Origin of the sequence: Pectinatus haikarae, assembly GCF_015732185.1 — a bacterium.
Classification (GTDB): Bacteria; Bacillota; Negativicutes; order Selenomonadales; family Selenomonadaceae; genus Pectinatus; species Pectinatus haikarae.
This window is the reverse complement of record NZ_WIQM01000008.1, coordinates 346,029-403,699: the sequence shown is the minus strand read 5'-3', so window position 1 is coordinate 403,699 and position 57,671 is coordinate 346,029. Positions and strand designations below refer to the sequence as shown.

Here is a 57,671-nt window from a genome sequence, read left to right as displayed (position 1 = left end):
ACGATCACAGTCTGGCCGCTTATGTTGATTTTAAGCAGAGGCCGACGGGATTCGAACATTATTTATATTTCCGGCCTGTAGCTTTATACCAGGCGGGAATCTTAGCATTTGTTTTGTTTTTTTCTCTTATACTGACATATCTGCAGGTAAATTATATGAAAATACGCAGAGGCAATATCTTTCTTCAGGCTATGATCCTTGCCGCCGGCTGCCGTTTTATTTTCGGTTTTATGTATCTTTCCACCCAAAAAGACTCTGCCCTGCACCAAGGCCAATATGTTGCTTTACTTGGCGTTGTCATTGGCCTTACTGTCTATTGGCTGCGTGAAAGGAATTTTAAAAAAAATCATACATATCATTTTGAATGATTTATATATTGGGGATTTTATCCCATGATAGGAGAGAGATAGTCATATGATGTCATTAAATTTCCAAGCACCCAAGCACGAAAAAATGCTGATGGTCCGTCAAAAAAATTGTACTGTACGTTTAGGCGATGTAAGCAGACAATACCCTGAAAGCTCATTAGTCTGGATAACCACAGGATCTAAATTGCAGCCCAAGAAAAAACTTTTTGTCGCTTTTCTTGACAAGGTTCAGGTAAAAAAAATGGCTGAATTAACTTCTGAAGATCTTGATCATCAAAATCCTGAAATAAATACACGCGAAGATCTGATCGCCGATTTTGAAAATATTTACAAAAAGAGAATCACAATGGAAGACACCGTAACGGTTATCTACTTTTCTGAAGTTTTATAAATGGAGATTTAATTCAGACGGCGTTTTGACGCCGCCTGAATAGTAGTCGAAATTGTCCAGGGAGTATTAAGCGGGTTAATCATCGGATAAACTAAATCCATCCGCAGCAATTAAACAGCAAAAAGCCTTAGTGTTATTGCACTAAGGCTTTTTGCTGTTTATTATAGTTTGGGTAAAACTCGGACCAGTAAAAAAGTATATTTTATCCGTTGACCGGACTTCATCATCCATCTTGCTGCAAAAGACAGACAATAAATAAGTCTGGCATCGGGAAATATCTGCAGTCAGTCTTTACTGCAATTCTTTCTTCATTTTTTGAAACTCTTCAGCAGGCAGCTCTCCTTTGGCATAGCGCTCTCTCAATATTTCCAAAGCCGCATCGTTCTGCCCACGTAAATGACGGCAATTGCCGCCGCGAAAAATATTTTTATAGAAGTATATTGCTGCCATTACTATAAGAACTGTAAATGCCAGATGAGTTATCATACCAAAACCGGCACCCAGCCAATCAAAGCCATAATGACCGCCAAAACCGCCATATCCCATCATAATATATTCCCTCCTTTAAGTTGTTTACAGTATAACTCAATATTGTGAACTTTCTATGGAGAAAATATGATTTTTTTGATACACCGGTGATTTTCAGAAAATCAGCTGCTGACGATTATTGTAAATATTCAAGAGCATTCCCATACCCATTATATTAGTTATCAGCGAACTGACACCATAACTTATAAAGGGCAGCGGGATTCCTGTCACGGGCATAATGCCGATTGTCATTCCAACGTTGACCAATACATGGAAAGCCAGCATTGAAGTCATCCCCACCGCCAACAGCATACCCAGATTATCACTCGCTTCTCTGGCTATTTTTATTCCCCTCCATAAAACAAAAAGAAATATCAGCAATACGATGGTCGCACCAATAAAACCCAGCTCCTCGCCTATTACAGCAAAAATAAAATCTGTATGATTTTCCGGCAGAAAATTCAATTGGCTCTGAGTCCCCTGAAACAGACCTTTTCCGTATAAAAGGCCGGAACCGATGGCTATTTTTGACTGAATGATATGATATCCGGAACCAAGCGGATCTATATTCGGATTGATAAATACCATAATACGCATTTTTTGATACTCTTTTAAAAAATGCCAGAAAATTGGCAGGCAGGAAAGACCTATTCCAAGAATTATCCCTATCAATTTCATATTTACACCGGCAGCGAATATCATCCCAAAAAATATGGCAAGAAAGACCAGCGCTGTTCCCAAATCAGGTTGTGTGACCACAAGACAAAACGGTATGATTAAATAAATGGCAACCGGCAGCAATTCCTTGAAAGTATTGAGTTTACCAACACGATTTTCCAATAAAACTGCCAATGATATTATCATAATCAGTTTTGAGAATTCTGACGGCTGAAAGCTGATTGGCCCTATCTGTATCCAGCGCTGAGCGCCCAGAGCTGAATGACCGGCTATATCAACAGCTAAAAGCATCAGCGCATTGAATATATAAAGCTTATTGCCCAATGGCTGCAGCATACGATAGTCGAACTTCATCATCAAGAAAACAATAACTGCGCCCAGCACGGCAAAAATCCCCTGCCTCTGCACATACCAATATCTTTCACTGCCCGGTGCATTAATATGAGTGGCACTCCCTATGATGACAATACCGACCAGGACCAGCAATGTGATCGCTATTATCAGCGGAAGATCTATGCGGTGTAAAAGTCTGCTGTTGTTGAACATTCTGCCTTAACGGCCTCCCTGTATTTATGTTTGTGATTAATTCTATATTCTAAAGCAAAAGCAGTGGAATGTAAATATCCCACTGCCCTGAATCTGCTCTAAATATTTGAGGTCAACCCGCAGGCTCCCGCTTTTATTATCTTTTCAGCGCCAGCAAAACTTCATCCGTATCTATATCAACTATCTCAATCTTTTTATCCGTTAAAACAGCTGCGGTCTGTCGTCCGTCTGTCCTTTTGCTGAGTGCAGGAGACCCGGGATTCAAGAATATGGTATTACCGCGTTTTTCCAGCACATTGATATGCACGTGCCCGCTTATAAACAAATCGGCTTTCAGATGGGCAGCCATATCGTCTTTCTCTTTATCGGTCATAACATAGTGCCCATGTGTCGTCACTATTTTAAGTCCGTCAATCACCACATAAGTATAAGGTGCCTGAACAGGCATATTCAAAACCAGCGTATCCACTTCACTGTCACAATTTCCGCGTGTCACTATTACCGGCATAGGCAGACTGTTAAGCTTTTCTGCCAGTTTTGCCGGATCATAATCAGCCAGCATAGGATTTCGGGGACCGTGATAGAGAACATCGCCCGCATGAATGATCATGTCAGCATCTTTAAAAAACTTATCATACGCCAATGCAAATCGTTCGGCGCAGCCATGTGTGTCACTGATAATTCCCACTTTCAAAATACCCAACTCCTTTTTACCGGCTTTACTGCCATCAATACTTTACCACACATCAGATTTTTCTGAGCAGATCTGCCATTTCTATAGCACTCATAGCAGCATCAGTCCCCTTATTGCCGACTTTTGTTCCGGCGCGTTCAATAGCCTGTTCAATGTTTTCGGTGGTCACTACGCCAAAAATAGTCGGCACTCCGGTAGAAAGTCCTACGGTCGCCACCCCTTTAGATACTTCATTGCAGACATAATCATAATGTGTTGTCGAACCGCGAATAACGGCACCGAGACAGATAACTGCATCGTATTTATCACTCTGCGCCATTTTCTTTGCAACCAGAGGAATTTCAAAAGCCCCCGGCACCCACGCTACTGTCACATCATCTTGTGATGCATCGTGCCGATTCAATGTATCGATTGCTCCTGACAGCAGTTTGCTTGTAATAAATTCATTGAATCTGGCTACTACTATTGCGAATCTCAAACCTTTTGCCGATAAATGTCCTTCAATGATCTTTGCCATAATATAATCCTCCACGCATTCTTATAATATATACTCACTGAGCGTTATTCAATAAATGTCCCATTTTTTCTTTTTTTGTTTTAAGATATCCTGCATCAAAGCTATTAGAAGGTATTTCTATAGGTACTCTTTCGACGATTTTCAGACCATAACCTTCAAGGGCTGCTCTTTTTTCCGGATTATTCGTCATCAGACGAATACTGCTGAGTCCCAGGTCGGTCAAAATCTGGGCACCTATTCCGTAATCTCTCATATCCGGCGCAAATCCCAGCAGAACATTTGCTTCCACTGTATCCTTGCCGCCGTCCTGCAGAGCATAAGCCCTTATTTTATTGGCGAGACCAATGCCCCGGCCTTCCTGCCGCATATACAGCACAACGCCTTCGCCTTCTGCTTCGATGCGACGAAGTGCCTGTGCAAGCTGATCCCCGCAGTCACAGCGCATAGATCCCAAAACATCACCGGTAAGACACTCAGAATGAACACGCACCAGCACATTCTTTTTACCGCGCACATCGCCTTTTACTATAGCAATATGGCACTTGTCATCAAGCTGATTTTCATAGGCTATTATTTTAAACATACCATACTTACTGGGGAATTGTGCTTCTTCCACTTTTTTTAAAAAACATTCCGTGCTTTTCCGGTATTTTATCAACGCTGCTACCGTTATAAAAGACAAGCCGTGCTCTTTGGCAAATTTATACAGCTCCGGTGTACGCGCCATATGTCCATCCGCACTCATTATTTCACAGCAAAGACCTGCCGGTTTCAGTCCTGCCAGTCTTGCCAGATCGACTGTAGCTTCTGTATGTCCTGTCCGGCGCAGTACTCCCCCTTCAACGGCACGCAGAGGAAAAATATGCCCGGGACGCCGCAAGTCAGTCGGTTTTATATCTTCTTCCATCATTTTCTTAACTGTCAGCGCCCGTTCAAAAGCAGATATTCCCGTAGTTGTATCAACATGATCGACAGAAACGGTAAAAGCCGTTTCATGGTTATCCGTATTATGAGCCACCATGGGTTCAAGACCCATTTTATCAACAAGCGACGCATCCATCGGCATGCATATTAACCCTTTGGCATGAATTGCCATAAAATTTATTATATCTGGTGTGACCAGATCCGCGGGAGCAAGCAGATCACCTTCATTTTCTCTGTCTTCATCATCTACCACAAGTACCATTTTACCGTTCTTAAAATCTTCTATTGCTTTTTCCACCGAATCAAATTTTATTTCCATAAAAATCCTCTTTTCCCAAAATAGCTGTGCTATAACATATTTTTTTAAAATCCATTTTTACTTAAAAATTCCGCATTTATCTTGGAAAGCTGCGGGCTTTCCGCTTTTTGCATCAAAAGCATTTTTTCCACATATTTCCCCAATATATCTGTTTCTATATTTACAGACGCTCCGGTATTTTTCTGCCCTATAGTCGTTATAGAAGCCGTATGCGGGATAAGTGACACTGAAAACTCAGCATAATCGGCATCTACCACAGTCAGACTGATTCCGTCTATTGTCACAGAACCCTTTTTCACTATATACCGCAATAGTCCCTTATCAGCACTGATCGTAACAATGACGGCATTATCTTCCGGTTTTTTTTCAATTATCGTTCCTGTTCCGTCGATATGACCGCTGACAATATGTCCTCCCAGGCGGGAGCCCACTTTTAAAGCTCTTTCCAGATTAACAAGACTGCCCTGCTTCAATTCTCCGAGTGAAGTTTTTCTTACAGATTCAGGCATGACATCTGCGGAAAAACTTTTATCTGTATATTGTGTGACTGTGAGGCATGTACCATTGACAGCAATACTGTCACCTATACCGACATCCGTCAAAATTTTTTTTGCGGCAATGGTAAGTCGTACGGAGGATGCCCCGTTCTTGATTCCCGATATATGACCGACTTCTTCGATTATTCCCGTAAACATAAAATCACCTCATATATCCTTTTATTAAAACATCCCCGCCATCCAAAACTTCCGCGGATGTGTCAAAAAGCTCCACAGCATCAGACAGCTCACCGATACCTTCGCCGCCAACAGCCATTTTTGCCGTTTCTCCGCCGATCAATTTTGGTGCTATAAAAAAGTATGCCTTATCGGCCAGATTTGCGCTTATTATACTGCCCATAAGCGCTGCTCCGCCTTCCACCAAAATACTGCATATATTTTTTTGAGCCAGCTGCCTGAACAATTTCTGCAGACATATATGACCATTTGTGTCCTCTTCGCACGCCAGTATCTGGACATTCCTATCAGCAAGAGCCCGTAGTCTCTCCTCTGGTGCTTTTTCTGTCACCGCCATAATCACAGGAGCCTTGCCGTCATTGATCAGCACACTGTCAAGCGGAATACGGGCGCAGCTGTCAAGAACTATCCTTATCGGATTCCTGCCGCCGTTTTCAAGTCTGGCGGTCAGAGAAGGATCATCAGCGATGACCGTATTTATACCGACCATGATCGCATCATTTATATCGCGCAGTCTGTGTCCGTACTGCCGTGACTGCTCGCTGGTGATCCATTTTGACTGACCGGTGCAGGTAGCAATTTTTCCATCCAGCGTCATCGCACTTTTTATCGTAACAAAAGGCTGCTCTTTTTCTATCCACTTAAAAAATACTTCATTAAGTTTTCTGGCTTCATCTGCCAATAGCCCTGTAGTCACCTCAATGCCGGCATCGCGTATTTTCTTTATGCCGCGCCCTGACACCTTTGGATTTGTATCAGTCATTGCCACGACGACACGTTTTACTCCCGCCTTTATCAAAGCATCACAGCACGGCGGCGTCCTGCCGAAATGAGAACAAGGCTCAAGACTTACATAAACCGTTGCGCCCTTGGCAAGATCACCTGCAGCCGCCAAGGCATTCACTTCCGCATGAGGAGTTCCCGCCCGTTTGTGCCAGCCGCAGCCGATCACTCGTCCGTCCTTTACTATGACCGCTCCTACCATCGGATTCGGACTGGTTCTTCCCTCTGCATTTTTCGCCAGTTCAAGCGCCATCCGCATATATCGCTCATCGCTCTCCATATAGCAGCCTCCCCTGAATTTATCCGATGACTAACCCGCTCTAATACTCCCGCTTCTGCAAGCGGCGAGTAAAGAGCGGCTAAGTCCCTGGATAATTTCGACTACTATTCAGGCGGCGTCAAAATGCCGTCTGAATTAAGTCTCCATTTATATGATTATCGGCCCAAAATAAATTTTGAACATACAGCTAAAAACAAAAAAGCTGCCAAATACATAAGTATTCAGCAGCTAAGCGGCAAAACAAACTCAATTACACTCAAACGGAATAAATCGGTGTGATAATATCATCAATTCACAATTAAAATCACACAATCTTTTTCCATCCAGACTATACTGTCGGCTTCGGAATTACACCGAATCTGCCAAAAAGGCTCGCGGGCTTTACCGCCGGTAGGGAATCTCACCCTGCCCCAAAGACTGCTAATAAAGTTTTAATATAAGCAGGTAAAATCAAACCCTGTTTATATTGTTATAATACTACATATTGATTTTTAAAGCAATATTATTTTGCATACGTTTCCTGCACATACTGCTGTGCTGTTTTCCTGCAAACAACCGTTATCAGTTTTTCAATATCCAAAAACCTGCTATCAAGAAACCACTGCCATCTTCTGTTAAAACAGTCCGCACTGTAACATTATCATCCTTGGTAAATTTTGCCTTGTAATCAATAATTTTATAAGACTCCTTCGATTCTGAACGCATATATTCCTTAGATATATACTGACCAAACATCTTTTTGGTCTTCTTGGCCTCTGCTGTGAATCGCTTCTTATTTAGAGCATCTTCCATTTTGGCATCGAAAAATTTTGCTGCCGCCGGATATTGTCCGTCATTAATCCCGATCAGCAGTTCTTCCGTCACACCATCCGAAAAGGTTTTTACATCAGTTGCTTCAGCTGAACATAGTGTCAAATTAAAAACAGTGAGCATCAAGACCAATATCAGTACTTTTAACTCAGACATAAAATCAACCTTCCTTTTACAATACAATCACCTGTTTAAGTCTATAATTTTTCTGCCGAATATATGGACTATCAAACCAACCATTACTAAAAAGGCTCCTGTCACCTGCAGGACGGACAATTTTTCGTCCAGGACCAGCGCCGAACTGCTGAGTCCGACGACGGGCACTAAAAGAGCAAACGGAGATACAACCCCTGCCGGATAACGTGCCAAAAGTTTGCCCCAGATGACATATCCGCCGAAAGTAGCAAAATAGGCCAAATAGATTATTGATGCCGCTGAAGAAAGGTTAAAAGCGCTCCATGCTTCTGCCCACGCAGCAGGCCCTTCTATTATCCATGACAAAACAAGCAGCGGCAGTATGGCAACGGCTCCCGCCCAAACGACCAGAGAAAGAATAGAATAAGGCGGCACGCCAAGTGTTGCCCTGCGCATAATCACATTGCCCGCTGCCCAGCTGACCGAAGCGCATACTGTAAGCATAAATCCCAATATCGTCATATTGTCTCCATGCTGAAAACCTATGACGAACATGCCGACCGCAGCCAGAAACAAGCCAACCACATGATTCCAATGCCATTGCTCCGACAAAACTGCTGTAGCCATTATCATCGTGAAAAAAACCTGCGCCTGAAGTACAAGTGACGCCAGCCCCGAAGGCATCCCCATTTTCATCCCGAAAAAAAGGAAAGCAAATTGTCCCGTATTGATCGTCAATCCTAATGCTATCAGCCATCGCCAATCAATCGGCGGCCGCGGCAGAAAAAAAACAGCAGGAAACATTACTACCAAAAAACGCAGAGTTCCCAGCAGAAGAGGAGGTATCGTCGTCAAGCCCACACTGATGGCTATAAAATTAAGCCCCCAGATAACAACTGTGATCAATCCCAAAAAAATATCTTTTCTCTGCACAGTATACCTCCATATTATAAAAACTTATATTACAGGATAACAAATACTATATTTTGTGTCAATGAAGTGTGCCTGATCTTCACCACCTTTTCATAAACAAAATATTTACTATACCGTCCAGACGGTATATAATATATTTTACGGAAAGGCTGGGCATTACTATGGGCAAACAAAACGATCTAAAAACAAAAATTTTAAAAGCCGCTGCCAAAATCATTAATGAGGAAGGCATTTTTTCTTTGACTTTGGAATCTGTCGCAAAGGCTGCGGGAATAAGCAAGGGTGGTTTATTATATCATTTTTCCAATAAAGAGGCATTATTGGAAGGCATGATTAATTATTTGCTTCTGAATTTTAATAAAGATCTGGAAGATAATGTTCAAAAAGATAATTTCGCAAGAGGGCGATGGACAAGAGCCTATATAAACCTGACGTTTGATCAGGAAAAATATGATATAGATATGAATACGGCTTTTTTGGCAGCGGCAGCAGCCAAACCAGACTTGTTGAAGACTATGGCCCAACAGCTGAAGCTAGTTCATTCACATATTGAAAATGACAAGATAGATCCTGTCATAGCAACTATCATCAGGCTGGCAGTTGACGGAATGTACTTTAATCAATTGTACGGATTATATTTAAATAAAAACCTTTATGAAAAAATATTGCAATATTTAATTTCAATGACAAGAGAGGATAAATTATAATGAGCGGCTATATTTTATTAGGAAGCGCCATCATTCTTGAGATTTTTTCCACTTCTATGATGAAAGCATCCGTGGGATTTACAAAACTTATACCGAGTATTATTTTTGTGATAGGCATGGGGATTTCCTTTTATACCTTATCGCAGGCGCTTACCACTATACCCTTAAGTATCGCTTATGCCATCTGGTCGGGTGTAGGGACAGCCATAACCGCGTTGGTAAGTGTTTTGATTTGGAAAGAGCAGTTAAATATATACACAGTAGCAGGAATAGCCTTGATAATTATTGGTGTAGTAATATTAAATTTGAGAAACCAATGATGAAACCTCATGCCGGTAATTGTTTTCCGAAATATTATTTTCTATACCGCTGGGATTGGACAAAATATAAATACCGCCTTGTATGTAAATTTGAAACATTATATAATAATCATTATAAATGCAATTATTTAATTTTTCATAATATAATTGCTTGCTCTGCATAATAAAAATCTGTTTTGTACACTTGCGAATATTGATTCATAAAACTTGTTAGATGAGGAAGGTTGCTTATGAGAAGGTTTACATTGCCAAGGGATATTTACTGGGGAAAAGGTTCTTTAGCGGAACTGGGAAATATTGAAGGAAAAAGGGCGGTGCTGGTTCTGGGCGGCAGCTCAATGCGCCGTTTTGGTTTTGTCGATAAAGTATTGAACTACCTGAAAGCAGCAAATATAGAAACAGAACTTATCGAAAAAGTAGAACCTGATCCTTCCGTAGAAACCGTCATGAACGGTGCAAAAAAGATGCTGGATTTCGGACCTGACTGGATCATTGCGATGGGTGGCGGATCTCCCATTGATGCAGCTAAAGCAATGTGGGTATTTTATGAGCATCCCGATGTTAAATTCGAAGATATCATACAGCCATTTTCCTTCCCCGCTTTACGCAAAAAGGCCAGATTTCTTGCCATTCCTTCAACTTCAGGAACAGCCACGGAGGTCACTGCTTTTTCGGTGATCACCGATAATCAAAAAGGTATAAAATATCCGCTGGCAGACTTTAATATCACTCCTGATATTGCCATAGTCGATCCGGCATTAGCCGAAACAATGCCTCCCAAGCTTACTGCCTATACAGGCATGGACGCACTTACACATGCTATTGAGGCATATGTATCAGCAATGAACGGTCCGTTTACCGATCCGTTAGCTATGCAGGCTATAATTACCGTAGATAAATATCTCGAAGCTTCATATAAAGGAGACAGTCATGCACGCGAACAAGTACATTATGCCCAATGCCTGGCCGGGATGGCTTTCAGCAATGCACTGCTTGGCATAACCCACTCTCTGGCACATAAAACAGGTCCGGCATACAGTACAGGACACATTCCGCACGGCTGCGCAAATGCCATTTATTTACCGTACGTTATCGCCTATAATGCAAAAGATAAAACAGCTGCCGCACGCTATACGGAGATTGCCAGACATCTCGGTATCAGCAAAAGTGATGATCAAGCTGCGGTGGATGCGCTCTGCACAAAATTGTACAAATGCGGTGAAAAATTCAGCATACCGCATACATTAAAAGAATTTGGCGTCAATGAAGAAGAATTTCTGCAAAAATTAGATTATTTGGCCGAGGCCGCTGTAAATGATGCATGCACACTCAGCAATCCGCGCAAGATCACTAAAGAACAGATGCGTGAACTGCTGAAAGCTGTGTATTATGGAACTCCCGTAGACTTTTGATTTATGCCTTTATATGTTATGTCTGCATTGATGCTGCCCATCAAATAAAAATTATTTTATTTTAGTAAGACAATCCTGCCTGTATCATTGCAAAACAGCAAGCTCTATATCAGAGTGAACTTATCCGGTGTAATTTCAGCTTATTTTCAGATAAAAATCATATTGCTGTCACATTTTAAAATGATAATTATGATATAATCCATCTCAGAAATAGTAAATATTTACAAAGAGAGTGTGATAGAAATGATCAAATCTAAAGTAAAAAAATTATCGGTTCTGACAATCGGCGCCGCCATGCTGACCAGTGTTTTCGGTGCTGCCGTCGTAAACGCTTCACCGCAGGAGCAGCATCCGACCCAGATACAGCAGGAATCTTCGCATAATCAGAAACCGACTGTCCAGAAAAAGCATAAAAAAGAAAAGCACAATGAAATAAAGAAGGAAAAAACGGATCGGCAGCAAAATCAACATTTTTAATGATTCTGCTCAATAAAACAGACTCTGCCCGTTTCTGATCGGGCAGAGTCTGTTTTATTATGCAAATAATCCGATACCGACAAAATAAGCCACGATGACGCCGATAGGTCCGCCTACAGCACGCGACACAAGTATAGCCGGCACCCCGATATCTACCGTTTCGGGTTTTGCTTCCATAAGACTGAGTCCTACAGGCATAAAGTCACAGCCTACCTGTGAGTCGATGGCAAATAAGGCCGGAAGGGCAAACTGCGGTGAAATGGCTCCGGCTCCTATCTGTGTGCCGATGAGTACGCCGATGACCTGCGCGATGACCGCACCGGGGCCAAGCATCGGTGAGAGGATCGGCAGTGAACAGATCACTGATATGATAAACAGTCCCGGCAGTGAGCCTGCGTACGGTGACAGATGGGCTGCTATGAAGTCTCCCAGTCCCGATCCCATTATAAGTCCTATTATCATGCTAACAAAGGCCATGAACGGCAGTATCGTTTTTACTACCATGTCTATGGTATCACGTCCCGCCTGGAAGAAGATGGCTATTACTCCGCCGGCTGCTTTGCCGAATCTTGTCAGTATGTTTCCTTTTTCTGTTTTTGCCGGTCCCGCAGGTTTTGCCGCTGCGGGTGCTGCCGCGGGTGCCGGCGCGCTGCTTACTGCTCCGTCTGCCGAAACTGCGCTTATTCCTGCCGGTTTTACATCAGATACATATATTGTTTCATTTATAAATGCTGCCAGCGGGCCTGATTTTCCCACCGGTGTCAGGTTTACTGTGGGAATGCCTTTTTTCGGGTATATGCCGCAGCGCAGGGTCCCGCCGCAGTCTACTATCGCTACCGCTATTTCTTCATCCGGCACGCCGTTTTTAAATCCGTCGATCAGTTCTGCTCCCAGTATTTCTGCTATTTTGTCTGCTATTGCCGGTTTTTCTCCTCCGGTTATATAGACAACTTTGTTTCGGCCGCCTTCCAGTTTTACGGTCAGCGGTCCGCCGAATCCGTTTGGCCCTTTTTCTATTCTTACTGCATTAGCCATTTTTATATCCTCCTTATACCTGCATGCCTTTTTTCTTCATCATATACAATGTGATTTTTTCAGTAATGATGCCGCGTATCAATATTACTATGACACCGGCAACGAAATAGCGCACAGCGAGTTCGCTCGTCGGCAGTCCCAGCTGGGTGATCCCGTTTGCTATCCCAAGCCATACAAAAAGTTCTGCCGGATTGGCATGCGGAAAAAGGCCTGTGATCGGGTGTGCAAAAGTAATGCATGAATCCATAAATGCCGGTTTGTATTTTTCCGGCAGGAAACGGCCTAATGTATACGCCATCGGATTGCCCAGGAAAAACATAGCTATTACGTTAAATACCGTGTACCGCAAAATAATATTTTTGCTCGTCAATTGTGCGAACCTGTTTATTCTGTCCTGTCCCAAAACATTTATGAACGCGTTGATAGCCGTAATGAGCACTATCAATGTTGGCAGCATGCCTGTGACCATCCCGACAAAACTCTCCCCGCCCTTATGAAAAAGGCCGATAAATCCTGCTGCCAGAACCCCCAGATACTGCATAATTCCTGTTACTCCGTCCATCTTTATACCTCCTTGATATTTCTATTTGAAAAATACTAATAATCTTAATTTTTTGTTTATTTTTATAAAAGTTTTTTGTATTTTGGCTGAAATAGAACTCTCAGCCAAAATACAAGCAGTCTATTTATTACTTTTTGCAGGCCAGTTATTCAATAAATATGCTTCTGCTTCTTCACACCAAAGATCATTATTTTTTCCGCATATTTCCGCAAGTTTTGCAAAATGACGATTATTTGTTCCCTTTTGGGCAAAATCCTCTATCGCCGTCAACTCCATTTCTATTTGAGGATAAGATAATTTTTTCCCGCCCGGTATATGCGGCAGCTTCAGAGTCGTATCAATAATTCCATCTATACCGCATATATGTGTAATCATCACTGCGGGATTGATGCGTTTCTGAGCCGATAAGGTCAAAGATTCCACCATATCAGAAGTATATCCGCCCGATGTTCCCAGCATATGGATACTATTGTAATGAATATTATAAAAATTTATCTTCGCACTGAGATTTGCGTCAATCGGTCCTGAAAAAAAGTTTATACACCCATCATAGCTTAAGATTTGATCAGCCTGCTCAATTACTTCACTCACCGGAGCAAGTACAAATACATCGTCAAAACCGTGTCCATTTGTCAAAGACCGTAAATGTTCTGCCGGCTTATCGAAATCCGACATATTCACAAAATGCAATGCGATACCTTTTTTTCCGGCTTCCTCAACAGGAAAGATGCGTTCCGCCCGTTTCAATCTTCCAGGATCTATATCTGTGATAACAAGCACACCCGGACATATATCACCATGCAACGCATAATCAATAGTTCCCATCCCCATCGGCCCTGCCCCCGCCAAAATAGCCATGAACCCATTTTTTTTAATTCCCATTGCATGTTCATATTTTCCCGCTGTATTGTGATAGGATGCATGAAAAGCTCCTATTATGCAGCTCATAGGTTCCGACAGCGATGCTTCATAATAGGCTTTTCCTTCGTACCTGAGCAGGCTGTCCGTATGCATTACTTCAGCCGGAACAACTGCATATGTACAGGCACCGCCGCAGTTTTCATAACTGTAACCTACAGTGTGGCTTATTCCTTGATATACAAGCGCCGGCTGCAAAGAAAATTTATCACCCACATGATATTTATGCTGCCATTTTCTTCCTACCTCCACTATATTTCCCGCTGTTTCATGCCCCACAATAATAGGATGCTTGTCGATCCCTTCCGGAACTCGTTTATGATTTGCCCCCTGCCTGCTTTCTTTGTATGTTGACATGCATATACTGTCAGAAATCACTTTTACAAGGATTTCATCTTCCTTTATCGCCGGTAAAGCAAACTCTTCCAATCTTAAATCATTTTCTCCGTACATCCTCACTGCTTTTGTAATCATTTTCTTTTCTCCCTGCAAATTAATTTACCGAAACGCTTTAATCGACTTCCTTATTTTTTGAGCCGAATAACTCTATTCTGTCGCCGACCACTTGCCCGATCGCTTCTTTTATAGATGAAAATGCCTTATCCGGCAATGGGTCACGCCTTTTATTCACAGCTGCTGATTTTAAGCCTTCCCCCAATGCTATACGTAAATCAGAATAAACATTTATTTTAGTTATCCCATTACTTACAGCCGCTCTCAGCTCCGTTTCCGGTGTTCCCGACCCCCCGTGCAAAACTAAAGGCACTTTGCTGGCCGCTGTTATTTCCTGCAATCTTTCAATATTGAGCTTTGGTTCTGATATATATATTCCATGTGCTGTGCCAATGGAAACAGCCAGTGCGTCTATTCCTGTTTCCTCAATAAATGTTTTCACTTCTTTTGGTTCAGTAAGCTCTATTTCATGGCTGTCATCACATCCTGATAATTCTTTTCCTGCAACATGTCCCAGCTCGGCCTCCACAGTTGCATTATATTTTTGAGCCATTTGTACGACATGTCTTGTATTCGCTATATTTTCCTCAAAAGGCAGCGCTGACCCGTCATACATGACAGAAGTAAAACCATTAGCCAGCGCGCGTTCTATTATCGCGAAATTGGTTGCATGATCTAAATGTAAAGCCACAGAAATATCATAGACAGGTGCGACAGCTTTTATAAGTCCTGATATATAGTCCATTCCCCGTCCAGCAAGATCATATTCCAGCGCCATCAAAATCACCGGTGAATGCATCCGTTCAGCAGTATCCAAAATGGTTCTGACAAAAATATCCTCTACACAATCGAATGCGGCGACCGCGTATTTTTCTTTTTTTGCCCTCTGCAGCATTTCATTCATATTTACCAGCATAATAATATCTCCTTAAAATTAGTGTGCCCAACATAATAAAAAAACGGTATTAAGGCGCGAAACAATCTTCACGTCCTAATACCGAATTCAATACACCATTCAATATAAAAATATTTTGTTATAAAATACAAAGTTTCCCGGGAAACTCTTATTCTTTTTACATTATAAAAATTTATTTATGTTTTGTCAATAATAAATATGAAAATAATGAATAATTTATTTATTTAAAATAAATCATCCAGTTCTTAATTTCAATAAAACCTATCCCACAGCTCCTGCCGGCTTGTCATGATCCCATCCAGACCGCTGTTATAAAGTTTATCAGCAAACGCAGTATCATCTATAAATCCACTGGCAAAAATTTTGCCGGCATAACCTTTTTGTATTTTTGTTATATTATCAAGTGCGCATATCGCAGGCTTTACCTCCAGCGTATCAGGTTTGACATTATTTATCATCCTGAGCGCCGATTCTCTTGCCAATGAATCTATCAAGGGTATCTTCAATATCACTTCGATCCCCGCTGCTTTTGCTCTGCCCGCATAAATTTGATTACTTTCAATGACTGCATCAACTTTATACATTTTTTTCAACATTTCAAACGCCATATTATCATTGCCTAAACCGCCGACCAGCTCATGATTCACTATTACTCTTTTACCTGCTTTATGACAAAGCAGCACCAATTCTCTCAAATTGCCTATATGTGTAATAGTGCTTAAAAGAATTGTATCCCCGGGAATGGCAAGCGCCCTGTTCAAGGCTTTTATGTCACGTACGGATGGAATGACTGAAAAATTTTTCTTCATATTGATATGCCTTTCTTTTATATAATTACTATCCAATACACAGAAAAAAACGGCATCAAAAAACAGATTAATTCTATTTTTCAATACCGATTATACATTCTCTTTTTCAGTAAAAATATTTTATTGTACGCTTTTATTATATATACAGCAGCAATGCCTGTCAATCAAGTGTCCCTATTTTTTAGAATTTTCGAGAGCAATCTTGGCAGATTCGACAAACTGATCATAAGATGCCGTAGCACCGGAAATCACATCTACTTTCGCCAGCTCCTGTACCTGGAGGAGCTGTTCAGCATATTGAGAATTGGCTTTCACAGCTCTTTGCGCTTTTTGATAAAACCCCGGATTTTCTACCTGTCCATTGGTTTTGCCATAATCCGCACCTTTGATATTTCCCTCAGGATCTACCCCCACAAAATTGACCGCCGTTATTTTGTGATCCTTAATAGTGAGTGCTATCCGGCCATGTCCCATAAAGCTGTCAGCCTTGCTTTCGGCTGCATATTCACCATCTTTGGTATCTGATAAATCGCAGCATGGTGCCTTGCCGTTTTCTCCCGAACTTGCAGGAACCGGAACCGCAACGGCATTGGCTGCATTTTCTGTCTGCTGTTCACCGGCACAGCCCGCTAAAATTTGTGTTGACAACACACCGGCAAAAACAAGCGCCCCATATTTCTTTTTCATTCTGCCTTTGCCTCGCTGCCCGCAATGCGCCCATGCTCTATAATAACCGCCCGCTGTGCTTCTCTGCCCACTTCGGGTGCATGGGTTACTGTTAATATCGTATGTCCTTCATCATGAAGTTCATGAAATATATTCATCACCAGCTTTTCATTCGCCTCGTCAAGATTACCTGTTGGTTCGTCCGCCAAAATTAAAACAGGATAGTTGATCAATGCCCTGGCAATACATACTCTCTGCTGTTCTCCGCCTGACAGCTGACTTGGCAGATGCCCCGCACGATCCTTTAATCCTACACGATCCAGTGCCGCAAGAGCTTCCTGTTTATCCGGCAAGCTGTGATAATATTGCGCTACCATTATATTTTCTACGGCAGTCAGATATGGTATAAGGTGGAACTGCTGAAATACCATACCAATTTTATCACGGCGCAGAGTTGTCAGCTGCTGATGGTCTACATCCGTCAAATCAATACCGTCTAAAACGACTGTCCCCGATGTGGCTTTATCCATACAGCCTATTATGTTCATGAGAGTCGTTTTACCTGAGCCTGACGGTCCCATTATTGCCAGCCATTCACCCTTTTCGACCGTCATATTGATGTCCTGCAGAGCAAATACTTTTCCGCCGTAGGCCATAGATACGTCTTTTAACTCCAATAAGCTCATGCTCATCCTCCTCATTCACCGCGCAATACTATTGCCGGTTCAACACTTGTAGCAATACGTACAGGTATAAGGCTGGCTATACCTGTTATAACAATCGACAGCACTATCGAAAATACTGCAATTGACGGAGCAAATTCGACTGCCCGGCCGAATACATTCATGCTCACGACCTGGGCGAATAAGTAGCCAAGGCCAGTGCCCAGGATACCGCCAAAAAATCCCAGTACACATCCTTCACCAAGGAATTCGCAGATGATATTGCTGTTTTCAGCACCGAGTGCCTTCTTCAATCCTATTTCACGGCGCCGTTCAGTAACAACCGCCATCATTGTTGTTGCCACACAAATCAAAGTCAGCAGCAAAACCACTACTGTAACCAAAAGGACCAATGCCTGCAGTTTGCTTAAAACAGTTTCTTCTGAATGAGCTATCTGCTTCACCAGCTGAGGCTGCACCTCTGGATAATTTTGACTGATCATTTTGCTGACACTTTCCAGTGCCGCCCCATCGGCAACGATACTGATCTGAGCCAGACTGAGCTGCCCATTTTTTTGGAGCATTTTTTGTAAAAGAGCCAAATCAACAAAAGCGAATTGTTCTTCCTTACCGCCTGTATGAACTATCCCGGAAACCACAAAAGTCTCTTCGTCGGCATCATTGCCGGCGCTGACAAGAACTGTCTGTCCCGGTTTGATATTCATCCGCTGTGCCTGCTCGGCCCCCAGCAGGATCTCCCTTTTTTCTGCCTGCGGCCAGCTGCCGGTTATCTGCCAATAGGGACTTACCTTCTGAAGCATTGAAAAATCCGTGCCGCTGGTGAGTATAGGCTGTTCATTGATTTTCAGTCTTTCATACAGAAAGGGGGCAATGCCCACTATTTCATAGCCGTTCAGACTGTCATTTATCTTTTTAACATCTTCACCCGACAATGTGGTACGGTCTTTTCCCGGCAATATAAGCAAATTAGCTCCATATGCCCTGAACTCCCGCCCCATCTGCTGCGGTATTTCTCTGTAAACAGTTATCATGCCGGAGATGATAGTTGCTCCTACCGCAACTGCCATCAATGCAATAGCCATTCTTGTGCGCCGCCGCAGCAATGCATTTATGACCATAACAAAGTACATTCTATATTTTTTCATTAAATTTTCTCACCTGCCATGAAGAACAATCGCCGGCCGCAGGGACAAAATCATTCGGATAGCCGGCAGGCTGCCCAGTAATATAACCAATGACATGAGCCCCGCGACTATAGGCATGACTACTATATTAACTGCAATGCTTGAGTTAAATACCGTATTGCCTATGATCTGCGCAAAACCCAGACCTATAAAATAACCGCAGATCCCACCTGCCAATCCCGCCAAAAATATTTCTGTCAATATCAGCAGCACAATTGCCAGATTGCTGGCTCCCAAGGCTTTCAGCAATCCAAGTTCGCGGCTTCTTTCCATAATATTGGCACTTACAAGATTGGATACACCAAGTACAGAACTCAGCAGACTGAGACCGGTTATCAGCAGCATCAGCATTTGCGTTTTATCCAGAATTTTTCCTTCGGATTCGGCGATCTGTCTTACCGGATGAGCCACGGAATCAGGGATTACTTCCTCTATCTGATATGCAATGGAACTGACATATGATGTACAATACCATATTTCATATTCTTTCATTGTCAAGCTTTTAGGATTAGCCGCCGCTTTACGGGCAAGCTCATTTTCCGGTGTAGTCACAGCACTGACTTCAACCTGATCAATTTTATCTGTAAGCCCTGTTATCTTCTGAACAAGCGCCAGCGGTGCCAAAATAGCATTTTCTTCACTGCCTCCGCCGCTCACAATACCGCTGACTCTTAAAGTATCGGCTTGTCCGTCCGGTTTTTTATAGCTTATGGTATCTCCCTTATTTACCTTGAGATCATTAGCTAATTTTTTTCCTACCATGACACCGTTGCTGCCGTCATCTGCGGCCCAATCACCGTCAACCTGCCACCACGATTTAAGATATTTTTCTCCTGTAGAAAAATATTCTCCCGTCGGCAGCAGCATCTGACGGTCAAACCATGTACCATCTAAATTTACAGTTTGTCCATTTTGTAAATTTATAGACGCACTCAGCTGAGGAGCAAATGCTACAATATTATTTGTCCAAAATATCGTTTTGATTTTTCCCAGATCGGACTCATTCAGATATTCCTTATGCGCGCCTGTATCATCCAAACCATAGACATCCTTCAGCACGGACGCATTCTTAGGGGTCACTACAATGTTTGCACCATAAGCTTTAAGCTCCTGATTGACTTTATCGCCGACATCAAACATTACATTAAGCATCGCGGTTGCCAAAGACACTCCCAATGCAACGGTCAATGCCACAAGCAAAAGTCGTCGGCTCTGCCGCACTACAGCACCTTTTACCATCTGCCAAAACAAACTCGGTCACTCCCTTCGCTGCACTATTTAAATTTATCCCTATCCTTTTCAAGACTGGCCTGTGTGACATTTACACGGCCGTTTTCTACTTTATACTCAACGGGAATAGGGTTGCAGCCGCCCTTCATACCGATAGTTGCCTTATTCATTATTACGTCGCATAATCTGCATACAACCTGACCGTCTTTTTCATAATATCCAGTTGGTCCGCATATCTCACAGGCGTCCAGTCCTACCCCATAAGATGATCCGCCCTTTTGGATAATAATGAATCTGACCAATTCTCCACCCGATGCCTTATACACATATCTGTGCAAATGTCCGTCATTTACTTGATCGAGAGAAACGCTGACGTTCCCGTCAACCGCGTTTACAGGTATTGCCGGTACCAAAGCTTCCTTTTTATTGGCATAAACACTTCCCAGACTGGATATTGATACCATTATGCACAAACTTATTACCACAGCCGTTCCCCAGCGCAGCTTATGTTTGGCGTACATCAATATTTTCCTATACTGTGCAGGATCTGTTCCCTGCGGCCGCAGCGGCTTTTTTTGCAGAAAAAGCGTAACAGGCACTAAAACCGTAACAAAAAAAACTACAAAAATAATCCAGGACTGATGATTTATCAAAGGTGCCATGATCTTCATCAGCAGACCGCCTGGCAATAACTGCCGGGCCATCATTATTTGTATCAAGAATATTATCTGCTGCAAAAGTATTGCAGCCATCTGTACAGTAAAAACGAACAGCAGCCGTTGATAATAAAGAGCCGCCGCAGCCTTATGCACAAGATATCCTCCAAGAACAGAAAAACCCAGTCCGGTCGCAAATCCCACCAGCCTTATTAACACTGTAATATTAAAATAATCGCCTGCTGCCGTAAACATGGTGGTTACCGGAATGAGCCATATTTCCATGCCGTGATATAAAAACAAAGCTACGACCATAGCTGCTATCGTTCCAGAAACTTTTTTATCTATCGTCTCTTTTGTACGCATATTTTTTCTGAAAAAGAACAGCAATATTGCAATTTCACAAAAAACAGCAACAGCTATCGCCAAACTTTCGAAAACTTCGCGGCTGACTGCATTTCGCGTACCGACTTTGACTGCTATTATGAACACCGATCCCCAAAATCCCCATGACAAGGCACGAAAAAAAGTTCTTTTGTATGCTTTCGTTTCCATATTCATGAGAATCGCCAGCAAAATCCCCAAGGGAACAGCTAATGTAACCCCTTGCTCCATAGCCGGAATGAATTGTTGCAAAAAAGTTTGTAGCATAACGTGTTCCTTTCAATGAAAAAGACCTGCCCGGCATAAGTAATTTCAGCAAGCTCACGCCGGACAGGAATATTTCAACGTCAGTTATATTTCTTACCAATGTCTGGGAACGTAGTTGAATGTCCATTTCAAAACAACTGGTTTTTCCCAGAAACGACCCTGTACGCCGGTTTCTTTATCTACATGAAGGCCATAGTTCATACGCAGCGGGCTGTCGATTGAAAATTCGCAATCATATGTACCAGCACCGAGCATTTTTATATTAGCACCATAATGAGGACCGTCATCAGCATTCATCGGCATGAATACGCCTTCGATTGTTTCACCGGTTTCTTTCTTTGTGAGTTTATAATGCACAGTGAGATAGGGAAGCCATTCGCCGACGCCAAATCCTGTGTCACTGCCTTCGGTTGCGTGAATATCTGTTTCCATATGAATATCAGATTGATCGGGCTGAAGCATCATTCCTTTGGGTTCCATTTCTATAGGCTGAAAATAAACAAGAGCAACTTTGAAATGTTCGTTAGGCGCTTCCTGTTCATCGCCTATCGGATATTCCTGGAAGCCTTCAGCGGATGCAGCTCCGACAAAAGCAAATAAAGATACCATTGCGGCACAAATAGCGAGTAATGATCTAAATTTTTTCATAAAATACACTCCTTAAAAATAATATCATACTGGTTGAACTGAGCCCCTTTTTCTATAATAAACAATGCCTATAACTGCAGCAATCAGCAAAACGACCTGTATCGCTATTGTTTCATAGGTTGGATATATGCCCAGTATATCTATATTAGGCATAGGAATCCCTTCTATAGGTGTAATGCTGACAATGCCTCCTTCCTGTAATTCTTTTATACCGCTGCCGGCAAAGCTTACGGCCAATAAATACATGAAAATACTTGTCCCTACAAAAAAAGGACGCAATGGTATTCGCAGAGCACCCAAGCGAATCAATGTAAATATAATGATCAGCGCCACACAGGCCGCTGCAAACCCAAGCCAAATCATTTCAACATCACCGGCTGCACTATTGAACAAGGCCTGATAAAAAAGAACTACTTCGGCTCCTTCACGGTATACTGCCAGAAATGCCGCAATCCCCAAAGTTTTAGCGCGTCCTGTGGACATGGATGTTTTAACCATATTCTTGATATATGCTTCCCATACCTTGGCATTGGCTTTGTTTCCCATCCAGAAACTAACAGACAAGAGCACAACGACTGCAATCAAAACAGTTATACCTTCAACTATTTCCTGATTAGCACCGGCGCCGAATTCATTGGTAAGAGAATTAAAAATATATGCTGTTATAAAACTGGCAATAATAGCTGCTATCGAATAATTATAAACATAACTCAAATATTTCTCGTTGCCTGATTTGCAAAGATAAGCAATAATGGCCGCCAAAACCAGAATCGCTTCTATGCCTTCACGCAGAAGGATCAAGAATGCCGGCCAAAAAGACGCCCAGCCGCCCTGTGAAGAATGTGCCCCCTTGAGACTTTGCACATCAGCATTGACCATTTTGACCAATGTATCAGCGGCGTCCTTAACCTGTGCACCATCCGCTCCCTGCAGCATGAGTTTTTTCAACTTACTGAACTGATATTCCGTCAAATTGGCATTTTTTGCCGATACAGTATTGCGAATAGCTGTTTCCAGTCCGTCTTTTTCATAAATTCCGTAATAAATATCATTGACAGCATTTTTGGCACCCTCACTGTCACCCGAGTCGTAAATATCAAGTGCTTCTGCCATAGCCTGTTCAATATGCTGTCCTACCTGCTCCCACTTTGGTGCGGCTTGTGCCGGCAGAGAAGCGGAAAAAACTATCAGCATGGCTAAGAGCATAACAATTTTTTTCATATAAGTATTCCTTTCAATATTGATTATTGTTATCATCAATATGGTAAAAAAATTTATTTTTGTGCCGGCATATTAAACGGTATAGAAATAATTTTTGTACATTCCATAGGTGCCCCATTTTGATCAAGTGCCGGTTTAAATGTCCAGCGGCGTGCGGAATCCATTGCGATCTGATCCACACTCGGGCTGCCGGAAGTCACGGCTATTTTCGTCCTTATTATCCTCCCGGTCACATCGATAGTAGCAAATACACTGACGCGGCCTCTGAATGTTACAATATTAACAGGCGGATAAAATTTGTCGATCAATATCGGCGGTTCTCCCATCTGCACAGACTGGCTGCCGCCACCGCTGCCTTTTTTATCAATGATTATTACCTTATCGCTTTTTGAAGGATCATCAGCTAATTCTTTGACAAGCTCCGCTGTGGCCGGTTCATCTTCATCTGCCACTATGGGTGTCACTTCCTGTTCCTCTGCCTTTTCCTGTTCGGGAACAGCAGCCGGTGCGGGGCTTCGTTCTTCATGCACAGAGGGTTCCGGCTGTTTTTCATCTTCTATGGGACCGGGTTCATCATTCTCCTCATCTACGCTCTCCCATTCGAGAGCTTGTGTATCTTCGGGAGGCAGCGCTTCTGCCTGCAAATGCGGCAATATAAAACTGCCTGCCAGCCAGATACCCAGATGAAGCAAAAATGCCACTAAAAATGCCATGCGCCAATGAGTGGGATACTGCAAGATCATTACCTCCCTTTGGCTTCAGTGGCAATGGATACATGGCGCGCTCCAGATTGTTTTAATGTATCAAGCACCGAAGCGATACTTTCATAAGAGGCTTTTCTGTCACCTCGAAGTACAAACACCGTATCGGCATCATCTGCCAATACACTCTGTACCTTTTGCGCCAAATCTTCCACCGGATTTTGTTCTTTATCGTATATAATATCGCCCTTGTCTGTTACAGTTATCGATACCAGATTTGGTTTTGTCTCTCTTTGCACTGCGGCAGCAGCCGGCAGATTGACTGTCATCGTATTAAGCTGAACCATATAAATAGTGCTTATCATAAAAAAGACCAGCAGAAAAAGCATTATATCAATCATAGGAATAATCACTACTTTCGGCTGTTCTATAACACGAAAATCACGTCGCATCTACTGCTCCCTCATTTCCCTTGCAAACAGAAGACAACACAATCGATGCCGCACGATCCAAATCATTAAGTATCTTATCCAGCTGCTGTGCAAAATACGTATGTATTAAGAGTGCAAAAATAGCGACACACAGTCCGGTCGCCGTGGCGATCAAGGCTTCGCCTATACCACCGGTAATGGCCAGCGGCTGCCCTGCCTGCAGACTGAAAATATTAAAGGACTGGATCATTCCGGCAATCGTACCCAGCAATCCCAAAAGAGGAGACAAAGTAACTATCATAGAAAGATAATTCAGTTTTGCCCGCAGCTGCATAGCAGCAGAAGCATATGCAGTATCAAGAGCAAGCTTTACATCAGTATTATCCTCTGCTGCCTTCAAGCCCGACACAGCGATGAACCCCGCGGCGTTAGTTTCCCTTTCACATACTTCCATAGCATCTTCCAATGGTTTTTTTGTTATTTCCGGTAATGACTGCAAAAAAACCATTATTCCCTTTTGCGCCCGCCGATAAAAAATAAACCTGTCGATCGCTATTGCTGCCACACACAAGGAACAGAGCAGCAATGCATACATTACCGGACCGCCCTTGCTAAAAAATTCTACACTACTCAAATCAACATGCCCTCCTGTTAATAATAAAAGTTTGATGCCTCGCTTGATACGGCAGAATATGGACATACCCTCTCAAGCCTTCCGTCATGAATACCTGCATCGCATCCGTGACCAATATTGCCTCAACACGGGGGAGCATCTTTAAAAAAGATTTTGCCTTGGCGAGACCGCCGGCAATCAAAGCCGTGCCATTTATCGGCAAAAGATCATCCCGCCTTTTGTATATCAAAGATGCACTGATCAATTTTCCGCCTTCATCGTTCACTTCTTCAGAGAAAATATGACTGTACACTTTATCACCATCTTTTATGTATCGCTTATAGTCGCCGGAAGTTTCCACCGTGTCCCAATTTTGCAGAACAACACTTGCCAGCAAAGATTTTTCACGCCGCGGATGCTGAATGCCGATGCGCCACGCTCTGTTGTTTGGCTTGGCACCGACAGTGCATATATCCCCGCCGGCATCTATTATCGCAGCACCCATGCCTGTTTCCTCAGCCTTCGCCGCTGCCGCATGAAGAGCAAATTCCTTAGCAATACCACCAAGATCCAGCTTCATATTCGCCTTTTGTAAAAAGACTTCACTATCGCTGACATCCAGCCATTGATAGTTGACTAAAGACCTTGCATTTATCTGTTCAGTTTCCGCCGGTATCCGGATTTTTCCTGACTCTCTATGCCACAGACCGGTAACCGCTCCCGCGGTAATATCAAAAATCCCGTCAGTAAAAGCAGATATTCGCTGTGCGGCCCGCAAAATTTTCACCAGATTCCTATCTACATGTACACTTTTTTTACCGGCCATCCTGTTGATCAAAGAAAGCTGGCTGTCGCTGCTGAAACGACTGCAAAGATATTCTACGTTTCCAAAAATATCCCATATGGGCGTGAATGAATACGTACCTTCTTTGGCAAAGCTCATAACACGCAAAAAAGTACCCATGCCGTGTTTAGACTCAACATAGCATGTTTCTGCCGTAGTCATTACTCTAACCCCCTTCCTCATGAAGATTAGCAGGTAATCATAATCCCGATTAATTTCCCGATATTATAAATTGATCAGCATCTCTTTTTATATATAATGATAGTAATTATCATTACAACTCATAACAATATAATATATCACTTATTTTTCAGTTGTCAATGAATTGCATTGAATTTTTTTGCTGTTATCTTGAAAATAACAGCAATATTGGAAATAATTATAATATAAATTTTCTGTCACAGATAAAAATATCGCCGGCCCAATATGGGTCGGCGATATTTTTATCTATCAATTTTACGGCAAAACCGCAAATCGATTATTTTTCTTTTTATCCGGCAATATCCTGGCATCACTATTCTGCAGAAGTTTTTCCCGTCAGTCGGCTCATTATAATGACCAATGCAAGAAAGGCGATAATGCCGGCGGTCAAAGCAGTCTGTCCCAGATCACCGAGATTGCCAAGTAAAATTCCCGGAATTAAATAGTCTGTATCTGCAAAAGTAGAACTTGCCAGACTCAGATTTCCCAAAACGGGCAAAATAAATAGCGGCAGCCAGCTGATCAGCAGACTGTTTATAACCGTTCCGATAACGGCTCCACGCCTTCCGCCTTTTGCATTACCATAAATAGCCGCGGCAGCACCGCAGAAGAAATGTCCGACTACGCCGGGAATAATGACAACCGTATGCATTGCTACCATAGCAAGCATTGAAAGTGTACCAACGATAAAACTGATCAAAAAACCAAGCAGAACCGCGTTAGGTGCATACGGAAAAATAATGGGAACATCAAGTGCCGGTTTTGAATTGGGCACAAGTCTCATCGCTATTCCCTGAAACGCAGGGATGATTTCTGCCAAGATCATCCGAACACCCTGTAAAACCACAGCAAAGCCAGCCGCAAAGGTGCCTGCCTGCACCACGGCAAATACCAAATAGTTGGAACCATTGCTCAGTTGGGATTCTACAAATGCTTGTCCCGTCAAAAGTGCCAGAATCAGATAAACGACGGCCATGACAATTGTGATAGATACAGTGGAATCCCGTAAAAAAGAAAAGCTTTTCGGGACATTTATATCCTCCGTACTATGTGCTTTATTGCCAAAATGTTCGCCGAACCAGCCGGAAACCGCATAGCCTATATTTCCGGTATGACCCATAGCCACCGTATCTCCGCCGGTGATAGCACGCATGTATGGCTGACACAGCGCTGGAGTAATCGTCAAAAGAGTCCCTTCAAATATACCGCCCAGCAGGATTGTCCTGATTCCCGTTCCCATACCTGCCGACACAAGAATAACTGCCGTCAGGCAGGAAACATACAGCATAGCCTGACCCGTTAAAAATATATATTTAAAATTTGTAAATCTCGACAAGAGAATATTTACTATCATTCCGACAAACATGATCAATGCCGTCACTGACCCATATTGTACAAGGGCAATGGCGACCACAGCCTCATTGCTTGGAACAACGCCTTGGACATTTAAGGCAAATTGAAACATTTTGGCAAACGGATCCAAAGAATTCGAGAGAATTCCCGCACCTCCTGTCAGGATCAGAAAACCGGCAAAAGTTTTTATACCGCCCTGCACTACCGCCGTCCCATTCTTTTTTTGCAGCAGCAGACCTAATACTGCCAGCAGACCCACAAGTAAGGCAGGCGTCTGAACGATGCTGATAAATAGATTTTGTATACCATCCATATTATTACTCCTTAATGATAAAAAGGGTTATAGAAAATATTTCACTCTCTGTCAATCATGTGAAATTTTTTCTTTATCAAGAATCTTGCATACTGCAGTCTGAATCTCGTTTTTATCGATCAGACTCTTCAGTAGCACTACCCGGTCTTTAGGAAGATTTGATATAGCTTCGCCAAGAGTTTCCTCTATGAAGAAATAATCGGCAAGATCAGGTGTTGTGCTTCCAACATCAGAATGATCTACAATAATTTCATTCTTTACATTCATAGCATTTAAAACGTTCTGAATATTCATTTGGACCATGAAACTGCTTCCTAAGCCGGACTGGCAAATACATAAAAATTTCATAACATATCCCCCTTTTAATTGTAAATGACCATATCATTCTCCAGAAAAAACATTGGCAAGAATTTCGATACTTTCGGCTGCCAGCAAACGTTGAATTTTATCAGAATCGGTCAATACAGCTGCCAATTTCTGCATAATGGCAACATGGCTTGTGGCATCCGGAGTCGCCAGAAAAAACCATAGCCTTGCCGGATGTTTTTCATCCATAAAAAAAATTTCTTCTGCCGTCTGCAGCAAGGCAATACATGCTTCTTTAGTGCTTGGCAGCGGTCTGGCATGAGCCAGAACGATCTGCGAGCCAATATTCATATAAGGCCCTTTCTCCTGACAAACTGCTATGACAGCATCAATATAGTCCCCGGCAATGATCTTTTTATCAAGCAGGGGCTTTGCCGATAAAGTAATGGCATCCTGCCAGGATATGCCTTTTTCCGAAGTCCGCTGAATTTGTTCTTTTGCAAGTAATTCCACAAGGATCATATCCTTTCTTGTTTTTATTACACGATTATGATATCGCTTTACATAAATATGAACAAGTGCAATAATGAAAATGTAAATGTGCAAAAAATGAACCCCCTTTTACCGGAGGCAGTATATATGATTATTTTTTCCCAATATAAGCATGGCAACGAATTATTAGCTGCGCTTCACCATGCAGAAACACCGGTTTCCATAGAAAATTTGATGGATAAACTGCAATTGTCACGACGAAGCATTATGTATATTTTAGAAAATGTCAATAAAGAATTAATAATAAAGCAGATTTCTCCTATAGAAAATATCAAGGGCATCGGTTATTTTCTTCCCCCGAAAGCCAAAACATACTTGCAGCCGCTTGATGCAGATATAAGACAACAGGCCCTTTTAGTTTTGCCAAAGCAGTGGTCATTGAATATAAAAGCACTGACACAGAAAGAAAGTCTGATTCTTTTCAATTACATCATCATCACGCAGGAAACCACATCAATTAATGAACTCATGGGAATTTTTCATTCATCACGAAATACCGTGCTAAAGCGATTGCGTTCTCTGGTTTTTTACAACAGGGAAAACGAACTTCAAATAAAAACCACTCCCAAGGGCCGGATTATTCTGGGTGCAGAATTAATACAAAGAAAATGGGTTTTGGAAAATTTAGAAATGATCCTGCTGCTTTTAAAAAAAAGTTATCAGATTTCCTATGAAAAATATATTTTTCGGGAATTGCGGCAATATGAACAGGAATCCGGGAATCATTTCACCGATGATGCCCGCCGTATTTTAGAATATTTTTTAACTTGGTATGCCAATCGTTTATCCAAAGGGAAAATATTAAAAAAAATGGACGTTGATATTGCTCATCCCGCAAGTCGAAGCCTGTCCTGGGAAAAATTTTTCTTACAGAAGAGAGGATTTTATCATTTAACGGAATATGTATATTTATCTAAGATCCTCAGAATTTATGCATGCTCAAAAGTGAATAATAAAACACTGTTTTATAAAAAAATGCATAAAATCGCAGAAGATATGACTGACCAATTTTTCTTGATTTCCGGACTGCTGCCCGGAATCCATCATCACATGATGGTCGATTCGCTGGCCGTCCATCTGGTTTCCGTTTGTCATCGGATAACCGCGGGACTCAGATACCATAATCCGCTCTTGGAACAGATACGAGTATCCTATCAGAATCTATTCATTATCTCCCGGGCGGCAGCTCAACCTCTGACTGATTATTTGGGAAAGCAGCCCTCTGATGATGAAATTGCTCTGCTCACCACATATTTTGGCAGTGATATTCGCACAGATCAGTTAAAAGAAGATCGTAAACAGATTTTAGTGGTCTGCTCCAGCGGGATCGGTACCTCACAATTCCTTTTAATGCAATTGCGCGAAAAATATCCCCATCTTCTTTTTTCCGGTCCATTCCGCATGTCAGAATATTTACGTCTGTCCCTTCACAGTATTGGCTTGATCATTACAACCACCTTTTTAGAGCAAAACACGTCAAAACCCATTCCTGTTCTGCAGATTTCTGCGTTGCCGACAAAATATGAATGGAGTTTACTGAACAAAAAATTATTATCATTAGGATTTGCTGTTTCAGAATATAAACGGGAAAGTATTCAGCCTCTTATGGATTTGATTGCCAATTACGCAAAAATTGAAGATGCGACTGGATTATGCAATGGTTTGCAGGAATATTTTCAAAAAAACCGGCAGGAACATTGGAAAATCCCCGCCTCATCAAAAGATGAGCCGAGCTCTCTTTTAAAATATATTACATTCATTCCTTTTAACCTTCCTAATTGGAAAGAGGCAGTCCGTACCGCTTTCCGTCCATTATTGCGCCACAATTTTATCCGTGAACATTATGTGGACAGAATCATCGAACTGACCGAAAAAAATGGCAACTACATGCTCTTAGGCAAAGGTGTACTTCTGGCCCACGCCAAACCTGAAGATGGTGTTTTAAGCCTTTCTGTTTCAATCGCTTTATGTAAAAATCCCGTTTCTCTGAGCAGAGGCAAACATATAAAATGCATTATATGCTTGGCGCCGATCGATCAGACGAGGCATTTGGATTTTCTTGCGGTACTTCTTCAATATATAAACGATGATAATTGGTGTGACAGACTGTATCAGATAAAAACACAGGCTGAATTAGAATCCTTCCTGCTGGATTATTTTTAGAGTAATGCTCAGCAGAGTATCCCATAAATGGAGACTACTATTCAGACGGTGTTTTGATTCCACCTGAATAGTAGTCGAAATTATCTAGAGAGTTAGCCGCTCTTTATTCACCGCTTGCAAAAGCGGGAGTATTAGAGCGGGTAGTCATCGGATAAATTAAATAATGCATGCCAAAAATAAAAGGGCAGGGGATTTTACCGATCCCTGCCCTCTCATTTTTGTCCAAGATTCTAAGCAAAACGATCACTATACAGAATACGTACCGCATTCAACACACAGATTATCGCAACTCCTGTATCCGCAAAAACAGCACTCCATAAGGAAGCATATCCCAAAAGACCGCATATCATTATTATCAATTTTACCGCCAAAGCAAAAATAACATTTTGAACTGCAATGGCTCGCGTTGTTTTAGCCAGTTTCAACGCATACGGAATGGCATCCACACGAGATGTCATGAAAACGACATCAGCTGCCTCTATAGCCGCATCGGCCCCCGACCCCATAGCAGCGCCTACGTCTGCGTTGGCAAGAACAGGTGCATCATTTATACCGTCACCGACAAACAGGACTTTTCCTTTTTCAGAACGTATTTTTTGCAGTATGTCCAATTTTTCCTGCGGCAGAAGCCTTGCGTGAATTATATCTATCCCTGCCTCGCGGGCAGCCGATGCCGCTCCCTCCGCGGAATCTCCTGTCAACATGGCAACACTTATTCCCTGCTGTTTCAGTTTTGCGATAGCTCCGACCGCATCTTCCTTTATTTTATCGCCCAGGACAATACAGCCCGCATACTGACCGTCAACGGCTAGATATACTGCGGTTTTTTCTGCCGCATCTCCTATTTGAATATTATGATCCTGCATAAATGCCGCATTGCCGCACACTATTTTTTTATTATCAATATATGCCTTGACCCCTTTGCCGGAAACTTCTTCTATATCCGCCGCCGGTTTTATATCCAGCATCTTTTCTTTTGCCTGCCGCACTATACTTACCGCCAGAGGATGAGATGACGCATTTTCTGCCGACGCACAAAACTGCAGTATTTCATCCTCTGTAAAATTATTGCCGGCTTTTATTTCCTGAACAGCAAAAATTCCTTGTGTTATTGTACCTGTTTTATCTAAAGCGGCGGCCTTGATCTGTGTCAATGCTTCTATTGCCGCACCATCTTTAAATAAAATCCCCTGACGTGACGCTGTGCCTATTCCTGAAAAAAAAGCCAGCGGAACACTAAGCACCAAAGCACACGGGCAGCTTATGACCAGAAAGGTAAGCGCAATATATATATAATCATGCCATTGTCCCGTCATTAAAGAAGGAATAACTGCTATCAATACCGCTATTACCACAACTATAGGCGTATACACTCTTGCAAAACGTGAAATAAAGCGTTGTATGCGCGGCTTGTTGGCTGCGGCGCTCTGTACTGCGGCTAAAATTTTTGATACCATTGACTCCGCCAGTACCTTCTCTACCCTTATTTTCAGCACACCGGTTTTATTTATGCAGCCTGACAGAACAGTGCCGCCTTCGGCAGCCATTACGGGCACGGATTCTCCTGTAAGCGGTGAAGCATCAATCTGGCTCACGCCCTCGATCACGGTGCCGTCAAGAGGTATCCTGTCTCCCGGCCGAACCATAATAATATCGCCAACGGCAGCCTGATCGGCGGCTACAGTTGTTACCTCATTATTTTCATCAACGAGCATGACAGTTTCCGGGCGCATGTCTACCGCATCTATTATTTGTTTACGGCTTTTATTCGCAGCACGTTCTTCAAAAAATTCGCCGACTCTGAAAAAAAGCATTACCCCGACCGCTTCCGGATATTCTTCAATGGCGAAAGCACCGATCGTAGCTATACTCATGAGAAAATTTTCATCAAACACTCGTCCGTTCAAAATATTCCGTCCGGCACTCAAAAGTATATCCTTGCCAAGAATAAGATACGAAATTATCAGCAGAGGTAATTGATATGCAGCACTATAGAACGAAAGCATCTGTGCCGCAATAAAAAAAACCGCACCGATAAAGATCTCATAAAATTCACTGCTCTTATACCATACTCCCGTATCTATCTGTCTGTCCGCATCTTCATGCTGGCAGCATGAACAGCCACATGTTTCCTCAGCCGCGCAGGATACGGCCTCTTCTGCATTTTTATTTCTGTTCGGCATTGCATGTCACCTCGTTTTAATATTATTATATTATTATATGATTATTTGTTCATATGTTATATTATAGCACTGCTCCCTAATTCTTGCAATCAAAAATATTTCAGCAATGGTAAAACTATGGTAGAATGATTTAGAGAACGGCTGCATAATTTAAAACTGCAGCCGCAAATAGTTCGCATTATCTGTTTTTGTTAATACAGGCAAGGTGATATTATGCTTAAAAATTTTCTGAAAATAATCATTTATATATATTTCTTTTCCGCCTTTGCCCTTACCAGCGCCTTTGCTCAGTCAGCAGAGTATGATGCCAAGGCTCAGTACCTTTGCGCATTAATGTCGATGACAGCTTATAACGATAAATACGGTGACCTGGCGCGCAATGTACTTACTTCATACGGGTGGGATTTTAATTTTCTGGAAGCAGCACCGGTAAACGGAGCTTCAAAATTTTTCACCGCAGCCAATACCGATTTTATTCCGGGAGAAAATTCTTATTTACTTTCTGTGCGTGGTACCGATGATTTGAAGGATGTTTCCAGTGATATGAAAATCAACATGGTCCCTTTCTCCGGCAATGACCCCAGTTCGATCGCAAACGGACAACTGCCGATGGTACACAGCGGATTTAATCGTTATGTGCAGGCTGCTTTTTTTACATCCCAAAATGATAAGCCTTCCCTCGGTGAAAAATTTATTTCCATCCTGCGGAATGACCCGCATGCCCACCTGTATATTACAGGGCACAGTTTAGGCGGAGCAGCAGCAATTCTCACCGCGGCAAAACTTATCAGCATGGGGCTTGATCCCAGCCGGATAAGTGTCATCACTTTTGGTGCGCCGGCTGTCGGCAATGAAGCCTTTGCCAAAACTTACGGCGAAAATATCAATCTTTCCAGAATTGTCCTGTCCGGTGATCCCGTACGCAACCTTGTCCAGGTATTGAATCCCAATTACAGACAATTTGGCCGGGAAATAAAGTATGCCGCCCCGCCTTCCTTCGATGATAAAATTCGCCACAAAATACTTTTGTATCTGGATATATGCCTGCGTGAATATTATGATAAGAAAGAGCCGGCTGCGTCCTCCTCAGCCGGAAAAATATTCTTTGCAAAACCGACATTCAATATTGATTTCAATAATGACAACGAAAATATTGATTTTTATATTCGTTCTGTTTTACAGGATAACATTTCTCATTATATCAAAAACACCGTCTGGGAGAACTCATCGGTTTCTCCGCCCGCTTTCAGTGCGATCAAATATCTGGTCAAAACGGATATAACCATAACTCGTCAAAAATACGTTAAAAACAGTTTTTACGTATCAACGGCCTATACCATTTACACCGCTGAAAGCGGGCGTCTTCTAACTTCATTTTCAGCAGCCTCGGATACTGTTGAACTTACTCCCATTGAGGCAGTTTTATACAATAACATATCACTGGAAGCCGAATTGAAAAAATCACTTTCTCAGGAAAATTTATAAATGGAAACTTAATTCAGACGGCGTTTTGACGCCGCCTGAATAGTAGTCATCGGATAAACAAGATTTTATCCCTGCCGGCAAGTTCAATCCTCTATTCCCTTTCTTCCCAAAACACCTTTTTCGTAATAATGTTTTACCATCTTCATTTCAGTAACTAAATCAGCTTTTTCCAGCAGCCATTCCGGTGCATTTCTGCCCGTACATATGACTTCTGTATCCGGTGGCATATTGTCGAGAAGCTCCTGCAGCTGAGCCTTTTTTATCAAACCGAAAAACAATGCTACATTGATTTCATCAAGCACTATGACATCGTATTTTTTTTCCGCGGCAGCCTTTTTCACCTCCTCCACACCCTCCTGGATCATCCTCACATAATCGGCAGGAGGTTTTCCCTTGGGGAACACGACAACATCATCTCCCCAGGCTTCAAGCTTATCCTTAGCTATCATTCCTTCTTCGGCAATAAAATACGGTTTTCCGCTTGTCTTTAATATAAGCTCCGGCGCATAGGTCTGAAGAATTTTTTGTTCACTATAAGCCAGACTTTTCATAAACTGGGCAAAATAGACCTTCAGACCCGCTCCTATGGCACGCATAGACAGCCCTATGGCCGCTGTTGTTTTTCCTTTACCGTTTCCTGTATATACTTGTAACATTCAGATACCCCCATCTTAATTTTTAGTATTAGCAAAAGAATTGATTGTCCGAAAGTAGGATTTATAATTTCTATAAAGAATATATACATTATATTCATATAACAAGGAGGTCTACATGTGAAAAAGCTAAGCATTGACAAGCTGATGCCCGGTATGATACTGGGACGCACAATTATCAATGATAAAATGGTCGTCATCTTATCATCAGGTACCATGCTGACTCAGGCACATATAACCAGACTGGAATTTTTAAATATGCCTTTTGCATACATAAAAGATGATTTTGAACTAAGCGGCAATTATCAAGTCGTAGAGATCATGTTCAATAAAGAAAATGCCTTCGTAAAAAAATACAATGATGTCGTTTCAGAAGCAAATGAACTTTTTGCCAGTGTTGGCAAGGGCGAAAATTCATCCATAGAAAAAACCGGCGAAAAAGTAAAAAATTCACTTCTGCCAACAGTCAAAGAGAGCGGTGTCATTGATTTTTTATATACGTTGAGTAATATCAGCGATAGCGTCTGCCATCATTCAGTGCGTGTTTCCATATTATCCGGAGTTATCGGCAAATGGCTCCGCTTCAGCGAAAGTAAAATAAATGACCTCATTCTTGCGGGATTTTTACATGATATCGGCAAAACCATGATGCCGCAGAGAATTGTCAACAGAAATTCCAAAACACTAAAACCGGAAGATTACGAACTTTATATACAACATACAATAAACGGCCAAAAGATCTTATCCGACCGCCCCGGCATTTCCGACGGAGTGCGTGCGGCGGCACTGCAGCACCATGAAGCCATGGACGGCACAGGCGAGCCTTTCGGCGTTAGCGGTAACGATATAGACGAATATGCACGCATAATTATGATCGCCGATTTTTATGACAACATCACCACCGAGCATGAGGGTGAAGTCAAGCACACACCATTTGATGCCGTTGAAATGATTGGCAAGAGCATGTTTACCTCTCTGGATGTCCAGATCTGCATTCCCTTTATCACTAATATTCAAAACTCTTTTCTGGGTTCTGTGGTTGGGCTCAGTGATGGCAGACGCGGTCAGATCGTTTATTATCCTGCCGGCTACTCAACTCTGCCCATCATAAGAATAAACGATGACACTGTGCTGGATCTCAATGAGGAACGGCTTCATAATAATATCAACATTATAGAATATAATCCCAAATAATCCGCCTTTATCCACAGATGCCTGCCTTTCCGAAACAAATATCATCACTGTGAAGTGCGTTTGCCCTTTTTGGCAAACGCACTTTTTATCTATTATCGATCTTATCCATGCCATTCATATCATGCTGAATAAAACGCTGCTGTGCTATCTCCTCATATTTTGAGGCCGGGCGCCCATAATTGACATAGGGATCGATCGATATACCGCCGCGCGGCAGAAATTTGCCCCAGATCTCAATATACCGCGGCTGCATTAAATTTATCAGATCATCCATTATTATATTGACTACATCTTCATGAAAATCACCGTGATTTCTGAAGCTGACAAGATAAAGCTTCAGCGACTTGCTTTCGACCATTATCCTGTCCGGAATATAAGATATATATATTGTGGCAAAATCCGGCTGCCCGGTTATAGGACACAGGCTCGTGAACTCAGGACAGTTGAATTTAACCCAGTAATCCCTGTTTGGATGTTTATTTTCAAATGTTTCCAAAATCTCTGGACTGTAGCCGTAATTATACTTTACGTCCTTTTGCCCAAGCAGTGTTATACTTTCCGTCTCTTTTTTACTTCTCACTGTATAATCCCCCCTACAATTATTTTATATTATAATATTTTTCCCGGCAAAATGCGACTGTCTTCCTTCTGCAAGGATATTTTTATTTGCCGGATCAAAGCTGCAGATGCAGCTGTTCATTCCCTTGACGATGTGATATATTTAGCGTAAAATTATGTAATGATAATGCGCGAATTCCAACTTTTAGTTTTCTCAGAGCGCAATCTGTAATTATTTTTGGAGGTTTTACAGTGGAAGCAAATCGTGTATATAATTTTAATCCCGGACCGGCCACACTTCCTTTGGAAGTTTTAAAACAGGCACAGGAAGAACTGCTCAATTTCAGCGGCAGCGGCATGTCCATTATGGAAATCAGCCATCGTGCCAAAGAATATGATGCCGTCCACAATCAGGCAAAAGAAGATATTAAAGAACTGATGGGCTTAGGTTCTGATTATGATGTATTATTTATCCAAGGCGGTGCCAGCATGCAGTTCGCCATGGTACCAATGAATTTTGCCGCCGCCGATAAAAAAGGGAATTATGTATTATCTGGCAGCTTTGCAAGCAAAGCCTATAAAGAGGCTGAAATTCAGGGCGTTGGCACTGTTGCAGCTTCCAGCAAGGATAACGATTTCCGCAATATTCCCAAACAGAATGAGCTTAAAATAAGTGCTGATGCCTCATATCTTCACGTCTGCTATAATAATACCATCTACGGCACAGAATATCATTATATTCCCGAAACAAACGGTATACCTCTGGTAGCTGATATGTCTTCCGATATGCTCTCACGTCCTCTTGATTTCAGCAAATTTTCTCTTATTTATGCCGGTGTTCAAAAAAACCTCGGACCTGCCGGAGTAACCATTGTTGTTGCTAAAAAATCTTTTATAGAAAACAGCCCTGAGAACATTCCTACTATGCTGCGCTACAATACATACAGCCAAAAAAATTCACTGTACAACACCCCTCCGGCTTTCTGCATTTATATGGTCGGCAAGGTGGCTTCATGGCTGAAAAGGCAGGGTGGGCTTACTGCCATAGCTGAACGGAACGCAAAAAAAGCCGCATTATTATATGATGCCATCGACAGCAGCAGCGGCTTTTATAAAGGCCATGCCGAAAAAGACAGTCGTTCGTTCATGAACGTCACTTTCCGCCTGCCCACAGAAGAACTTGAAGCAAAATTCATCGCCGAAGCAAAAGATAATAAGCTTTGCGGTATAAAGGGACATCGTTCTGTTGGTGGTCTGCGTGCTTCCATATACAATGCAATGTCTTACGACGGAGTAAAATGCCTGACTGATTTTATGGAACAATTCCAAACTGCCAATAAATAATTTTTCATTGCTAATGTATTTTTTAAGGAGGCTTTCTATATGAAACTAATCGATCCATTAGCTGTTTCCGACCAGATTGTGGAGGTTTTAAAAAAAGGCGCTTTTCTTACGACCAAATCGGCTGATACAGTAAATACGATGACTATCGCCTGGGGTAGTATCGGTTTTATTTGGGGCAAGCCCATTTTTATGACAATGGTAAGAAAATCGCGGTTCACATGGTCCATAATTGAAAAAAGCCATGAATTTGCGGTAAGTGTTCCTACACATGATATGCATGCGGCATTAGGTATCTGCGGTACAAAATCCGGCCGTGACACAGATAAATTTACCGCTGCCTCGCTCACTGCACAAAAAGGTCAGAAAATCGACACACCTGTAATAGCCGGTGCGGGATTACACCTTGAATGCAAAATAATTTACCAGCAAAATATGCTTCCTAAAAACTTATCTGCTGATGCAGCAGACAAATGGTACAGCGACAACGATTGGCATACTCTTTATTTTGGGGAGATCCTCGCTGCCTACGAAGATTAAAATAGTGTTCCGTTCTGAGACCACCCTTTCGAGGGTGGCTTTATTTTTTGCCGATTTCAAGAGAGCTGAACATCATAGTAGACATAGCCTAAGTTATTTATAATACAGCTGCCCGCCGTAAGATCGTTTATGGTATCCAAGATTTGCTTGCTTTCTTCAATACCTATCAATACTGTAAATTTTACTGCATCAGCGTAATCCTTTTGCAATACACATATATCAGTTTTATGCAAACAATTTTCCAGGCTCCCCATAAAAGTATAAGCAAATTCGAGTTCCACTTTTTCAAACGGTGTTCTTTCTACAATTATGGCAGCCGCCAAGACAGATGAAACACCATGTCCATATGCACGTATCAATCCCCCCGCTCCCAGTTTTATACCTCCGAAATATCTGCTGACCACTACAGTCAGATCTGAAATTTTTTTCTTTTCTAAAACATCAAGCATAGGATGTCCGGCTGTTCCCGACGGCTCTCCGTCATCATCTGCTTTTTTTTGATCAGCTTTACTGCCTATTATGTAGGCCGAACAATTATGCGTTGCATCCCAGTACTTCTTTTTTATTGAAATAATAAATGCCGCAGCAGCCTGCTCATTTTCCGTTCTTTTTGCATTCACTATAAAGCGGGATTTGTTTATTATATATTCGACTGTCGCAGTATTTTTTAATGTTTTATATCTTTCCAGTATTTGATTTTCCATACTTTCCGCATTACCCTTTCGCCTCATATCCGCAACGGCTGATGACCTCTAAAAGCTGTATATATTATAGCCAATTTTTTCATTTATGTATAACATATTTATTTTTTTGTTTTTTATAGCTAATTATGTCTTTTTGTAGTATTATCTCAATTGTGCCCGATAATATATTAGGTCACTTTTAATTTAAATAAGAATGGTCGTGTTATTAATAGTGGAAAAACTTCATAGTATGCATCGCAGCTTGAAAAACAGACATTTGCAATTGATATCTCTTGGTGGTATCATCGGCAGCGGTTATTTTCTTGGTACAGGATATATTCTTGAAAAAACCGGTCCTGCTGCTATTTTGGCATATTTACTGGGCGGTCTCATCGTTTTTTGCGTCATGCTCTGCCTGGCGGAGCTGGCTGTTGCCAAGCCGGTATCCGGATCGTTTGTCAACTACACCAACGAATATATCTCGCCTGTATGGGCCTGCGGCGTAGGCTGGGCATACTGGATGAACTGGATTGCCTATGTTCCGTCTGAAATGATTGCTGCCGGAATAATCATGCATAACTTCATGCCGCAAATAGGACAGGTTGGCTGGGCAATAATTTTTGGTTTCATAATAACATTAATAAACGTCCTCAGTGTAGGCAAATTCGGTGAAAGCGAGTTTTGGCTCTCTCTGATAAAAATCGCGGCACTTATCATTTTCAGCGGCACTGCTTTTGCGATCTGCATAGGTCTTATCGGCAGCCACTATATAGGAACTGATATTTTATTGAACAACGGCGGATTCGCGCCCAATGGCTATTGGTCTATTTTCATAACAATGGTCATCATTTTAGTCAATTTTCAGGGCTCTGAAATAATAGGTCTGGCCGCAGGGGAATGCAAAGATCCTGAAAAAAGTATTCCTATTGCAGTCAGAAATGTGAGCTGGCGGATCATTGCCCTTTACATTATCCCCGTCTTTCTGCTCATCTCTATTTTTCCATGGAATCATGCAGGACTTTCAGAAAGCCCCTTTGCAGCCGCGCTTCAGGAATATGGTCTCGATCAATTGGCTTCCGGTTTTGCTTTTGTCGTTTTAACGGCAGCCATCTCCTGTTCAAATTCCGGACTCTACGGCAGCGGCCGGGCTCTCCAAGCTCTTGCCCGGCTTAACATGGCACCAAAATGGCTCGGTCGTCTGAATGCGCAGGGAATGCCGCAAAACTCAATTTTTGTATCGATTATCGGCTGCTGGCTGATTATTTTTCTTTATACTTATGATACGAGTTCTCTCGCTTATACATATCTGCTTGCTGTGTCAGGTTTTACCGGTGCAATGGCCTGGATATCGATCTGTTGGAGTCAATACAATTTTCGCAGAAAATTAATAAAAGCAAATCTCGTTCATACGCTGAAATACAAAACACCTTTTTTCCCTTATATTACGCTTTTTGGCATCTTCATTCAGGTTCTCTGCCTTCTGGTAATGGTTTTTACCGAAGATCTGCGATCAGCTTTATATACCGGCCTGCCGATGATGCTGGTACCTATGCTTTGGTATAAATTATTCCGTACAAAAAAACTTGCGGGATTACCCGCTTCGCCAATCCGTAAAAAATAAAAAAACTTGAGTCTATAAAATTGAGCTGTCCTTATAAGTCAGACCTAAAAGTACGACTTATAAGAAACAGCTCAAACATAAACTCAAGTTCTTTTTCTATTAAATAATATTTTTTTCAGATTTCATGACATTGATTGAAAGCAGCCATGCCGGGATAAACTGCACTTTCCCCCAGCTCTTCTTCGATTCTCAGCAGCTGATTGTATTTTGCTACACGTTCACTGCGGCTTGGTGCTCCTGTCTTGATCTGGCATGTATTCAGTGCCACTGCCAAATCTGCGATAGTGGTATCTTCTGTTTCACCCGAACGGTGGGATGTTACAGCCGTATAACCTGCTTTATGCGCCATTTTGATTGCTTCAAGTGTTTCTGATACTGATCCGATCTGATTAAGCTTTATCAGTATAGAATTTGCACATCCGCCATGGATACCTTTAGCTAAACGCTGTGTATTGGTTACAAACAAATCGTCACCTACCAGCTGAACTTTCCGTCCAAGCCTTTCAGTGAGCTTGCGCCATCCGTCCCAATCTTCTTCATCGAGTCCATCTTCCAATGATACTATCGGATATTTTTCGCAAAGACCCGCCCAATAGTCAACCAGCTCATCATTAGTAAATTTCTTTCCTGATTTCGGCAAAAGATATTCGCCCTTCTTGCTGCCCTTCCATTCACTGGCGGCAGGATCAAGTGCAAGCATGAAGTCTTTTTTGGGTTCATAGCCGGCTTTTTTAACTGCTTCAAGAATAATATCCAAAACCTCTTCATTTGTAGAAAGATTCGGTGCGAAACCGCCTTCATCGCCTACAGATGTTGCAAGCCCTTTAGACTTCAGTATTTTCTGCAATGTATGAAATACTTCTGTACACCAGCGCAGACCTTCCTTAAAAGAGGGAGCGCCGACAGGCATTATCATAAATTCCTGTATATCTACAGTGTTGGTAGCATGGGCACCGCCGTTTAATATGTTCATCATCGGTACCGGCAGTCTGTTGCCATATATCCCGCCAAAAAAACGATACAAAGGAATTTCCAAAGCTGCCGCAGCTGCCTTAGCGCTGGCAATAGAAACAGCCAAAATTGCATTTGCTCCTAGTTTTGATTTATCATCAGTTCCGTCAGCCTTGAACATAGCTCGATCAACAGCATAAACATCCGATGCATCCAAGCCTTTGACTGCATCATTAATAATGGTATTTACATTATTAACAGCTTTGGTGACCCCTTTGCCAAGGAAGCGGCTTTTATCTTCATCACGAAGTTCCAATGCTTCAAATTCACCAGTAGAAGCACCACTTGGAGATGCTGCTCTGCCTATGCTTCCGCCTTTTAAAACTACTTCTGCCTCGACGGTTGGATTGCCCCGAGAATCTACAATTTCTCTGCCTATTACTTTTTCAATCTTCAACTTGTCAAAAACCATTATACAAACATCTCCCTTATAATAATATTCCATAATATGCACTATTGCCATCCAACAGCTATATTCTCTGTCAAATGAAAAATGGATTATCGTAATTGCTGAATCAGCTTAATCACTATATTGTATATAATATAGCACAGATGATAGGCATTATCAATACAAGGTTCCTCGAAACATCTTTTATTGGTTTAAGCGTGTCTGCTTTTAAAAAGCTTTTCCCTGCAAATAATCCCCAGGTCATAAACCTGAGGATCACCACATAAAGCTGTTATTTTTTTGGAATATAAACGCACTGACACATGTATGCGCCTATTGCTCACTATTCACCTCAGGAAATCCGTCATTCCGGTGATATAGCCTGTTTGAAAGTCTGTTTACCATCTTTGAATTCTATTATAACAGCCTGCTTTACCGGATTGTGATCTTTGTCTATTGTAATTTTACCAGAAACCAGCTGCAAATCTTTAGTAGCCGCAAGAGCCGTATTTATTTTTTCTGGATCGGCGCTGCCTGCTCGTTTTATAGCATCTATGATCATAGTTGCTGCATCATAGCCAAGGACTGCCGCTGCGTCAGGATCCTGTTTATATTTATCTTTGTACGCCGTAATAAATTTATCTGCTTCCGGTGTTTTATTCTGGACAGAATAATGATTCGTAAAATAAGTATTATTCAAAGCATCTGCTCCGGCAATATCAACCAGCTTGCTGCTGTCCCATCCGTCTCCGCCGGTTATTGGCACTGTTATACCAAGATCACGTGCCTGCTTTATTATTTTGCCCACTTCTTCATAATATCCCGGGACATAAATCATATCAGGATTTGTTGCCGCAATTTTTGTCAATGTTGCTTTAAAATCACTGTCTTTCTGCAAATATGCTTCTTCGGCTACAATCTGCCCGCCGTTTTTAGTGAAGCCTTCTTCGAAGAAATGTGCAAGCCCCTTAGAGTAATCGGAACTGTTGTCGATATACACGGCAACTTTTTTTACTTTCAATGTATTTGTAGCAAAATTCCCCATTACAGTGCCCTGAAATGGATCAATAAAGCAGACGCGGTACACATAAGGATTAACCTTGCCATCATCGCTTACGGTAACCTTTGCATTAGTGGAAAATGAACTTACAAGAGGAATTTTACTATCATTAGCAATTTGCGTGATTGCCATTGTATTTGACGATGTGCATGCGCCGAGAATAACAGATACCTTGTCTGATGAGATCAATTTTGTAATAGCATTTGCAGCTTCTGCGGGTTCTGATTTATTATCTGCTTTTATGAATTCAATTTTTTTGCCGTCAATACCGCCTGCCGTATTTATTTCGTCAAAGGCAAGCTGCGCACCATTGGCTGTTGAGGTTCCGTAAGATGCATTATTTCCTGTCAGTTCAAGATCTCCGCCAATCTTGATCGTATCGGAACCGCCGGCTCCGCAGCCAGTCCCCAAAATCGCAAAGAATAGTGCACCGGATAATGCTGCGGCCTTTAAAATTTTGCTTTTTAACATAATTTTCACTCCCAATATATTTTCCGAAAATAAAAGCCTGTTAACAAAACAGCAATAACTACAGAATATTGCTGTTTTGTTAACAGGCTTCATCGCACAAAAACATTTATTAGATTTCGGTAGGCTTAGTATATCATTATCATTAAATTTTTGCAATAAAAATCTATAATGGCATTACAAATTAATCTTATAGCTAAACAGTTTGAATTTATCTGCTATTGAATAAGGCTGCAACTTATAAATACAGGAAACTGCATAATGAGTTGTATAAACGCAGTTAGACCTTTCATTCATATTCAAAGATTAGTATATTGTTCACTTCGCCAGCGGATATATTTTTATTCAGTGCATTTTCACACACTTAACTATTTAATGCGCACAAAAAAGCCTCCGACAAAAACGCCAGAAGCCTTGATTTCAATGGCGGAGAGTGAGGGATTCGAACCCTCGGTACAGTTTCCCGCACACACGCTTTCCAGGCGTGCTCCTTCAACCACTCGGACAACTCTCCAAATGCTCTCAACAATACAATTTTCTATTGGCAACGATATATAGGATATCATTTTTTTTGAAACTTGTCAATTATAATGGCATAAATAATATCCCTGCAATATCAGGGAATTATATTCTCCAAAAATTGTTTTTATTATTAAATAAATCTCTTTCATATTTTTCTTGTAGATAATTATTATTTAGTATAAAAATTTATCTATAAATATTGACACACAGCTTTGTTTTTATTAGAATAATAACATAGTATAAGTCTACTAATAATAACTATTACTTACAATTAATTTTATCTTTTTACGAAAGGACGCATGAACATTATGATGGATGCCAAAAAAGTAACGGCGTTGTTACGAAAAAAAGGATTCAAAGTAACTCCGCAGCGGTTAGCCATATATAACGTACTCTGCAATACAAAGGCACACCCTAATGCTGAAATGATTTTCAATAAATTGCAGCCATATTATCCGACAATGAGTTTAGCTACGATTTACAAAACTATCGATATTCTAAAAGAGATAGGGCTTATTCAGGTTATCAATGTCGGCGAAGACAGTCTTCGGTATGATGCAGTAGTAGAACTGCATCCCCATATTCGCTGCACGGTCTGCAATAAAGTGGAGGACATAATGCAGTTTGATTTTTCCCCTGCCATAAAGGCAGTAGCTGAAAACACCTCTTATGACCTTTCCGGCCAGCAGTTCTATTTTTACGGAGTCTGTCCCGAATGTCAGGCAAAATCCAATCTCAAAATAGGCTGAGTCTTCCTGCGCAGCAAAATAAAATAAGCATAAACAGCTTTTGCTGTTTATGCTTATTTTATTTTGCTGTCTCATCTGATTCCGGCCATTAGAATCAATTTCACCCCGAGTATGCACATGACCGCAGAAAGCAAAACGACTATTATACGTGGTTTAGTTTTCTGCGATATACTGGCTCCCAGCTGAGCACCGACTGCCGTTCCGCCGCCGATAGCTATTGCTGGCTGCCAAACGACATGATTGAGCATAATATGCGATATAGATCCAGCAAAAGAAGATATTGCCAATATAAAATGAGATGTAGCAGTGGCAACATGCGGAGGAAAAGATAAAACATATATCATCAAGGGCACATGTATAACCCCGCCGCCTATTCCCAGCACACTGGATAAAAAACCTACAAATATGCTTATAAAGATACCCAGCTTCTTGGAATATTTGAAATTCTCCTTGTCAAAGTATTCTACCTTAGCTTTGGCAGCCGAAGATTTCCAATACATAATCACAGATAAAATTATTAGCATTACGCCAAAAAGCATATCGAAAAGCTCTCCTGTAAAGTAATCATCAACGTAACTTCCGATAAACGCTCCCGGTAAAGTCGCAGCAGCAAAAGGAATTGCCGCATCAAAATAAACTTTTTTTTGTTTTATATAAGCAAGCGTGCCTGAAAGTGTATTTAAAAATATTCCCACCAGAGATGTTCCCACTGCCTGTGAAACGGTGTGAAACGTGTTGAAAAAGCTGGGTGGTGCATCCGCTTTGCCTGTCATAACCAGTACAAAAAGCGGAACCATTATAAGTCCCCCGCCAATACCAACAAGAGTGCCAAAAGCCCCCACGCCTATACCTATAATAAATAAAAGCACTGCCTCCACTTAACTGCCTGTCCTCCTGTCAACTGCATTCTTTTAATTTCCGGCAACGAAAATAAAGTGTGGCCGTATAAATATCAGCCACACTCTTTATTACTCAATTTTTAAAGCCAAACTTTTTTGCGATTTTAGTATAACACGGAACTGCCACACCAAAACGTTCAGCCATTCGGACAACCTCGAAAACCAATCCATCGATCTCTGATTTGCCGCCTTTTTTCAAATCTTTTTGCATAGATGCCGTTGTTTCCGGTGTAAGTGCATCCATAATAGATAAGTTCTTATTCAAAAGAGCACTATCCAGATTAAGCCCCATCGCTCTGCCTACATCAAGTGTCTCACTCACGGCAGCAGAAAACTCACTGCGATACTCTCCGTTATTTTGCATAGCCTCAGCTGTAACATCATAATAAGCTCCTACAGCGGCCATTGGTGAAACAAAGGTAAACTTTCTATATGTATCCTCGGCAATATTTTGCGAAACAACAGGAGCGATACCCGCAGTAAGCAAATCGGCTGCGATTTTGTCAAGCTGGACACGCAAGCCTGTTTCCCCGCGTGTTCCGTAGACCACTCTGAAAATATCACTTCTTTGTGTTATCTCTCCGGGAGCAGAAACCCACGCAACAATATAGATACACCCTTCTAAAACATTTTTTCCAGGCAGTTTTTCAGCTAATACTTTACCCGTACCGAAAATATTCAATATAGGAATAATGATAGTATGCCTGTCCGCCGCTTTCTTTAGAAAAGGAACTACTTCATCAAGTGAATATCCCTTTACGCTGACAAAAACAACATCCGCCTTGCTCTTATATTCTTCGGTACTCATCGCCTTTATATTTTTTAAATGCATTTCGCCCTTTTTATCGGAATGTATAATAAGCCCATTTTCATTCATTGCCTGTAAGTGACGTCCGCGGGCAATAAATGTGACATCCTTGCCTGCCGCTGCCAAGAAGCCGCCTATACAGGCACCTGTTCCCCCGGCACCTAAAATGACATACTTCATAAGTCTACCCCCCACGAATAAAATCTTTTCAGCCTTCTTTCAGTATAAAACATCACCTGAATAAACATTCGCAGCCTATTGAAAGACATTATTTATTGATTATATTGTATAATATTATTATAACATATTGTAAAAAATAGAAAACAATTTTATTATAGTGTTATAAACTTTCCTGCAAAACGATCATATATTTTTGCAAAAACTGTACCATTGATAATCTGCTATGAAAAAGGTGATATTCCGCATGCCGCGCATAAAACTTGGCGATAAATTATTTACTTTTAAACAAGAGCGCCAAAAAAGAAAAACAATAACGATTGCTCTAAAAGCACACGGTAATATTTTAATAAAAACACCCCATAATACCACTGATGAAGAAGTATACAAAATTTTATACAGATATGCCGATTGGATAAAAAAAAAGGATCAGACTTATGAAGAGCTTTCCCTCAATGCCCCTATCAATGACAAATATATAACATACAAGGGCGCCCCCCTGTATATAGAACGCATTTTTGCAAGTACCCCGCCGCTCATAAAAGTAAGCGGAGAAAAAGTCATTGTAAAATATGAGGGCAGTATTTTTTTGCCATTAAGTGATATTTTTGTTCCCTGGTATAAGGAACAGGCCCGACTCCATCTTTCACAGCGAACTGCATTTTGGGCTGAGGAAATGCAGGTAGCTGTTTTACACATAACGATCCGTGATCAAAAAAGCCGCTGGGGCAGCTGTTCCGCCAGACACAACATTAATTATAACTGGCGTATAATGATGGCTCCTCCTGCGATAATTGATTATCTGGTTATCCACGAAACAGCCCATCTGCTGCAAATGAATCATTCCGCAAGCTTCTGGCAAATAGTCAAAAAGTATGATCCTTCATTTGAAGCGCATCGCCTTTGGCTCAAACAAAATGGCGATTCTCTGCTGAATGTTCTGCGTTTATGAGAAAAACAACGTACCTATTATATAGGAAGCAATTTTATAATAAGTACATTGTTTTTTTATTTAAAAAGCTCTATATATTTTTCCTGCAGCTCATGAACATCACTTATGACCTTATTTACATGTTTTGTTATGATCTCATACCCCAGCTCCTCATCAGCGTTTATTATTGATTTAACAATTTCCTCATGCTGACTAAATAAAAGCTCTATCTCGCTCTGCTTAGAAGACAAGTCAAGCACACGCGCCCGTATATAATTTAAATTTGCCTCCTGAATAATTTTCCATATATGTGGTTTTTCACAGCCGGTGAATATAATATCATGCATCATATTATCCAGCTTGAAAAATCTTTCATAATTCTTATTTGCCACACATAAACGCTGTTCCTCAAGGCATTCTATCAATTTCCTTTTAAATTCGTCCGGAAAATATCTGCATGCCAGCCTGATAACCGCCTGCTCCATAGTCACACGCAAAAAACGAAATTCAGCGATCTGTTCTGTATCTATCTTTGAAATATACGACCCACGCTGTGGTAATATTTCCAAGAGTCCCTCCTGCGCCAAACGAATAAAAGCCTCCCTGGCAGGAGTCCGGCTTATTGACAGGATATCTGAAATCTCCTTCTCTGATACAGCCGTCCCCGGTACCAAGGTCAGGTTCAATATATTTTCCCGTAAAACACGATATGCGTATTCCCGAACAGATTCTTTCTCTTTTGCTTCCGATATTTTTAAATCTATCATTAAGTTACTCCGTTAGTATGTATTTTCGTATTAATAAAAAACTATAATACTAGTATATTATAGTCTATCATGAAGTCAAGTACAGATCTGATTTCTATTTGCCATTTTGTAGCCTTCTGAACCTAAAATATCTATAATTTAATATGAACAAAAACAGCAGAATATTTCATAAAAACAATATTTATGAAATATTCTGCTGCTAATGAGACAATTTTTTATATCTTACATAGCATCATCTAATTTATTTAAATCTCGTCCCGTTACATCCTCTGCCGCATAAGCACTCCAAAAACTTGATAATGAAAATATTATAATCATAATAGCAATAGGCCACCAACTTCCTGTCGTTGACGATACCCATCCTGCAGCAATTAGCGGTCCGAACCCTGTGGCGATAAGCCCTGCTATTTCTTTTGCCAAAGATACAAGCGTTACTCTATTTTTAGCTCCAAATAATTCCGACAAAGTTACGTTTTCTAATGCAAATAAACCTTGTACGCCAACATTCAATCCTATAATCATCGCTATTGTCAATGTTAATGTATCCTTTGAGTTTATCATAATCATCATCGGGACAGCATAAAATGCCATGGCTAATGACAAAATCATATACATTTTTCTTCTTCCAAATCGATCGCCTAAGTAACCTACTATAGGTATTGTTACAAATGAAACAAGTGATGAAATAATATTGGCATCTGTCGCAACTGTCTTTTGAACAGCAAGAACTGTTACAATGAATCCTGCCAAATAAGTTTGCAGCAATCCACTATTACCGGCCTGTCCAAAACGCAGTCCCAGAGCAACCGCAAAGCTTTTTTTACCTTTTGTATTACTCCGTTGTACATCAGTTATTTCAGTTACTTTTTTTGCACGCTCAACTTCCAGTAATTTCTTTTTTTCTGCCATAACAGGACTTTCTTTTACAAAAAGTCTTATCAAAATTGCAACTATCATTACTACAAAGGATGCATAAAATGGGATTCTCCACCCCCATGTGAGTACGTCTTCTCTATTTATTGTCATCAAGATAATTGTCCAGATTAAATTAGCCAATAAAGTTCCTGATGATGTTCCCAAACAAACTAAACTGCCAATTAACCCTCTTCGTTTTGTTTCACAAAATTCCGCTACCATAACTCCTGCACTACTGATCTCTGCCCCAGCACCCAATCCTTGAAAAATACGTAAAACTACCAATCCAATAGGAGCTAATACACCTACCTCTTGATATGTGGGCAAAAAACCGATAAGAGTAGATGCCAATCCCATTAAAGTTATAGTTGCAAAAAGCACCGTCCGCCGGCCCAGTTTATCTCCCATTCTTCCGAAAATACATGCTCCGACCAATCTGGCAATGTAGCCTGCGCCATAGGTTCCCATGGACATTATGAGTCCCATGGCAGGGTCAGTATTCGGGAAAAATATTTCTGTAAATACAATGGCTGCGGCAAGAGAATATAACTGAAAATCCATAAATTCCATTGCTGTTCCCAACCATCCACTTGCAGCAACTTTTACCAATTCTCGTGTTTCAATTTGATAGTTACTTTTTGGGTTCAAAATACTACCGCCTCTCATTATTCAATTAATATTTGCTGTTATATATATGGATAATTACAAATTAAAAAGTAAGTATAATTTTAAAAACTTCTTCCGGTTTTTCATCATTTAATTTAAAAGCATTTTTTGCTTTTTCAAATGGAAATGTGTGCGTAATAATTTCCTTTTGTTGAACCCTATTCTGTTTAAACCATTCTATTACTTCAGCAAATCGATGATTATTCAACCGTGTCCCTATAATTTCCAATTCACGGCTCATAATATCAACCTGACGAAATGAAAGTTCATCTGTAGTAAAACCTAATACAACAATCCGTCCAGCCGGTGATGGCAATTCCCGTATACATGTTTGCAATATATTTTTGTTACCCGTAGCTTCATAAATCAAATTCACACCTTCACCATTTGTAAATTCATTAATTGCTTCTGTGATATTTTTTTCTTTTCCATTAATAGTCTTATCCGCTCCTAACTCTTTAGCTTTTTTCAAACGTGTCTCAACAATATCCAGTATAGCTACTTTAGCACCTTTCATTTTTGCAACTTGTAATATAATTAATCCTATAGGACCAGCTCCACAAATAAGGACCGTATCACTCGCACTCAAACGTCCACGATGAGCAACCTGTGCACCTATTGAAAAAGGTTCCACTGTCGCAGCTATTTCCCATGGAATATTTTCAGGCAATTTGTATAATTGCTGATATTCAACAGCCACATACTCTTGAAATCCCCCGTCCATATGAACTCCCATTACTTGAAGGTTCCTACATACATTATGACGTCCGATTTTACAAGGATAACATTCCCCACATGAGACTACAGGATCAACAGCTACACGATCACCTTCCTGAAATCCTTTTACATCTTTACCTATTTTTACGATTTCTCCTACAAATTCATGTCCTACAACTCGCGGATAAGTTGCAAAAGCATTTTTTCCATGATATATATGAACATCAGAGCCGCATATGCCTGCCGCTTTCACTTTTATTAGCACTTGGTTTGTCGTTATATTTGGTATTTCTCTGTCAATAATATTAATTTCACCTGGTTTTTCAATTACAATTGCTTTCATACTTATTATTTCCCCCTTAAATTTACCGGACATATTTTTTTAGAACATTTCTTACTGCATTTTTCCCTGAGATTAATTCACCAAAATACTTTTCCACTTTTTTGCCCAAATCAACCTCATAAAGATTAATGCCGAAAATATTTTTATTTGACAAAATTTCTGTCAATTTCCCTTTTGCTGTATCTGGTTCACCCACTTTTATGCCTGTCAAATTATCTTGTAGGTATTTGAGCAAGGGATCAGGACTGGGAGTGAAAACATTCCCTGCATCATCTATCCCTAATAAATACCTGCACCAGCCTGCTATGGCAAGCGGAATATATTCAAGTTCCGCCGCTTTTTTCCCGTGGGCTTTTATTGTTTCGCCAAAGCGAATACCCACTTTTTGAGAAGTATCAGATGCTATACGCTGCGGTGTATCAGGTACATTAGGATTATTGAAACGTTCTTTTATGACTTCATCAATGAACTTCTTCGGATTAAGAACTTTAGGATCTGTTACAACAGGCAGACCCTCTTTATATCCTATAAGCTCAATGAATTTTTTCAATTCCACATCTTTCATTTCATCGGCTATCAGAGTATATCCCAGCAGACAACCGTATACAGCCAATGCCGTATGCAGCGGATTAAGGCAAGTGCACACCTTCATATGTTCAATTTTATCCACCGTATCTTTATCTGTAAAAATAACCCCTGCCTTTTCTAATGGAGGCCGCCCGTTGGGAAATTTATCTTCTATAACAAGATATTCCGTTTTTTCAGCATTAACGAATAATGAGCACTCACTTTTTTCCGTATGAATCGCATCGGCATTTTTAAAACCGCATTTTTTTAAATGTATGCGAACTTTCTCAGACGGTTGTGGTGTGATTTTATCAATCATACTCCAAGGAAACGCGACTTTATTCTTGTCATTGATATATGCAGAAAATCCTGAACAAATCAGTTTATTCTTTTCCCATGTTTCAGCAAAATGTAGTACTGCCTCTTTTATTTTATCGCCATTGTGTGAACAATTATCCAAGCTTAGAAAAGCTATCGGTTGTCCGCCGCCCTTATACCGTGTATAGAGTAAAGATGTTATGCACCCCATTGGACTTTGCGGATTTTCAGGGCCCTTCTTCATATCTTCTGCTGCATCTTCAAAATAATTTCCGTTATGGTCCTTTAATTTATATGCTTTTTCCGTAATTGTGAAACTTACTATCTGCAGCGACGGTGCCGCGATTATTTCTTTCAGACGCTGCCAGTCATCTTCTTCCGCTGAATCGCAAACAAGTGCTTCCGTTATATTGCCAATAATTTTTTTTGTAAAATCACCATTTGCGTGCATGGTCACCGCTACACTCAGGTTGTCATAAGGGCGATACAGTTTAGTTATTACTTCCTTATTATGAGTTGTAGCGACTATAATACCAGTTGCTGCCAGATTTCTTTCCAAAAGCTCCTGCTGCAGGCGGGCTATAAATGCACGAAATATATTTCCCCCGCCAAAATGCAGCCATTGCGGCTTTGATTCAGTTTTTTCAATAACCTCACTATCAGAAAAATTATACGTTTTTATACCTGCATCTTCCCATTGTTCCCTATATGCAGCAACATTTTTTCTATTTAACTGCAGCATACAAAACCTCCTTTACTTTCTCCCACATATGCGATTGATTGCATCCCATAATCCGCACAAATAATTCACACCTAAAGCTCTGTCAAACAACCCATATCCGGGCCGGCCTTTTTCATCCCAGATCATGCGCCCGTGGTCAGGGCGTATTGGTCCGTCAAAATCTATATCATATATAGCTTTCATAATCTCAAATATATCCAATGACCCATGTTTTGATTTATGCGCCACTTCATTGAACACCCATGGTTCATGCACCTGTATATTGCGCACATGCATAAAAGCGATCCTCTTTTGTCTGCCAAACTTGCGGATTATATGCGGAATATCATTTTTTAAATTAGATCCCAACGAACCGGTGCAAATGGTAAATCCATTGCTTTCACTATCCACCATAGCAGCTATTTTATCCAGATCTTTTTCATTTTTTACTATGCGCGGCAGTCCAAAAACGGAGATCGGCGGATCATCCGGATGTATAGCCATTTTTATACCGCAATTTTCTGCTTCCGGCACTACCGCCTGCAGAAAGTACTTCAGATTGTCCCGCAGATCATCCTCATCCATGCCATCATACTGATTGAACAGCTCTGTCAATTGTGCCAAACGCTCCGGTTCCCAGCCGGGCAAAACAAAGCCATTGCTGTTATCCAAAATTTCTTTTGCCATATCCTGTGGTTTTTTGCCTGCAATAAGATGATAATCGTAAGCCAATGCTGTAGATCCATCATATAACGGTTTTGCAAGATCCGTGCGTGTCCAGTCGAATACAGGCATGAAATTGTAGCAGACTACCTCAACTCCTGCCTTTGCAGCATTACGCAGTGATAAAATGTAATTTTCTATGTATTTATCACGACCGGGCAGACCCAATTTTATATCTTCATGCACATTGATACTTTCAATATCTTTAAAATATAAATTATTCTTTTCAGCCTGTCTTTTTATTTCCCGCAAGGGTTCCAGCGGCCACACTTCTCCCACCGGAATATCAAACAATGCCCCGACGATACCATCCATCCCCGGTATCTGCCCAATCTGCTGTAAGCTTATTTGATCATCCTTTTCTCCATACCAACGAAAAGTAAATCGCATTTTCATGCCCCCATTTAATATTCTATAGATAAACAATATTCTTAATTAAGTGTCTTTCATATAGGTATACTACCATACTAGTATTAATATTGCAAGGAAAAGATAATACAAATAGAGAGGAATGCATTTTACATTCCTCTCTATCCGCTTTAATAGCTTGTTACTTTACTAAATATCCACCATCAACAGGAATAATTGCCCCGCCTAAATAATCACTGGCCCGCGAACAAAGAAAATTGCATGGACCCTTCATATCTTCACCTGTTCCCCATCTGTGCGCCGGTATCCGATCCGTTATTTCTTTATACCGTGGATTATTTTTATCCAGCAAAGCCTCATTCATTTCTGTAGCCATATAACCAGGCGCAATAGCATTAATATTTATTCCTCTCGCCAGCCAATCGTTACTCATTTCTTTCGTCATTTGAGCGATTCCTCCTTTGGCTGCAGAATATGCCGGTACAGTTTGTCCTCCAAAAAAAGAAACCATTGATGCTATTGTGACTATTTTCCCATAACCTTTTTTCAGCATTATTTTAGCTGCTTCCTGGCAGAGAATAAACACCGAATTTAAATTTACATTAAGAACCTTGTCCCATTCTTCCACGGGAAATACTTCCGCACTATATCTGCGCTGAATGCCATGCGAAGTCACAAGAATATCCAATTCACCGGAAAGTTTTTCCACAGCCTGCCTAAAAACATTGTAAACTTCTTCTCGTTTTTCAAAATTACCCTTTACTCCGTGACATCTAAATCCATTCTTGCAGAATTTTTCAGCTACATCGTATACTTTATCTGATGTTCCTACGATAACCACCTCTGCTCCGGCCTGCATCAATCCTTCCGCCATACTGTAACCCAATCCTCTTGTACTGCCCGTCACAATTGCCTTTTTATTTTTTATATCAAATAAATTCATCTTCGTCACACCCATCAATAAAATTAATATTATATATAACATCCAATCTCGAATATTTTTAAGATTTTATTATTCATCAAAAAGTATTACCATTTTTTTAACAGAAGGATCAGGATGTTCCATATGATAGAAAACTTCCTGTATATTGCTGAATTTAATAAAATTAGTTGCTATTCCTTCTAAATCAAAATCACCATTTTCTATGTGTTTTATTGTCGGCTCAAACTGACAGCAGGACATTCTGGATCCTATAATATCTATTTCTCTTTGATTTATCATCGCCTGTGTAATGGATTCGGGTTCTGTGACAAATCCCATTGGAACGATTCGGCCGGCATTACATACAATCCCCGGCTGCATGACTAATGTCAGTGACCCCTTGAAGCATGCAGAATCAAAAGCTATTGTCACCCCACGTCCTTTGGTTATCGTTTGTATGCGTTCCAATAAATTCTCCCTTTTGGAATTTATTACATAGTCTGCACCGTATTTCTTTGCCCGTTCAAGTGAGCTGTCACTGACGTCGCAGCATATAACCGTTTTGCAGCCTTTAGCCTTACAGGTCTGCAAAATAATAGAACCTATCGTTCCTGTTCCCAGTATAAACACTACATCATCAGCGGTTACACGCCCTCGGTTCGTGCAATGTGCACCTATAGCAAACGGCTCTGTCAGCGCAGCATCTTTCCATGGCACCTTATCATTTATTTTATAAACTTCAGTTTCCGGTGCTGTAAAATACTCTCTCCACCCTCCATCAGCCCCAGAACCTCTCACCCGTACACTTTCACATACATTTTTTCTCCCTATTTTACACTGATAACATTCACCGCATGTCATAATGAGATCCACTATTACATGATCACCCTTCTTTACTGTTGTCACTGCACTGCCCACCGCTGTCACAATACCGGCATTTTCATGTCCCGGTATACGCGGATATGTTGAACAGGGATTGGTTCCATGATAAATATGATGATCGCTGCCGCAAACACCTGCTGATTGCATTTTTATCAGTACATCATGTTTATTTTCAATTTTGGGCATTGGAACATCACGCACTTCTGCCTTATGCGGACCTGTCACAATAACTTCTTTCATTATCATTCACTCCTTAGTAATAAGTAAAATATTAACTTTTTTGTCAAAAATCTAAAAATTTTGTATAAATCGCAACTGATTTTTATTTATAATTGTTCGGGTATTTCTACAGGTTCCAATTTGTCCACTACAAAATGAAATATAATTGCGCCAAAGAAAGCCACCGCAGCAATATAATTCATTGCCATATGAAAATTATTCGAATTTTGCAGTAATGCTCCAAAAACAATAGGTGTAATAATTCCCGAAAAATTCCCGAATAAATTTAAAATACCGCCTACTGTTCCCATCATTTTTTTTGGCATGATATCACTCATCGCTACCCAGCCAAGATTTGATCCTGCATTTGCAAAAAAGGCCACTGATAAAATTCCTATTGCCACTAGGGGAGTATTCTCAAAGTAGTTTGCCGCGCACAATATTGACGACATTATCATGCCGATAGTCATTGGCCACTTTCTTGCAAAAGTTATAGTTTTGCCATGCTTCAACAGCATATCGCTGACCGTACCGCCAAGCAAGACGCCTCCCATCGCCATCATATAGGGAACACAGGCCATAAACCCTGCCTTATCTATAGACAGATTCAAACCTTTCTGCAGATATATTATGAACCATGTTAAAAAGAAATACAGCGTGGATGACGCCGCAAATTGTGCTACAAAGATTCCCCACACTCTCCTTTGCCTGATTACATAAAATATTTCACGCCAAGATACTTTTTGTGTGATTTTTTCCGCGGAATCTATTTCCGGATTATATCCGCCATTGTTTTTAATATATTCTAATTCTTGAAAATTTGCCTTTTTGCTGTCTTTGGGATCACGATAAAGAACATACCATATAGCTCCATAAATTATTGCGATTCCTCCTGAAAAGTAAAATACACAGGGCCAGCCCCATGTCGACACCATAATCGCAAGCAGTGGTGTAAAAACTGCCAGTCCGATATATTGCGCCGATGAATATGTGCTTATCGCCCTTGCTCTTTCCTTATTGGGAAACCACAAAGATGCAATTTTTGTGTTGCACGGATATGCCGGTCCTTCTGATATACCTATACAAATGCGGCAAAATATAAGAAATGCAAATGCGGCTCCCGCGCTGGCAAACATTTCGTGTGCACTGAACGCCATGATAAAGGTAAACAGCCCCCATACGCTTATAGCGATTCCATATAAAATACGTGCACCAATTTTATCTAATAGAACACCCACAGGAACCTGAGCCGCAGCATATGACCATGTAAATGCCGAAAACAGCACGCCAAGTTCTGTGGAACTCAGATCGAATTGTTTTTGGATCGCCGCTCCGGCTACAGAAAGATTCGCTCTGTCAGTATAATTTATAGCAACGGCTATAAAGAGCAGCGCTAATATGAATAGTCTCACTTTTGAAGGTCTTTGTCCTTTTGCTGTTATCATTTACTGTTCCTCTCATTTTATGGTGTCTGCAATGATCCATCTATATTTCTGGTCTGCGTCCATGTTGTTACTGCGTTTTCACAAGAATATTTTGCAGCTTCTTTCTCGTTAAGATCAATGCCCAGCCCCGGCTTATCATTGGCATAAACATATCCATTTTT

The 57,671-nt window shown here is 41.2% G+C and carries 60 protein-coding genes, 1 tRNA gene and 1 riboswitch (2 of these 62 cut by a window edge); of the genes, 15 read left to right on the top strand and 46 right to left on the bottom strand.

Going from position 1 to position 57,671, the window contains the following annotated elements:
- Window positions 1-368 carry the final stretch of a prolipoprotein diacylglyceryl transferase gene (locus tag I6758_RS06120; protein ID WP_196604305.1) on the top strand. Its footprint begins 433 nt before the window's first position, so only the last 368 of its 801 coding nucleotides appear in the window; the start codon falls outside the window, past its left edge; it ends in the stop codon at window positions 366-368.
- Between the two features lie 46 nt (window positions 369-414).
- The gene (locus tag I6758_RS06115; protein ID WP_196604304.1) at window positions 415-759 is read left to right on the top strand and encodes an ASCH domain-containing protein; all 345 of its coding nucleotides are present in this window, start codon (window positions 415-417) and stop codon (window positions 757-759) included.
- Window positions 760-1,050: 291 nt separating this feature from the next.
- On the opposite strand, the gene I6758_RS06110 is transcribed toward I6758_RS06115, so the two are convergent.
- The 7 genes from I6758_RS06110 to ribD form a co-directional block, all read right to left on the bottom strand.
- A complete protein-coding gene (locus tag I6758_RS06110; protein ID WP_231038535.1) occupies window positions 1,051-1,308 on the bottom strand; it encodes an SHOCT domain-containing protein in 258 nt (85 codons plus the stop codon).
- A gap of 93 nt (window positions 1,309-1,401) precedes the next feature.
- Window positions 1,402-2,511 (bottom strand): rod shape-determining protein RodA, encoded by a 1,110-nt coding sequence (gene rodA, locus I6758_RS06105; RefSeq protein WP_196604303.1) that lies wholly within the window; start codon window positions 2,509-2,511, stop codon window positions 1,402-1,404.
- 136 nt (window positions 2,512-2,647) lie between these two features.
- Window positions 2,648-3,205 (bottom strand): phosphodiesterase, encoded by a 558-nt coding sequence (gene yfcE, locus I6758_RS06100; protein ID WP_196604302.1) that lies wholly within the window; start codon window positions 3,203-3,205, stop codon window positions 2,648-2,650.
- Between the two features lie 52 nt (window positions 3,206-3,257).
- A complete protein-coding gene (ribH, locus tag I6758_RS06095) occupies window positions 3,258-3,722 on the bottom strand; it encodes a 6,7-dimethyl-8-ribityllumazine synthase (RefSeq protein ID WP_196604301.1) in 465 nt (154 codons plus the stop codon).
- Window positions 3,723-3,756: 34 nt separating this feature from the next.
- On the bottom strand, window positions 3,757-4,965 hold the full coding sequence (locus I6758_RS06090; RefSeq protein ID WP_196604300.1) for a bifunctional 3,4-dihydroxy-2-butanone-4-phosphate synthase/GTP cyclohydrolase II: 1,209 nt from the start codon (window positions 4,963-4,965) through the stop codon (window positions 3,757-3,759).
- A 44-nt stretch (window positions 4,966-5,009) separates the two neighbouring features.
- Window positions 5,010-5,660 carry a riboflavin synthase gene (locus I6758_RS06085; RefSeq protein WP_196604299.1) on the bottom strand — a complete coding sequence of 217 codons (651 nt, stop codon included), beginning with the start codon at window positions 5,658-5,660 and terminating at the stop codon, window positions 5,010-5,012.
- Window positions 5,661-5,664: 4 nt separating this feature from the next.
- A complete protein-coding gene (gene ribD, locus I6758_RS06080; RefSeq protein ID WP_196604298.1) occupies window positions 5,665-6,762 on the bottom strand; it encodes a bifunctional diaminohydroxyphosphoribosylaminopyrimidine deaminase/5-amino-6-(5-phosphoribosylamino)uracil reductase RibD in 1,098 nt (365 codons plus the stop codon).
- A 123-nt stretch (window positions 6,763-6,885) separates the two neighbouring features.
- Between ribD and I6758_RS06075 the strand changes: the two genes are divergently transcribed.
- A complete protein-coding gene (locus tag I6758_RS06075) occupies window positions 6,886-7,041 on the top strand; it encodes a hypothetical protein (RefSeq protein WP_196604297.1) in 156 nt (51 codons plus the stop codon).
- A 28-nt stretch (window positions 7,042-7,069) separates the two neighbouring features.
- Window positions 7,070-7,184: riboswitch (FMN riboswitch) on the bottom strand.
- Window positions 7,185-7,323: 139 nt separating this feature from the next.
- Here I6758_RS06075 and I6758_RS06070 read toward each other — a convergent pair.
- Entirely contained in the window at window positions 7,324-7,728 is a 405-nt protein-coding gene (locus tag I6758_RS06070) for a DUF3887 domain-containing protein (protein ID WP_196604296.1), read from the bottom strand.
- 27 nt (window positions 7,729-7,755) lie between these two features.
- On the bottom strand, window positions 7,756-8,640 hold the full coding sequence (locus I6758_RS06065) for an EamA family transporter (protein WP_196604295.1): 885 nt from the start codon (window positions 8,638-8,640) through the stop codon (window positions 7,756-7,758).
- Between the two features lie 161 nt (window positions 8,641-8,801).
- On the opposite strand from I6758_RS06065, the gene I6758_RS06060 reads away from it, so the two are divergent.
- The 4 genes from I6758_RS06060 to I6758_RS06045 all read left to right on the top strand — a co-directional run bounded on the left by I6758_RS06060 (window position 8,802) and on the right by I6758_RS06045 (window position 11,556).
- Window positions 8,802-9,347 carry a TetR/AcrR family transcriptional regulator gene (locus tag I6758_RS06060; protein WP_196604294.1) on the top strand — a complete coding sequence of 182 codons (546 nt, stop codon included), beginning with the start codon at window positions 8,802-8,804 and terminating at the stop codon, window positions 9,345-9,347.
- The gene (locus tag I6758_RS06055; RefSeq protein WP_196604293.1) at window positions 9,347-9,667 is read left to right on the top strand and encodes a DMT family transporter; all 321 of its coding nucleotides are present in this window, start codon (window positions 9,347-9,349) and stop codon (window positions 9,665-9,667) included. Before I6758_RS06060 ends, I6758_RS06055 begins: the two co-directional genes overlap by 1 nt.
- A 230-nt stretch (window positions 9,668-9,897) precedes the next feature.
- A complete protein-coding gene (locus I6758_RS06050; RefSeq protein ID WP_196604292.1) occupies window positions 9,898-11,079 on the top strand; it encodes an iron-containing alcohol dehydrogenase in 1,182 nt (393 codons plus the stop codon).
- A gap of 243 nt (window positions 11,080-11,322) precedes the next feature.
- A complete protein-coding gene (locus I6758_RS06045; RefSeq protein WP_196604291.1) occupies window positions 11,323-11,556 on the top strand; it encodes a hypothetical protein in 234 nt (77 codons plus the stop codon).
- A gap of 57 nt (window positions 11,557-11,613) precedes the next feature.
- On the opposite strand, the gene srlE is transcribed toward I6758_RS06045, so the two are convergent.
- The 19 genes from srlE to I6758_RS05950 all read right to left on the bottom strand — a co-directional run bounded on the left by srlE (window position 11,614) and on the right by I6758_RS05950 (window position 28,556).
- Window positions 11,614-12,591, bottom strand: coding sequence for a PTS glucitol/sorbitol transporter subunit IIB (srlE, locus tag I6758_RS06040; RefSeq protein ID WP_196604290.1), 978 nt, complete (start codon window positions 12,589-12,591; stop codon window positions 11,614-11,616).
- A gap of 13 nt (window positions 12,592-12,604) precedes the next feature.
- Window positions 12,605-13,132: a PTS glucitol/sorbitol transporter subunit IIC gene (gene srlA, locus I6758_RS06035; RefSeq protein WP_196604492.1), complete on the bottom strand. Its 528-nt coding sequence runs from the start codon at window positions 13,130-13,132 to the stop codon at window positions 12,605-12,607.
- A 141-nt stretch (window positions 13,133-13,273) separates the two neighbouring features.
- Complete coding sequence (locus I6758_RS06030) at window positions 13,274-14,545, bottom strand: zinc-binding dehydrogenase (RefSeq protein ID WP_196604289.1); 1,272 nt, start codon at window positions 14,543-14,545, stop codon at window positions 13,274-13,276.
- A 37-nt stretch (window positions 14,546-14,582) separates the two neighbouring features.
- Window positions 14,583-15,440: a class II fructose-bisphosphate aldolase gene (locus tag I6758_RS06025; protein ID WP_196604288.1), complete on the bottom strand. Its 858-nt coding sequence runs from the start codon at window positions 15,438-15,440 to the stop codon at window positions 14,583-14,585.
- Window positions 15,441-15,691: 251 nt separating this feature from the next.
- Window positions 15,692-16,249, bottom strand: coding sequence for a glycerol-3-phosphate responsive antiterminator (locus I6758_RS06020; protein WP_196604287.1), 558 nt, complete (start codon window positions 16,247-16,249; stop codon window positions 15,692-15,694).
- A 174-nt stretch (window positions 16,250-16,423) separates the two neighbouring features.
- Window positions 16,424-16,936 (bottom strand): FMN-binding protein, encoded by a 513-nt coding sequence (locus tag I6758_RS06015; RefSeq protein WP_196604286.1) that lies wholly within the window; start codon window positions 16,934-16,936, stop codon window positions 16,424-16,426.
- Window positions 16,933-17,601 carry an ABC transporter ATP-binding protein gene (locus I6758_RS06010; protein WP_196604285.1) on the bottom strand — a complete coding sequence of 223 codons (669 nt, stop codon included), beginning with the start codon at window positions 17,599-17,601 and terminating at the stop codon, window positions 16,933-16,935. Before I6758_RS06010 ends, I6758_RS06015 begins: the two co-directional genes overlap by 4 nt.
- Before the next feature lie 11 nt (window positions 17,602-17,612).
- A complete protein-coding gene (locus I6758_RS06005) occupies window positions 17,613-18,743 on the bottom strand; it encodes an ABC transporter permease (RefSeq protein ID WP_196604284.1) in 1,131 nt (376 codons plus the stop codon).
- A gap of 9 nt (window positions 18,744-18,752) precedes the next feature.
- On the bottom strand, window positions 18,753-20,033 hold the full coding sequence (locus I6758_RS06000; protein ID WP_196604283.1) for an ABC transporter permease: 1,281 nt from the start codon (window positions 20,031-20,033) through the stop codon (window positions 18,753-18,755).
- Between the two features lie 23 nt (window positions 20,034-20,056).
- A complete protein-coding gene (locus I6758_RS05995) occupies window positions 20,057-21,319 on the bottom strand; it encodes a DUF2318 domain-containing protein (RefSeq protein ID WP_196604282.1) in 1,263 nt (420 codons plus the stop codon).
- Between the two features lie 93 nt (window positions 21,320-21,412).
- Complete coding sequence (locus I6758_RS05990; RefSeq protein WP_196604281.1) at window positions 21,413-21,967, bottom strand: iron transporter; 555 nt, start codon at window positions 21,965-21,967, stop codon at window positions 21,413-21,415.
- A gap of 24 nt (window positions 21,968-21,991) precedes the next feature.
- Complete coding sequence (locus I6758_RS05985; protein ID WP_196604280.1) at window positions 21,992-23,188, bottom strand: FTR1 family iron permease; 1,197 nt, start codon at window positions 23,186-23,188, stop codon at window positions 21,992-21,994.
- 53 nt (window positions 23,189-23,241) lie between these two features.
- Window positions 23,242-23,925 carry an energy transducer TonB gene (locus tag I6758_RS05980; protein ID WP_196604279.1) on the bottom strand — a complete coding sequence of 228 codons (684 nt, stop codon included), beginning with the start codon at window positions 23,923-23,925 and terminating at the stop codon, window positions 23,242-23,244.
- Window positions 23,926-23,930: 5 nt separating this feature from the next.
- Window positions 23,931-24,341, bottom strand: a complete 411-nt coding sequence (locus tag I6758_RS05975; protein ID WP_196604278.1) for an ExbD/TolR family protein — start codon at window positions 24,339-24,341, stop codon at window positions 23,931-23,933.
- Window positions 24,331-24,915 (bottom strand): MotA/TolQ/ExbB proton channel family protein, encoded by a 585-nt coding sequence (locus I6758_RS05970; RefSeq protein ID WP_196604491.1) that lies wholly within the window; start codon window positions 24,913-24,915, stop codon window positions 24,331-24,333. Before I6758_RS05970 ends, I6758_RS05975 begins: the two co-directional genes overlap by 11 nt.
- 40 nt (window positions 24,916-24,955) lie before the next feature.
- Entirely contained in the window at window positions 24,956-25,939 is a 984-nt protein-coding gene (locus tag I6758_RS05965; protein WP_196604277.1) for an FAD:protein FMN transferase, read from the bottom strand.
- A gap of 352 nt (window positions 25,940-26,291) precedes the next feature.
- Window positions 26,292-27,644 carry a PTS ascorbate transporter subunit IIC gene (locus tag I6758_RS05960; protein WP_196604276.1) on the bottom strand — a complete coding sequence of 451 codons (1,353 nt, stop codon included), beginning with the start codon at window positions 27,642-27,644 and terminating at the stop codon, window positions 26,292-26,294.
- A gap of 51 nt (window positions 27,645-27,695) precedes the next feature.
- Window positions 27,696-27,992, bottom strand: a complete 297-nt coding sequence (locus I6758_RS05955; protein WP_196604275.1) for a PTS sugar transporter subunit IIB — start codon at window positions 27,990-27,992, stop codon at window positions 27,696-27,698.
- A gap of 33 nt (window positions 27,993-28,025) precedes the next feature.
- The gene (locus tag I6758_RS05950) at window positions 28,026-28,556 is read right to left on the bottom strand and encodes a PTS sugar transporter subunit IIA (RefSeq protein WP_196604274.1); all 531 of its coding nucleotides are present in this window, start codon (window positions 28,554-28,556) and stop codon (window positions 28,026-28,028) included.
- Window positions 28,557-28,589: 33 nt separating this feature from the next.
- On the opposite strand from I6758_RS05950, the gene I6758_RS05945 reads away from it, so the two are divergent.
- Entirely contained in the window at window positions 28,590-30,665 is a 2,076-nt protein-coding gene (locus I6758_RS05945) for a BglG family transcription antiterminator (RefSeq protein WP_196604273.1), read from the top strand.
- 230 nt (window positions 30,666-30,895) lie between these two features.
- Here the strand turns inward: I6758_RS05945 and I6758_RS05940 are convergent, their stop codons facing one another.
- Window positions 30,896-32,848, bottom strand: a complete 1,953-nt coding sequence (locus tag I6758_RS05940; RefSeq protein ID WP_196604272.1) for a heavy metal translocating P-type ATPase — start codon at window positions 32,846-32,848, stop codon at window positions 30,896-30,898.
- 213 nt (window positions 32,849-33,061) lie between these two features.
- Here I6758_RS05940 and I6758_RS05935 point away from each other — a divergent pair, with 213 nt between their 5' ends.
- Window positions 33,062-34,333, top strand: a complete 1,272-nt coding sequence (locus I6758_RS05935) for a lipase family protein (RefSeq protein WP_196604271.1) — start codon at window positions 33,062-33,064, stop codon at window positions 34,331-34,333.
- Between the two features lie 83 nt (window positions 34,334-34,416).
- Here I6758_RS05935 and I6758_RS05930 read toward each other — a convergent pair whose 3' ends face one another.
- Entirely contained in the window at window positions 34,417-34,989 is a 573-nt protein-coding gene (locus tag I6758_RS05930; protein ID WP_196604270.1) for a cob(I)yrinic acid a,c-diamide adenosyltransferase, read from the bottom strand.
- Between the two features lie 117 nt (window positions 34,990-35,106).
- Here I6758_RS05930 and I6758_RS05925 point away from each other — a divergent pair, with 117 nt between their 5' ends.
- Window positions 35,107-36,180, top strand: coding sequence for an HD-GYP domain-containing protein (locus I6758_RS05925; RefSeq protein ID WP_330998026.1), 1,074 nt, complete (start codon window positions 35,107-35,109; stop codon window positions 36,178-36,180).
- Window positions 36,181-36,265: 85 nt separating this feature from the next.
- Here the strand turns inward: I6758_RS05925 and queF are convergent, their stop codons facing one another.
- On the bottom strand, window positions 36,266-36,760 hold the full coding sequence (queF, locus tag I6758_RS05920) for a preQ(1) synthase (RefSeq protein ID WP_196604269.1): 495 nt from the start codon (window positions 36,758-36,760) through the stop codon (window positions 36,266-36,268).
- Between the two features lie 230 nt (window positions 36,761-36,990).
- Between queF and serC the strand changes: the two genes are divergently transcribed.
- Window positions 36,991-38,082 (top strand): 3-phosphoserine/phosphohydroxythreonine transaminase, encoded by a 1,092-nt coding sequence (gene serC, locus I6758_RS05915; protein ID WP_196604268.1) that lies wholly within the window; start codon window positions 36,991-36,993, stop codon window positions 38,080-38,082.
- Window positions 38,083-38,121: 39 nt separating this feature from the next.
- The gene (locus tag I6758_RS05910) at window positions 38,122-38,619 is read left to right on the top strand and encodes a flavin reductase family protein (RefSeq protein ID WP_196604267.1); all 498 of its coding nucleotides are present in this window, start codon (window positions 38,122-38,124) and stop codon (window positions 38,617-38,619) included.
- A 56-nt stretch (window positions 38,620-38,675) separates the two neighbouring features.
- Here I6758_RS05910 and I6758_RS05905 read toward each other — a convergent pair whose 3' ends face one another.
- The gene (locus I6758_RS05905) at window positions 38,676-39,323 is read right to left on the bottom strand and encodes a YigZ family protein (RefSeq protein ID WP_231038534.1); all 648 of its coding nucleotides are present in this window, start codon (window positions 39,321-39,323) and stop codon (window positions 38,676-38,678) included.
- A gap of 229 nt (window positions 39,324-39,552) precedes the next feature.
- Between I6758_RS05905 and I6758_RS05900 the strand changes: the two genes are divergently transcribed.
- Complete coding sequence (locus I6758_RS05900) at window positions 39,553-40,923, top strand: amino acid permease (protein ID WP_196604488.1); 1,371 nt, start codon at window positions 39,553-39,555, stop codon at window positions 40,921-40,923.
- A gap of 115 nt (window positions 40,924-41,038) precedes the next feature.
- Here I6758_RS05900 and eno read toward each other — a convergent pair whose 3' ends face one another.
- The 3 genes from eno to I6758_RS05885 form a co-directional block, all read right to left on the bottom strand.
- Window positions 41,039-42,346, bottom strand: a complete 1,308-nt coding sequence (gene eno / locus I6758_RS05895; RefSeq protein ID WP_196604266.1) for a phosphopyruvate hydratase — start codon at window positions 42,344-42,346, stop codon at window positions 41,039-41,041.
- A gap of 340 nt (window positions 42,347-42,686) precedes the next feature.
- Window positions 42,687-43,853, bottom strand: coding sequence for an ABC transporter substrate-binding protein (locus I6758_RS05890; protein ID WP_196604265.1), 1,167 nt, complete (start codon window positions 43,851-43,853; stop codon window positions 42,687-42,689).
- 421 nt (window positions 43,854-44,274) lie between these two features.
- A tRNA-Ser gene (locus I6758_RS05885) sits at window positions 44,275-44,364 on the bottom strand.
- A gap of 316 nt (window positions 44,365-44,680) precedes the next feature.
- Here I6758_RS05885 and I6758_RS05880 point away from each other — a divergent pair.
- Entirely contained in the window at window positions 44,681-45,121 is a 441-nt protein-coding gene (locus I6758_RS05880) for a transcriptional regulator PerR (protein WP_196604264.1), read from the top strand.
- Between the two features lie 71 nt (window positions 45,122-45,192).
- On the opposite strand, the gene I6758_RS05875 is transcribed toward I6758_RS05880, so the two are convergent.
- Together I6758_RS05875 and I6758_RS05870 are read right to left on the bottom strand one after the other, a co-directional pair.
- Entirely contained in the window at window positions 45,193-45,999 is an 807-nt protein-coding gene (locus I6758_RS05875) for a sulfite exporter TauE/SafE family protein (protein WP_196604263.1), read from the bottom strand.
- A 94-nt stretch (window positions 46,000-46,093) separates the two neighbouring features.
- On the bottom strand, window positions 46,094-47,008 hold the full coding sequence (locus I6758_RS05870; protein WP_196604262.1) for a ketopantoate reductase family protein: 915 nt from the start codon (window positions 47,006-47,008) through the stop codon (window positions 46,094-46,096).
- Between the two features lie 244 nt (window positions 47,009-47,252).
- On the opposite strand from I6758_RS05870, the gene I6758_RS05865 reads away from it, so the two are divergent.
- Entirely contained in the window at window positions 47,253-47,957 is a 705-nt protein-coding gene (locus I6758_RS05865) for a M48 family metallopeptidase (protein ID WP_196604261.1), read from the top strand.
- 56 nt (window positions 47,958-48,013) lie between these two features.
- On the opposite strand, the gene I6758_RS05860 is transcribed toward I6758_RS05865, so the two are convergent.
- The 9 genes from I6758_RS05860 to I6758_RS05820 all read right to left on the bottom strand — a co-directional run.
- On the bottom strand, window positions 48,014-48,703 hold the full coding sequence (locus tag I6758_RS05860) for a GntR family transcriptional regulator (RefSeq protein ID WP_196604260.1): 690 nt from the start codon (window positions 48,701-48,703) through the stop codon (window positions 48,014-48,016).
- Window positions 48,704-48,925: 222 nt separating this feature from the next.
- Window positions 48,926-50,266, bottom strand: a complete 1,341-nt coding sequence (locus tag I6758_RS05855; RefSeq protein WP_231038533.1) for an MFS transporter — start codon at window positions 50,264-50,266, stop codon at window positions 48,926-48,928.
- Between the two features lie 61 nt (window positions 50,267-50,327).
- On the bottom strand, window positions 50,328-51,344 hold the full coding sequence (locus tag I6758_RS05850) for a zinc-binding alcohol dehydrogenase family protein (RefSeq protein WP_196604258.1): 1,017 nt from the start codon (window positions 51,342-51,344) through the stop codon (window positions 50,328-50,330).
- Between the two features lie 22 nt (window positions 51,345-51,366).
- The gene (locus I6758_RS05845; protein ID WP_231038532.1) at window positions 51,367-52,971 is read right to left on the bottom strand and encodes a mannitol dehydrogenase family protein; all 1,605 of its coding nucleotides are present in this window, start codon (window positions 52,969-52,971) and stop codon (window positions 51,367-51,369) included.
- Between the two features lie 12 nt (window positions 52,972-52,983).
- On the bottom strand, window positions 52,984-54,063 hold the full coding sequence (gene uxuA, locus I6758_RS05840) for a mannonate dehydratase (RefSeq protein ID WP_196604257.1): 1,080 nt from the start codon (window positions 54,061-54,063) through the stop codon (window positions 52,984-52,986).
- A gap of 160 nt (window positions 54,064-54,223) precedes the next feature.
- Window positions 54,224-54,985, bottom strand: coding sequence for an SDR family oxidoreductase (locus tag I6758_RS05835; RefSeq protein WP_196604256.1), 762 nt, complete (start codon window positions 54,983-54,985; stop codon window positions 54,224-54,226).
- Between the two features lie 69 nt (window positions 54,986-55,054).
- Window positions 55,055-56,086: an alcohol dehydrogenase catalytic domain-containing protein gene (locus tag I6758_RS05830; protein ID WP_196604255.1), complete on the bottom strand. Its 1,032-nt coding sequence runs from the start codon at window positions 56,084-56,086 to the stop codon at window positions 55,055-55,057.
- An 86-nt stretch (window positions 56,087-56,172) separates the two neighbouring features.
- Complete coding sequence (locus I6758_RS05825) at window positions 56,173-57,510, bottom strand: MFS transporter (protein ID WP_196604254.1); 1,338 nt, start codon at window positions 57,508-57,510, stop codon at window positions 56,173-56,175.
- Between the two features lie 17 nt (window positions 57,511-57,527).
- Window positions 57,528-57,671 carry the 3' portion of an enolase C-terminal domain-like protein gene (locus I6758_RS05820; RefSeq protein ID WP_196604253.1) on the bottom strand. Its footprint extends 1,104 nt past the window's final position, so only the last 144 of its 1,248 coding nucleotides appear in the window; its start codon lies beyond the right edge, outside the window; it ends in the stop codon at window positions 57,528-57,530.

Bases quoted from the DNA above. Each gene is read 5' to 3' on its own strand.
- I6758_RS06025 (WP_196604288.1), bottom strand. From the start codon at position 15,440: ATGCTGGTAAATATGAATGAAATGCTGCAGAGGGCAAAAAAAGAAAAA.
- I6758_RS05890 (WP_196604265.1), bottom strand. From the start codon at position 43,853: ATGTTAAAAAGCAAAATTTTAAAGGCCGCAGCATTATCCGGTGCACTA.
- I6758_RS05960 (WP_196604276.1), bottom strand. From the start codon at position 27,644: ATGGATGGTATACAAAATCTATTTATCAGCATCGTTCAGACGCCTGCC.
- I6758_RS05880 (WP_196604264.1), top strand. From the start codon at position 44,681: ATGATGGATGCCAAAAAAGTAACGGCGTTGTTACGAAAAAAAGGATTC.
- I6758_RS05865 (WP_196604261.1), top strand. From the start codon at position 47,253: ATGCCGCGCATAAAACTTGGCGATAAATTATTTACTTTTAAACAAGAG.
- ribD (WP_196604298.1), bottom strand. From the start codon at position 6,762: ATGGAGAGCGATGAGCGATATATGCGGATGGCGCTTGAACTGGCGAAA.
- I6758_RS06075 (WP_196604297.1), top strand. From the start codon at position 6,886: ATGCCGTCTGAATTAAGTCTCCATTTATATGATTATCGGCCCAAAATA.
- I6758_RS06050 (WP_196604292.1), top strand. From the start codon at position 9,898: ATGAGAAGGTTTACATTGCCAAGGGATATTTACTGGGGAAAAGGTTCT.
- I6758_RS05995 (WP_196604282.1), bottom strand. From the start codon at position 21,319: ATGCTACAAACTTTTTTGCAACAATTCATTCCGGCTATGGAGCAAGGG.
- I6758_RS05985 (WP_196604280.1), bottom strand. From the start codon at position 23,188: ATGAAAAAAATTGTTATGCTCTTAGCCATGCTGATAGTTTTTTCCGCT.
- I6758_RS06110 (WP_231038535.1), bottom strand. From the start codon at position 1,308: ATGATGGGATATGGCGGTTTTGGCGGTCATTATGGCTTTGATTGGCTG.
- I6758_RS05940 (WP_196604272.1), bottom strand. From the start codon at position 32,848: ATGCCGAACAGAAATAAAAATGCAGAAGAGGCCGTATCCTGCGCGGCT.
- I6758_RS06010 (WP_196604285.1), bottom strand. From the start codon at position 17,601: ATGAGCTTATTGGAGTTAAAAGACGTATCTATGGCCTACGGCGGAAAA.
- I6758_RS05990 (WP_196604281.1), bottom strand. From the start codon at position 21,967: ATGAAAAAATTTAGATCATTACTCGCTATTTGTGCCGCAATGGTATCT.
- I6758_RS06015 (WP_196604286.1), bottom strand. From the start codon at position 16,936: ATGAAAAAGAAATATGGGGCGCTTGTTTTTGCCGGTGTGTTGTCAACA.
- I6758_RS05935 (WP_196604271.1), top strand. From the start codon at position 33,062: ATGCTTAAAAATTTTCTGAAAATAATCATTTATATATATTTCTTTTCC.
- I6758_RS05860 (WP_196604260.1), bottom strand. From the start codon at position 48,703: ATGATAGATTTAAAAATATCGGAAGCAAAAGAGAAAGAATCTGTTCGG.
- eno (WP_196604266.1), bottom strand. From the start codon at position 42,346: ATGGTTTTTGACAAGTTGAAGATTGAAAAAGTAATAGGCAGAGAAATT.
- I6758_RS05905 (WP_231038534.1), bottom strand. From the start codon at position 39,323: ATGGAAAATCAAATACTGGAAAGATATAAAACATTAAAAAATACTGCG.
- I6758_RS05945 (WP_196604273.1), top strand. From the start codon at position 28,590: ATGATTATTTTTTCCCAATATAAGCATGGCAACGAATTATTAGCTGCG.
- I6758_RS05930 (WP_196604270.1), bottom strand. From the start codon at position 34,989: ATGTTACAAGTATATACAGGAAACGGTAAAGGAAAAACAACAGCGGCC.
- I6758_RS05965 (WP_196604277.1), bottom strand. From the start codon at position 25,939: ATGACTACGGCAGAAACATGCTATGTTGAGTCTAAACACGGCATGGGT.
- I6758_RS06045 (WP_196604291.1), top strand. From the start codon at position 11,323: ATGATCAAATCTAAAGTAAAAAAATTATCGGTTCTGACAATCGGCGCC.
- srlE (WP_196604290.1), bottom strand. From the start codon at position 12,591: ATGGCTAATGCAGTAAGAATAGAAAAAGGGCCAAACGGATTCGGCGGA.
- I6758_RS05975 (WP_196604278.1), bottom strand. From the start codon at position 24,341: ATGCGACGTGATTTTCGTGTTATAGAACAGCCGAAAGTAGTGATTATT.
- I6758_RS05845 (WP_231038532.1), bottom strand. From the start codon at position 52,971: ATGCTGCAGTTAAATAGAAAAAATGTTGCTGCATATAGGGAACAATGG.
- I6758_RS05825 (WP_196604254.1), bottom strand. From the start codon at position 57,510: ATGATAACAGCAAAAGGACAAAGACCTTCAAAAGTGAGACTATTCATA.
- I6758_RS05955 (WP_196604275.1), bottom strand. From the start codon at position 27,992: ATGAAATTTTTATGTATTTGCCAGTCCGGCTTAGGAAGCAGTTTCATG.
- ribH (WP_196604301.1), bottom strand. From the start codon at position 3,722: ATGGCAAAGATCATTGAAGGACATTTATCGGCAAAAGGTTTGAGATTC.
- I6758_RS05835 (WP_196604256.1), bottom strand. From the start codon at position 54,985: ATGAATTTATTTGATATAAAAAATAAAAAGGCAATTGTGACGGGCAGT.
- I6758_RS06005 (WP_196604284.1), bottom strand. From the start codon at position 18,743: ATGAAAAAATATAGAATGTACTTTGTTATGGTCATAAATGCATTGCTG.
- I6758_RS06055 (WP_196604293.1), top strand. From the start codon at position 9,347: ATGAGCGGCTATATTTTATTAGGAAGCGCCATCATTCTTGAGATTTTT.
- I6758_RS06090 (WP_196604300.1), bottom strand. From the start codon at position 4,965: ATGGAAATAAAATTTGATTCGGTGGAAAAAGCAATAGAAGATTTTAAG.
- I6758_RS06085 (WP_196604299.1), bottom strand. From the start codon at position 5,660: ATGTTTACGGGAATAATCGAAGAAGTCGGTCATATATCGGGAATCAAG.
- I6758_RS06070 (WP_196604296.1), bottom strand. From the start codon at position 7,728: ATGTCTGAGTTAAAAGTACTGATATTGGTCTTGATGCTCACTGTTTTT.
- I6758_RS05850 (WP_196604258.1), bottom strand. From the start codon at position 51,344: ATGAAAGCAATTGTAATTGAAAAACCAGGTGAAATTAATATTATTGAC.
- uxuA (WP_196604257.1), bottom strand. From the start codon at position 54,063: ATGCGATTTACTTTTCGTTGGTATGGAGAAAAGGATGATCAAATAAGC.
- I6758_RS05870 (WP_196604262.1), bottom strand. From the start codon at position 47,008: ATGAAGTATGTCATTTTAGGTGCCGGGGGAACAGGTGCCTGTATAGGC.
- I6758_RS05970 (WP_196604491.1), bottom strand. From the start codon at position 24,915: ATGTATGCATTGCTGCTCTGTTCCTTGTGTGTGGCAGCAATAGCGATC.
- I6758_RS06060 (WP_196604294.1), top strand. From the start codon at position 8,802: ATGGGCAAACAAAACGATCTAAAAACAAAAATTTTAAAAGCCGCTGCC.
- I6758_RS05910 (WP_196604267.1), top strand. From the start codon at position 38,122: ATGAAACTAATCGATCCATTAGCTGTTTCCGACCAGATTGTGGAGGTT.
- I6758_RS06030 (WP_196604289.1), bottom strand. From the start codon at position 14,545: ATGATTACAAAAGCAGTGAGGATGTACGGAGAAAATGATTTAAGATTG.
- I6758_RS06115 (WP_196604304.1), top strand. From the start codon at position 415: ATGATGTCATTAAATTTCCAAGCACCCAAGCACGAAAAAATGCTGATG.
- rodA (WP_196604303.1), bottom strand. From the start codon at position 2,511: ATGTTCAACAACAGCAGACTTTTACACCGCATAGATCTTCCGCTGATA.
- srlA (WP_196604492.1), bottom strand. From the start codon at position 13,132: ATGCAGTATCTGGGGGTTCTGGCAGCAGGATTTATCGGCCTTTTTCAT.
- I6758_RS05900 (WP_196604488.1), top strand. From the start codon at position 39,553: ATGCATCGCAGCTTGAAAAACAGACATTTGCAATTGATATCTCTTGGT.
- I6758_RS06020 (WP_196604287.1), bottom strand. From the start codon at position 16,249: ATGAAGAAAAATTTTTCAGTCATTCCATCCGTACGTGACATAAAAGCC.
- I6758_RS05830 (WP_196604255.1), bottom strand. From the start codon at position 56,086: ATGAAAGAAGTTATTGTGACAGGTCCGCATAAGGCAGAAGTGCGTGAT.